Genomic DNA, 56851 nt, shown 5'->3' with positions numbered 1-56851 from the left:
GGGCGCTCGGCCGCGCGGCCGGCCGCGACGACGTCGAGGGCCACGCCGAACAGGTCACGGACCGCGTCTCCGCCGAGCTGCTCCGCCCACGGCTGGCCCGCGGCCTCAAAGCGCTGTCCCAGCGGGACCGCGACGCGCTGATGCTCGTGGCCTGCGCCGATCTCAGCTACGCGGAGGCGGCCTTCGCCCTGGGCGTCCCGATCGGCACCGTCGGCTCGCGGGTGAACCGGGCCAGAGCCAAGCTCCGCAGGACGCTGGGTCACGTGGCGAAGGAGGCCTGAACCATGGAAGAACTGCGAGAGCTGCGCCGCCACCACGACGCGCAGCCGGAGCCCGCTCAGGCGACCGTCGACGCGGCCCGCGCCCGCCTGGACGCGCACATGCGCGACGGCCGGAGCCGCCGGGCCCGCGGGATCCGGCCGATGTGGGGGCTGAGCCTGGCCGGAGCGGCCGCCGCCGTCGTGGCCGTGGCCGTGGCGGTCGCCCCCGGCGCGGGCGTGGATCCGCGGCCCTCCCCGGCCCGGCCGTCCACCACCGCCGAGCTGCGGCTGCGGCCGGTGGCCGACGCGCAGGACGTGGCGGACAACGCGGCCCTGCTGGCCGGCGCCGAACCCGGATGGGCGCTCTCACCAACGCAGTGGGGTTATGTGAAGAGCGTGAGCGCCGTGACCCGTACGGACGCCGGGGAGTGGCTGCGCGGCCGTCCTGAGAAGACCGGCACCCACGAGCAGTGGCGGCGCCTCGACGACAAGGCGTTCGCCACCGTCGAGCAGGGCCGGCTCAAGGTGCACAAGGGGTCGGAGTTCGAGGTGACGTACCGCTACCTGCTCGCTCTCCCGACCGACGCCGGTCAGTTGCTGGCCCGCGTCTACGCGACGGTCGACGAGGAGGACGCGAGGAACCGCGCGTCGTTGCGGGAGCGCGCCCGGCAGCGGGCGGAGAGCGTGGGGAAGAGCCGGGAAGAGGCCAGGCGCATCGCCGCGGAGTCGGCGCCCGCTCTCACCCGCGTGGAGCGCGACAGGTGGGCGTTCCAGCTGATCGCGCTGGGGATGAGGGACGCCGCGCTGCCGCCCAGGCTGCGCGCCGCCATGTACGGCGCCCTCGCCGCGATCCCCGGCGTGCGGTACGAGGACACGGCGTCCGACCTGCTCAAGCGGCGCGGCGTCACCCTCTACCACGTCCTGGACGGATACCTGCGCGACGAGATCTTCATCGATCCGGAGACGTACGCGTACCTGGGCTACCGCACCATCGTGGTCAGGGACCACCGGGAGCCGACGTTCGGCGAGTGGCAGAAGGGGGAGATCCGCGACTGGAACGCGCTGGTCGAGGCCGCCGTCGTCCAGAAGGCCGGGCAACGCCCCGGCTGAGCGCCGCGTCCGGCGGGCCGGCTGCACGTCGGGCCAGGCGGGCCGGCTGAGCACCGGGGCCCGGCCGGCCGGCTGAATGCCGGGGCCCGGCCGGTGTGCCGTGCTGTGTGGCCTAGCATGCGGGCATGCAGACTGCTGCCGGTGTCGTGCTCGCGGGCGGGCGCTCCTCGCGGATGGGGCGGCCGAAGGCGTGGCTGGAATGGCATGGTTCGACGTTGCTGTACCGGGCCGCCGCGGTGGTGGGCAGGGCGGTCGACGGCCCGGTCGTCGTGGTGGCCGCGCCCGGGCAGGAGCTGCCGCCGTTGCCCTCGGGAGTGACGGTCGTGGAGGACCCCGTGGAGGGGCTGGGGCCCATGCAGGGGCTGGCCGTGGGGCTGGCGGCGGTGGCCGATCGGGCCGAGGTGGCGTTCGTGTGCTCCACCGACCTGCCCTTCCTGCATCCGGCCTTCGTCCGCCGGGTCCTGCGCGCCATGGACGGGGGAGCGGACGTCGCGCTGCCGGTCGCCCGCGGGTTCCGGCAGCCGCTGGCCGCCGGTTACCGGACCGCTCTGGCCGGACTGGTCACGGAGCTGCTGGCGGCGGGGGACCTGCGGCCGGGCATGCTCTTCAAGCACTGCGAGGCGGTCCAGCTGAACGACGGCGAGCTGCTGGCCGACAGCGGGCTCGCGCGGCACGACCCTGAGCTCGAGTCCGTGGTGAACGTCAACTCCCCCGAGGACTACGCGGCGGCCAGGGAACGGCCCCCGGCCGAGGTCACGGTGGAGTGCTTCGGCGCGCTGGCCAGGAACGGGAGCCACCGGCCGCGCACCGTCCCGGCCGCCACCCTCGGCGCCGCCGCGGCCGCGGCGGGGCTGACCCTGGACCGCCACGTGGTGGCCGCGCTCAACGGCGACCAGGTCACCAGGGACGGCGCCCTGCCGCTCGTGGCCGGGGACACGGTCTCCTTCCTGTCCGCCGACGCCGGCGGCTGAGAGCGCGAGCTGCCCCGGGAGGGTGGGCCAGGGGATCGTCTCCTCGTGGCGCGTCGTAGAGTCAGGACATGGCACCTGGCGGGTTCTTCGGCCAAGCGCTGCTCGTGGACGTCGCCGGCCGCGACGCGAGCGGTGCCCCCATCGCGCTGGACGAGCCGGTGCTGCGCTCCTACCTGGGCGGTGTGGGCCTGGGCACGTGGCTGCTGCACCGCCTGGCGCCACCCGGCGTCGACCCGCTGGCTCCCGAGGCGCCGCTGGCCTTCGTCTTCTCCTCGCTGGTCGGCACCCCGCTGACGACCAGCGCGAAGTTCGCGGTGGTGGCCAAGTCGCCGCTGACGGGGCTGCTGACCGACGCCCTGGCCTCCAGCCGGTTCGCCATCGCCGGCAAGCTGACCGGGCATGACGCGATCGTGATCCGCGGCCGTGCCGACGAGCTGTCGGTGCTGCTGATCGACGGCGGCGACGTACGGCTGGAGCCGGCGCCCGAGCTGGCCGGGCTGACCGCGGCGCAGGCCGAGACCGCGGCGAGAGAGCGCTTCGGCCGCAACTGGCGCAGCGCGGCCATCGGCCCGGCGGGGGAGCGGCAGGTGCGCTACGCCACCATCAGCCATGACGGCCGGCACGCGGGCAGGGGCGGCCTCGGCGCGGTGATGGGCGCGAAGAACATCAAGGCGGTGCTGGTCAGAGCCGCGGCCAAGGTGTCGGTGGCCGACCCGGCGGGAGTCCTCGCCGCCGCCCGCGACCTGCGCGAGCGCAGCTTCGGCCCGGCCACCGCGAAATACCGCGAGCTGGGCACGCTGGCCAACCTGCTGGCCTTCAACGCCGTCAGCACCCTGCCCACGCGCAACTTCACCGCGGCCACCTTCGAGGGCGCGCCCCGGCTGGCCGCCGAGGAGCTGCACGAGCTGCGCGGCGTGGCCCGCAACAGCTGCGCGTCATGCTCCATCGGCTGCGAGCACATCTACTCGCGCAAGGGTGGCGGCCAGCAGCGGATGGAGTACGAGAACGTCTTCGCGCTCGGCCCGTTGTGCGGCGTGTCCGACCCCGACGAGGTGTTCGCCGCCAGCGCCCGCTGCGACGAGCTGGGCATCGACACCATCTCGGCGGGCGGCACGATCGCCTGGGCCATGGAGTGCGTCGAGCGCGGCCTGCTCGACGAGCCGTGGCTGCGCTTCGGCGACGGCTCGGCCCTGATCCGCGCCCTGGACGCGATCGGGGAGCGGTCGCCGGGCCTGGGCGAGCTGCTGGCGCAGGGCTCACGCCGGGCCGCCGCCGTGGTCGGCGGCTCGTCGATCGACTTCGCGCCCCAGGTCAAGGGGCTGGAACTGCCCGGATACGAGCCGCGCAGCCTCCAGGCGATGGCGCTCGGCCTCGCGGTGAACGCCAGAGGAGCCGACCACAACCGGTCAGGAGCCTACGAGGCCGACCTGTCGGGCGAGCTCGACCGGCTGTCCGGCGGCGCGGCCCACGTCGCCGCCGCGGTCGGCACCGAGGACCGCGCCGCCGTCATGGACTCGATGATCCTGTGCAAGTTCCTGCGCGGCGTCTTCGACGACCCCTTCACGGAGTGGGCCGGGCTGCTCGCCCTGGTCACCGGCTGGCCGGTCGACGCGGCCGAGTTGCGCGAGACCGCCCGGCGGATCGTCCGGGCCAAGCGCGCGTTCAACCAGCGCGAGGGCGCCACCGCGGCCGACGACACGCTGCCGGCGCGGATGCTGGAGACGCCGCTGGAGCTCGGCTCAGGACGCCGGGCGGCGCTCGACGAGGGCCGCCTGCGCTCGATGGTGGCCGGTTACTACGCCGCCCGGGGCCTCGACGCCGAGGGGCGCGTCGCCCCGGCCGACCTCGCGGAACTCCTGCTCGACGGGTAGATGAGCCGTCGTGTCGTGGAACGGATCAGATGAGGGTAGAAGATCGGCCACCCGAAGGGGTACATTGCCTGACATAGTGTATGCCGTATTCAGTATGCCGAATTGCGGTGCTCTCATGATGAGGTTGAGATGACGACGATCGAGGAGCCGGCGACCGCCATACGGACCGTGACCGTCGAGATCGACGGCCGCGAGGTGAACGTGCCCGAGGGCACCACCATCTACGACGCCGCGAAGTCGGTGGACATCGACATCCCGGTGCTGTGCCACAACGAGCGGTACGACCCGGTCGGGGTGTGCCGCATGTGCGTGGTGGACACGGGCGGGCGGGCCTTCGCCGCCGCGTGCGTGCGCCCCTGCGAGGACGGCATGGAGGTCAGGACCAGCACCCCCGAGCTGGAACGCAACCGCGCCACGCTGACCGAGCTGCTGCTGTCCGACCAGCCGCCGCGCGAGGAAGACCCGAAACAGACGACCACCGGCGACAACCTGCTGCTCGACCTGGCCGACCGGTTCGACGTGGCCAAGGAGACGGCCGGCCTGCCGTGCGGCTCCGGCCGCGGCCTCGACACCTCCAACCCGGTCATCGCGGTCGACCACGACGCGTGCATCCTCTGCGACCGGTGCGTACGCGCCTGCGACGACATCCAGGGCAACGACGTCATCGGCCGCTCGGGCAAGGGCTACTCGACCACGATCTCCTTCGACCTCGACGACCCCATGGGCGCCAGCTCGTGCGTGACCTGCGGCGAGTGCGTGCAGGCCTGCCCCACCGGCGCCCTGACCAACAAAGCGATCAACGACGTCCCCATCAGGCCCCGCGAGGAGCTGGACGCGGTCGACACCGTGTGCCCGTACTGCGGCGTCGGCTGTGCGCTCACCTACTACGTCGACCGCGAGCGCGGCGCCATCGCCTTCGCCGAGGGCCGCGACCAGCCGGGCTCGCAGAGCCGGCTGTGCGTCAAGGGCCGCTACGGCTGGGACTACGCGGCCTCCCCGCAGCGGCTGACCGTGCCGCTGATCAGGGTCGACTCGTCCTATCCCAAGGGCCCGCTGTCGGCGGACGTGCGCGGCGACGGCCGCAACGACCGGGGGCGGGCCGGCGGCGGAGGCGGCCGGAGCGGCGGCGGGCGCGGCTCGGGGCTGAGCAAGAACCGCAAGGACGGCCGGCGCAAGCCCGGCGGCCTGGTCGACTACGACGAGGTGCTGCCGCACTTCCGCGAGGCCACCTGGGAGGAGGCGCTCGACCTCATCGCCCGGCGGCTGAAGGAGATCCACGCGGAGCAGGGCGCCGGCGCCATCGCCGGGTTCGGCTCGGCGAAGTGCTCCAACGAGGAGGCGTACCTCTTCCAGAAGCTGATCAGGGCCGGGTTCGGCACCAACAACGTCGACCACTGCACCCGGCTCTGCCACGCCTCGTCGGTGGCCGCGCTGTTCGAGGGGGTCGGCTCGGGCGCGGTCTCGACCACGTACGGCGACGTCGCCAACGCCGACGTCGTGATCATCACCGGCTCCAACCCGACGGCGAACCACCCCGTCGCCAGCTCCTTCTTCAAGCAGGCCCGCCGGCGCGGCACGAAGATCGTCTACGTCGATCCGCGCGCCAGCACCGTGTCCGAGCACGCCGACTACCACTGCCAGGTCAAGCCCGGCACCGACGTGGCGTTCTACAACGCGATCATGCACGAGGTGATCAGGCTCGGCCTGATCGACATGGACTTCATCAGGGCCCGCGTCTCCGGCTTCGAGGACCTGGTGCGCACGGTCGACGAATACCCGCCCGAGCGCGCCGCGCAGATCACCGGCGTCGACGCGGACCTGATCCGCGAGGTCGCGCGGGTCTGGGGCGAGGCCAAGGCCGGCGTCATCTACTGGGGCATGGGCATCTCCCAGCACACCACCGGCACCGACAACGCCCGCTGCCTGATCGCGCTCTGCTCGATCACCGGCAACGTGGGCCGGCCGGGCACCGGGCTGCACCCGCTGCGCGGGCAGAACAACGTCCAGGGCGCCTCCGACGCCGGGCTGATCCCGATGTTCTACCCCGACTACCAGGGCGTCGACCGGGACGGCACCCGGCGCAGGTTCGAGGAGGCGTGGGGCACCCGGCTCGACCCCGAACGCGGCCTGACCGTCACCGAGATCATCGGCTCGGTGCTGAAGCCGGGCGGGGTCCGCGGCATGTACATGCTGGGGGAGAACCCGTTCCTGTCCGACCCCAACATCAACAAGGTGCGCAAGGCGCTGTCGCAGCTGGACTTCCTGGTGGTCCAGGACATCTTCCTGACCGAGACCGCCGAGTTCGCCGACGTCATCCTGCCCGCGTCGTCGTACCTGGAGAAGGACGGCAGCTACACCAACACCGACCGGCGGGTGCAGCTCGGCCGCAAGGTGATGGACCCGCCGGGCCAGGCCAGGGTCGACTGGGAGATCATCCAGGACATCGCCCGGCGGATCGGGCTCGACTGGTCCTACTCCTCGGCCAGCGAGGTGTTCGACGAGATGGTGGCGCTGATGCCGTCGTACGCGAACCTGCGCCACGACAACCTGGGGCTGAGCGGAAAGCTCTACCCCAACGCCGACCCCGACCACTCCGACGGCACCGTGGTGCTGTTCGACGAGCGGTTCAACACCGACGACGGGCTCGCCCACCTGGTCCCGGCGCAGTGGCTGCCGGCCAAGGAGCTGCCCGACGCCGAGTTCCCGCTGGTGCTCAACACCGGCCGGCTGCTCGAACACTGGCACACCGGATCGATGACGCGGCGGTCGTACGCGCTCGACGCGATCTCGCCGATCGCCGAGGTCTACATGCATCCCAAGGACGCCGCCGACCGGGGCCTGTCGCACGGGCAGACGGCCCGCGTGCGCTCTCGGCGCGGCTCCATCGAACTGCAGGTCCGCGTCTCCCACCGGGAGCAGGTCGGCAACTGCTTCATCCCGTTCCACTTCCGTGAGGCGGCGGCGAACCTGCTGACCATCGACGAGATCGACCCCTTCGGCAAGATCCCCGAGTTCAAGTTCTGCGCGATCCAGGTCGAGGCGCCGGGCGGTCGGGAGGCCGAACCGCTCAGCACCGGACCTCTGAACGACATGGGAAGTGTCTGAATGACCCTGAGTTTCGAGGTGGGACGTCCGCGGGTCCCCGGCGTCGAGGCGCGGGCCGGCAAGTTCCCCGGCCCGTCGCTGATCCCGGCGCTCAACGCCATCCAGGCGCGGCTGGGCTGGCTGCCCCGGGAGGAGCTGGAGGAGCTGTCTCGCACCATGCGCAGGCCGCTCTACGAGATCCAGGGGCTCATCTCCTTCTATCCGCACTTCCGTACGACGGCGCCCGCCAAGGTGCAGGTCAGCGTGTGCCACGACCTGTCGTGCTGGCTGCGTTCCGCCGACGACCGGATCGCCGAGATCCGCGCCCGTTATGGCGACGACACCGAGATCGAGCTCAACGAGGTCTCCTGCCTGGGCCGCTGCGACAGCGCCCCGGCCGTGGCCGTCAACGAGCACCCGGCGCCGGCCGCCGGCGTCGACGCGCTCGTGGCCGCCGCCCGCGAGGCCGAGCTGGACGAGGCCGGCGTGACGGGGCGCGCCGAACCCTGGCCGAACGACCCGTACCCGGCCGGGTCCGGTCTCGCGTCCCGGTACGCCAGCCTGCGCGCGCTGCTGGCCGGCGAGGTGAGCGCCGAGAGTGTGGTCGCCACGCTGGAGGCCTCGGGGCTGCGCGGCATGGGCGGCGCCGGGTTCCCCACCGGCAGGAAGTGGGGCCTGGTCGCCGCCACCGACCCGGGCGGCGTCAAATACGCGATCTGCAACGCCGACGAGTCCGAGCCGGGCACGTTCAAGGACCGCCAGATCCTCACCGACCAGCCGCACCTGGTGATCGAGGGACTCCTGCTCGGCATGGCCGTGACCGGCGCCGAGCAGGGCTGGATCTTCATCAGGCACGAGTACGGCCCCGAGGAGCGGGTGCTGCGCGCGGAGCTCGCGGCCCTGCGCGAGGCGGGCGTGATCGGCGCGGACGCCTGCGGCAGCGGCCGCCGGCTGGAGGTCGACATCTTCGTCTCGCCCGGTGGCTACATCCTCGGCGAGGAGACCGCGCTGCTGGAGTGCATGGAGGGGCACCGCGGCGAGCCGCGCAACAAGCCGCCCTTCCCCGGCAACTACGGCCTGCACGGCCGCCCCACGCTGATCAACTCGGTGGAGACCTTCGCCGACGTGCCGGTGATCCTGCAACGCGGCGCCGAATGGTGGGCCGAGCAGGGCGAGGGCGACAGCGTCGGCTGGAAGTTCTTCGCCGTCTCCGGGCACGTCGAGCATCCCGGCGTCTACTGCGTGCCGATGGGCACCACGGTGCGCGCCCTGATCGACCTGGCCGGCGGCGTGCTCGGCGGCGCGCAGGTCGGGGCCGTGCAGCCGGGCGGCGCGTCCTCCAACTTCATCGGCCCCGACCGGCTGGACCTGGCGCTCGACTTCGGCACCCTCGCCGAGGCCGGCACCATGCTCGGCTCTGGCGCGCTGGTGGTGCTGGCCGAGGGCACCGACCTGCTGGCCGCCTCGACCAACGTGCTGCGCTTCTTCCGCAACGAGTCGTGCGGCAAGTGCGTGCCCTGCCGGGTCGGCTCCACCAAGGCGCACGAGCTGCTGCGGGAGACGCTGGACTCCGGGTCCGGCACTCTCGACGAGGCGCGCAAGGGCCGGATCCTGCAACTGGAGGAGACGATGCGCAAGACGTCCATCTGCGGGCTCGGGCAGGTGGCGCTGGGCCCGGTGGTGTCCGTGCTGGGGCTGGACAAGGGCGGCGCGGCGGCCCGGCCGCAGCCCCGTCCCGGCGGCTCGGCGGAGCAGCCGGACCGTTGAGCGGCAAGGAGTTCTTCACCGCCAGGACCCTCGCCGAGGTCCGCGAGGGGTTCCGGCCCGCCCGCCGGACGCCGGCCGAGCGCGTCCCGCTGGCGCGGGCGCTGCGCCGGGTGCCCGTCGCCGACGTCACCGCGCCCGCCGACCTGCCCGGCTTCGCCCGTTCCACCGTGGACGGCTTCGCGGTCGGGGCGGCGGACACCTACGGCGCCTCCGACGGGCTGCCGTCCTACCTCGACCTGCTCGGCGCGGTGCGGATGGGCGCCGAGCCCGACGTGGCCGTACGGCCGGGCGGGTGCGTCGCGATGCCGACCGGGGGAGTGATCCCGGCCGGCGCCGACGCGGTGGTGATGGTGGAGTACACCGCCGAGACGATGCCCGGCACGATCGAGGTGACCAGGCCCGTCGCGCCCGGCGCCGGCATCGTCCGCGCCGACGAGGACGTCGCGCGCGGCGGCGTCCTCGCACCCGCCGGCCGGCCGCTGCGCGCCCCCGACCTCGGCTTCCTCGCCGCCGCAGGGGTGAGCGAGGTCTCCGCGCACCGCCGCCCCCGGGTGGCGATCCTGTCCACCGGCGACGAGGTGGTGCCGCCCGGCACCGCCCGGCTCGCCGCCGGGCAGGTGCGCGACGCCACCGCCTCCGCGCTGGCCGGGCTGGTCGCCGACGCGGGCGGCGAGCCGTGGATCGCCGGCATCGTCCCCGACGAGCCCGGCGCGCTCAAGGACCGGCTGACCGCGGTGCTCCCCGAGTCCGACCTGGTCGTCGTCTCGGCCGGCTCGTCGGTCGGCGCGCGCGACGAGACCGCGGGCGCGGTCGCCGCGATCGGCGACGTCTGGTGCCACGGCATCGCCATCAAACCCGGCAAACCCACACTGCTGGCCGAGTGCTCCGGCGTGCCGCTCATCGGGCTGCCGGGCAACCCGCTGTCCGCCCTCGTGGTGTTCGGCCAGGTCGGCGTGCCGCTGCTGTGGCGCATCGCCGGCTGCGAGAACCCGCCGCCGCAGCCGGGCACCCGCGCCCGGCTCTCCCGCGACCTCGCCTCGGCGGCCGGCCGCCTCGACGTGGTCCAGGTCGCCGTACGCGACGGCGTGGCCGAGCCGATCTTCGGCCCGTCGGCGCTACTGTCGGTGCTGGCCCGCGCCGACGGTTACGTGATCGTGCCGGAACCGGCCACCGGGCTGGACGCGGGCACCGAGGTAGAGGTCACCCTGTACAGATGAGCGCTGAAAGTCCCTTCGTCTCCGACGTGCCCGCGGCACAGGCGCTCGCCGTCTGGCGCGAGGCCCGCGCCGCGGCCGGCTGCCCCGCCCGGGTCGATCCGGTCAGGATGCCGGTCGGGGCCGCCGTCGGCCGCGTCACCGCCGAGCCGGTGTGGGCGCTGCGGTCCTCGCCCGCCTTCGACGCCGCGGCCATGGACGGCATCGCGGTCCGCGCCACCGACACCGTCGGCGCGGCCGACACCACGCCGGTGCTGCTGGCCGCCGGCGACTTCGCCGTCGTCGACACCGGTGACCCGCTGCCCGAGGGGTACGACGCCGTGGTCATGCGCGAGCACGTCTACCGCACCCCGGACGGGGAGGCCGAGCTGCGGGCGGCCGTACCTCCGTACCAGCACGTCCGTTCCATCGGCGAGGACATCAGCGCCGGCGAGCTGCTGCTGCCCGAGGGACACCGGCTGCGCCCCGTCGACGTCGCCGCCTGCGCCGCGGCCGGGATCGTCGAGGTCGGCGTCCGCCGCGCGCCCCGCGTGGTGATCGTGCCGACCGGCGACGAGATCCGCCCGGTCGGCGCCGAGCTCGCTCCCGGTGACATCCTCGACACCAACTCGATGATGCTGGCCGCGCAGGCCAGGGAGGCGGGCTGCGAGGCTCGGGTCACGGAGATCGTCCCCGACGACCCGCAGGCCATCACCGCGATGCTCATGGAGGCGACCCGGGACGCCGACCTGGTCCTGCTCATCGCCGGCTCCAGCGCCGGACGTGACGACTACACCGCGCGCGTCGTCGCCGGGGCCGGCGTCGTCGCCGTCCACGGGGTCGCCGTGCGCCCCGGCCATCCCGTCGTCCTCGGCGCGGCCGGGCGGACGCCGGTGATCGGCGTCCCCGGCTATCCGGTGTCGGCGGCGCTCACCTTCGACATCTTCGCCGCGCCCGCGCTCGCCGAACTGGAGGGCGCCGCGCCGCGCGAACGCCCGTCCGCCACGGCGCACCTGGCCAGGAAGCTGCCGTCGGCCATCGGCATGGACGACTGGGTCCGCGTCCGCCTCGGCCGGGTCCGCGACCGCCTCGTGGCCACCCCGCTGCCCAGGGGCGCCGGCGTGCTCACCTCCCTCGTCCGCGCCGACGGCCTGCTCGTCGTCCCCTCAGGAGTGGAGGGCCACCACGCCGGGGAGCAGGTCCGGGTCGAACTGCTGCGCGGGCTGTCCGAGATCGGCCGGACCATCGTCGCCATCGGCTCGCACGACATGGTGCTCGACCTCGCCGCCTCCGCCCTGCGCGCCGCCGACCCGCTCATCACCCTGGCCTCGTCGAACGTCGGCTCCCTCGGCGGCCTGGTGGCCCTGCGCGACGGCCTCTGCCACGTGGCCGGCTCCCACCTGCTCGACCCGGCCACCGGCCGGTACACGCTGCCGTACGTGGACCGGCTGCTCGGCACGGACGCCGACGTCGCGGTGATCCGGCTGGTCCACCGCGACCAGGGCCTGATCGTCGCCCCCGGCAATCCGCTCGGCCTCACCGGCATCGAGGACCTCGCCAAACCCGACCTGCGTTACGTCAACCGGCAACGCGGCGCCGGCACCCGGGCCCTGCTCGACCACGAGCTGACCGGCCTCGGCATCGACCCGCGCGAGGTGTCCGGCTACTCCCGCGAAGAGCACACCCACCTCGCCGTGGCCGCGGCCGTGGCGGCCGGCCGCGCGGACGCCGGCCTCGGCATCCTCGCCGCCGCCCGCGCCTTCGGGCTCGACTTCGTGCCGGTGGCGCGGGAGCCGTACGACCTGGTGCTGCGTACCGGGACGCTGGGGGAGGAACTGCTGGCTCCGCTGTGGGAGCTGCTGGAACAGCCGGAGTTCCGCGCCGGGGTGGAGGCCCTGGGCGGCTACTCCTGCGCCGAAACAGGCCGCCGCGTCCGCTGACAGGAGCCGACGGGTCGCCGATGGGGCGATCCGTCAACCGGGTAGCCGCGGCTCTCAGCCGCGCGGGGCGTACATGATCACCAGAACACCCACCAGGCAGATCAACGCCCCGGCGACGTCCCAGCGATCGGGCCGGAAACCGTCCACGACCATGCCCCAGGCCAGGGACCCGACCACGAAGACACCGCCGTAGGCGGCCAGGATGCGGCCGAAGTTCGCGTCCGGCTGCAACGTGGCGACGAACCCGTACAGACCGAGCGCGACCACCCCGGCCCCGATCCACACCAGCCCGCGCTGCTCCCGCACCCCCTGCCAGACCAGCCACGCACCCCCGATCTCAGCGAGCGCCGCCAGCGCGAACAACAGCAGTGAGCGAACGATCGTCATGACAGGTGGCGCTCCAATGGCAGCTTACGATCAGGAACCGGAGCCGTGCCGGTCGGTCCCTCACTAATAAACATCACGGCGCTGACGTTGAGTGCGCTGCGTCCTCAGTTCACGGTGCAGCGCCTGCTCGGGCCCGAGGCGGCGAGAAGGGTGCCGATCGCGGTATCAACCCGTGGCCCCTTCGCCTCGTGACTGATGGCATGCCGTCAACGGGGCGGCATGCCGTCGAGGCAGAGGAGGGCCCTGTGCTCTGGGTGATCGAGGGGCAGCCGGACACCACGTACGACGGCAAGGAGACACTGCCCGATACCGTACAGGCGGATATCAACCACCTGGAAAGCAACGGCGCCGTGAAGTCGCACGTGAAGAGCCGGGACGTGTCGTATTCGCGAGAGCAGGCTGGAACGCCGTGCGCGCAGAAGCTGGAGAAGGGCGAGCCGATCTACGTTCTCGCCCACGCCGGGATAGGCGCCTCCGGGCCGTGGCTCGGGGGGATGGACTTCCCGACCTTCGCCGACAAGATGGTGCGGAAGTTCGGCAACCAGCTCAATGGACGGACCGTGTACGTCCTGGCGTGCTTCATCGGAGAGAAGGCGTACAAGCTGGCCGAGGCGCTCGCCGAGAAAGGTGCTGAGAACGTCAAGCTCTACGTGCCCAACAAGCTGATGTACATCAGCGCGGCCGGGATCCCTCACGTACTGAGTTCGAACCAGTCGTTTGAAGAGGGCAATGAGTACGTTGCCAAGTACGCGAACCAGCACAAGAAAATGAAGTTGTCGCTTCCGTGCGGCAAGGAGTGGAGCGGGGCCCGGGCCGCTGATGGGACCGGGACCGTCATTGCCGCGGGGGAGGTGGAAAAGGCGGTGATCGGCCATTTCGACCCGAGCGGTAGCGAAACCTGATAGACGTCGCCGGTCTCACGGAATCAGGCACCGTCAGGGCTTCCGTCTGGGTGCTGGGCCGGCGGGTGCCGGTGTGGGTGGGCTGGGTCGGTGGTGAAGTGGAGGCCCTTGGCGGCCAGGTGGTGTTCCAAGGCTTCGGGGCTCTGGTGGGCGAGGTCGGGGAGGAGGTAGTACTCCTCCAGGAGGGCGCGGGCGGTGTCGTCGTCGCTGACCGCGCAGTCCCAGATCACCTCGTCGCCCTCCACGGCGACGTCGAAGGCGAAGAAGGCGCAGCAGGCCTGCTCCCGGGCGGCCAGGTCGCGGACCCAGGCCGCCACACCCGGTTCGGCGTTCAGGCGGAAGCGGATGCCCTGAGTGGTGCGTTCGCGGCCGATGAGGTGCTCGGCGAACAGGTGGCGGTATTCGTCCAGGCGCTCCTGGGGTGTGTCGGGGGCGGTGGTCATGTCGCAGACGATCGGGGTGGAAGCGGGTGGGATGTCCATGATGGGCCCTCTCTGGTGGGGTCGCCGGCTCTCTTGTGATGCCGTCATCTGAACCGTAGAGTCTGGACTCAGGTCCAGAGTCAAGGGGTTACGGGTGAAGATCGGGCAGGTGGCTCACGAGGCCGGGGTGAGCGTGGACACGGTTCGCTTCTACGAGCGGCGCGGCATCGTGCCCGCCGCACGGCGCAGGCCCTCGGGCTACCGCGTCTTCGACGCCGCCGCGGTCGAACGCATCCGGATGGCCAAGAGCCTGCAGGAACTCGGGTTCACCCTGGACGAGATCGTCGACGCCCTGTCCGCCCACGACCGGGGTGGCGCCACCTGCGACAGCGAGCGCTGGCGGCTGGAGGCGGTGGTGGAGCGGATCGACGCCAGGATCGCCGAGCTGAGCAGGGCTCGGCGCGGCGCGGCTGAGACCCTGCGTGACTGCCGGGCCGGCCGATGCCGACTCGCCTATCCGCACGCTGACTGACGTAGCTGTGGGCTCGCCTATCAGGCACCCCGGCTGACATGGCTGTGGGCTCGCGTATCAGGCGCGCCGCCTGAAATACTCGTGCGCTGGCTGAAACCGCCCAAACTGCCGGAACCATCGATGGTCGCCGTCTGAAGGGCCCGGGCCGGGTTCGGCGTCTCGGGGGAAGGGGACAGGGGATGCGGGGGCCGCTGGTCGTCAAGCGGGCACTCGGCGAGCCGCCGCTCCTCCTGGCCGCGACGGTCTCGATCCTGCTGGCGACGACCACGCTGGTCGCGCTGACCATGTACGCCTCCTCCATCGCCGGCGCGGGCGTACGCAGGGCGCTGGAGACGGCCTCGTACCGGCAGACCACCACCACGATCAGCGCCCAGGTCGACGCCAGGACCTTCCCGACGTACGACCGGCTGGTCCGTGGTGAGCTCGCAGCGGCGTACGGGGCGGCGCCGGCGATCACCACGAGCCTGCGCTCCGACTCCTACGTCATGCCGGGGCAGGACGGTGAGGAACTGCCCGAGCTGCTGCGGTTCGGCAGCCACGACGGGCTCGACCGGCACGCGCGGCTGGTCGCGGGCAGGTGGCCGCGGGCCGGAGGGCAGAGCGTCGAGGCGGTGATCTCGGAGGCGGCGGCCGCGGCCACCGGGTTCAGGACCGGCTCCGAGCTCGCTCCCAAGGCGCGGCTCGACGGGCGTCCGGTCCAGGTCCGGGTGGTCGGCGTCTTCCGGCTCGACGACCCCGCCGAAGAACGCTGGGCCGGTGAGGAACTGCTGCGCCGGGGCGTGGAGCGCGGCGAGTACACCACGTACGGGCCGCTGATGGTGGCGAGCGAGACGTTCGTCGGGCGCTTCGCCACCGGCGTCAGGGCCGTCTGGGCGGCCGAGCCGGAGCTCGGCGCGCTGACGCCCGAGCGGCTGCGCCCGCTGGCCGAGGCGGTCGGCCGCGTGGGGGAGCGGCTGTCGAAGGCCGGCTGCGTGAGCTGCGTGACCGCCGGTGACCTGCCCGAGCTGCTCACCCAGCTCAGTACCGCCTCGCTGGTGGCTCGGTCGACCATGCTGATCCCGGTGCTGCAGGTGCTGGTGCTGGCGGCGTACGCGCTGATGCTGACCGCGCGGCTGCTGGCCGAGCACCGCCGGATGGAGGTGGCGCTGCTGCGTTCGCGCGGTGCGGGCACGATGCGGCTGGTGGCGCTGGCGGGCGGCGAGGCGTTGCTGGTCGCGCTGCCCTGTGCCCTCGTGGCGCCGTTCCTCGGGCCGCCGTTGCTCGCGCTGATCGGCCTGCTGCCCTGGATCAGGGCGTCGGGGGTGCGGCTGGAGCCGGTCGCGGACCTGGGCACGTTCCTCGTGTCGTGCGGGGTGGCGCTGGCCGCGGCCGTGCTGCTGGCGCTGCCGGCCGTGGCGGGCGCGCGGCGTACGTACGTGGAGGAGCAGACGGCGCGCGGGCGCGGCGGCCGGCGCGGCCTGATCCAGGGGGCGGGCGCGGACCTGGCGCTGCTGGCGGTGGCCGGGCTGGCGATCTGGCAGCTCCAGCGCTACGGCGCGCCGGTCACCGAGACGGCGGCGGGCGGGCTGGGCATCGACCCGCTGATCATCTCCGGGCCCGCGCTGGCCCTGCTCGCCGGCGGCTTACTGGGGCTGCGGCTGGTGCCGAGGGTGTCGAAACTGGCCGAACGGGTGACGTCCGGGCGGCCCACACTGGTCCCCGCGATGGGAGCCTGGCAGGTCAGCCGGCGGCCGCTCAAGTACGCCGGCCCCGCGCTGCTGCTCACCCTGGCCATCGCGATCGGCGTCGTCTCCATGGCCACCACCTCCACCTGGCAGGACTCGCAACGCGACCAGGCCGACCACCGCGCGTCGGCCGACCTGCGCCTGGCCGGGCCGGCCGAGGGGCCCGAGCTGGGGGCGCTCGGCCGGGGCACGGCGTTCACGGCGCTGCCCGGCGTCACCTCCGCCTCGCCCGCCTTCCGGGCGCAGACCGACGTCGGCGGCGAGAGCGCGTTGCTGCTCGCCCTGGACGCGAGCCGGCTCGGTGAGCTGTTCCGGCTGCGCCCCGATCTGTCGGAGCTGAGCGTGGCCGAGCTGGCGCGGGCGCTGCCCGGCGACCGGGCGGGCCGGCTGGAACTGCCGGGACGGCCGCGCACCCTCACCGTGCGGGTCGAGACCCGCGCCGCCGCGACGGGCCGGCTCGTGCTGTCGGACGCGCTGGGGGTCTGGCGCGACCTGCCGCTCGGCGAGCTGAAGTGGGGTCCCAACCTGGTCGAGGTCGATCTGGCCGCGCTGGCCGGGCGCGCCGGGCGGATCGCCTATCCGCTGTCGGTACGGGGTCTCGTGGCGGGCGAGCGGGCCGGGCCGAGGCTGACCGGGCTGAGCGCGGACGGGCAGGACGTGCCCGTGACCGGGGCCGTTTCGCGTCCCTACGGCGTCGTCACCTTCAACCGGCCGGCCGAGCCTGGGTCCTCGGGGGAGGGCAGGTCGGGGCGCTCGGGGGAGAGCGGGCCGGGGCGCTCGGGCAGGGGCGGGGCGTCGGGGGAGCCGGGGCCTCCAAGGGAGCGCGGCGAGCCCGGGCCGTTGCCCGTGGTGATCACGCCCGGCCTGGCCGCCACGCTCAAGCTGGACGCCGGCCGGAGCGGGACGGTCCGCCTGGCCGGCCGGGTCGTCCCAATCGTGGTGGCCGGGATCGTGACGAGCATGCCCACCGGCGCCCCCGGTCAGGAGGCCGTGCTCGCCGACTGGGAGACGCTGCAGGCGTACGAGCTGGCCGCCGCGCGGCCGTCCAGGCCCGCCACCGAATGGTGGCTCGCCGCGGCCGGCACCGCGCCCGCGCGGGAGCTTCTGCGCCGCAACCCCCAGTGGGACGTGACCGTGATCGACCGCCGGGAGCTGGCCGCCGAGCTGCGCGACGACCCGCTGGCCGGCGCGCTCCAGGGCGCGCTCACCCTGGGGTTCGCCGCCGCACTCGGGTTCGCGGTGCTCGGGTTCCTGGTGAACGCCGTCGTCGCGGCGCGGGAGCGGCGGGCCGAGTTCGCCGTGCTGCGGGCCCTGGGTGCCGGTTTCCGCCAGGTGTTCGGGATGCTGCTCACCGAGCAGGCGTTCGTCATCGGGCTGTCGCTCGCGGCCGGCACCGGGCTCGCCGTGCTCGTCGGCGGCCTGGTCGTCCCGCGCGTCGTCCTGACCGGGCAGGCGTCGGCGGTCACGCCCGGCGTGCTGTTCCACGTTCCGTGGGCCGCCGTCGCCGCGATGCTCGTCCTGGTCACGGCGGTGCTGGTCGCGATCGTCGCCGGGCTGGCCCGGCGCGTGTGGCGGGGACAGACGTTGGAGGAGCGGTGACGATCCCCCTGGGCGTACGGGCGCACGCGGGCACGTTCGCGCTGATCGCCGTGCTGACGGCGGTCGCCTGCCTGCTCCTCGCCGGGCTGCCCAGGACGATGCAGGGCTCGTTCGACCAGGCCCTGCGCCGGTCGCTGGCCGGAGCCCCCGCGGTGCGGGCCGACGTGGCCGTCACCGGCGCCCCGGTCCTGCCACCCGGCGAGCTGCGCTCACGGGAGCTGTTCGAGGACGGCGGCCGGCGCTGGCGCCGGCTCCTGCCCGAGGCGCTGCGGCCGCTGATCGGGCCCGGCGGCCACATCAGCGCCAAGACCTCCCGCACGCCCGTCGCCGGCGCGAGCGGGGTCCGTGCCTTCGCCAACCTCGGCTGGCTGTCCGACGCCGACCGGCGGGTGGAGTGGGTCGGCGGCCGCGCGCCCGGCAAGCCGTCCACGATGGAGTACGCGGGCAGCACGATCCCCGTCATCGAGGTGGGCGTCGTGGAGGAGGCGGTGGCCCGGATGGGGCTGCGCGTCGGCCGGACCCTGATGCTCGGCGAGAGCGTGCACACCGCCGCGAAGATCGTCGGCGTCTTCAAGGCCAGAGACCCGGCCGACCGCGCCTGGAGCCACGACGCCGACGTCCTGCACGTCACCAGGATCGTGCCGCTGGACGCGCCGGAGGAGCTGCACACCACGACGCTGATGTCGGACGACGGGCTCGGCGCGCTGACCAACAGGGAACGCACCCTGTCCTACCGCTGGGTCCTCCCCCTCGACGGGCGGGCCGCGAACGCGCTGGGCGTGCCGGGCGTCGAAGCCGCGCTCGCCGAGTTCGAACGGCAGGTGGACGTCCAGGGGACGGGCAGCATCACCTACCGGGTCGTCACCGGGCTGCCCGAGCTGCTGGCCGCCTTCCAGACGGCGCTGTCGGCCGCGCAGACCGTCATGTACCTGGTGCTCGGCGGCCTGTTCGCGGTCGCGCTCGGCGTGATCGCGCTGGGCGTGCGGCTGCTGACCGACCGGACGGAGCCCACGCTGGCCCTGGCGCGGGCGCGCGGCGCGTCGCTGCGGCAGGTGGCGGCGGCCGGGGCCGCGCTGACCGCGCTCGCGGTGGGGCCCGCGGCTCTGCTCGGGTACGCCCTGTCGTACCTGCTGCCGGGACCGGTGCCGCCGATCGTGCACGCCGGGCCGGCGGCCGTGGCCGTCGCCGCCGTGGCGTTCGCCGTGACGCGCGTGGTGCTCGCGCATCGCGCGCCGCTGAACGAGCGCCGGGCCGACCTGGTCGCCGCCCGGCCGTCCGCGCGGCGGCTGACGGTGGAGGCGCTGGTCGTCGTGCTCGCCCTGGCGGGGGCGTACCTGCTGCGGGCCAGAGGGCCGTCCGGCACCGCGCAGCAGGATCCGTTCCTGCTGCTGATCCCGGTCGCGCTGACCGTCGCGGCCGCGCTGATCACCTTGCGGTGTCATCCGTACCCGCTGCGGCTGTTCGTCCGGCTGGCCGCGCGGGGGCGGGCGGCCGTGCCGTTCCTCGGCCTGGCCAGGGCGGCCAGGGAGCGGTCCGCGGGCGCGCTGCCGGTGCTGATCCTGCTGCCCGCGCTGAGCCTGTCGGTGTTCGCCGCGGTGGTCCACGACGGGATCGGCACCACGCAGCAGGTGGCGTCCTGGCAGCGGGTGGGCGCGCCGATCAAGCTGACGTCGGAGGGGAACATCCCGGCCGACGCCGTCGATCGGGTGCGACGAGCGCCCGGTGTCGAGCAGGTGGCGCTCGCCCTGACCGGCCGGGTGCAGGTCAAGGCCACGGGGGAGTGGCCGTACGCCGTCGCCGTGGACCTCGCGGCGTGGCGGCGGGTCAATGCGGACGCGCCCATCGCGCTGCCTGAGCTGTCCTCGAAGAGCTCCGCGCTGCTCTCGCCCGCCCTGGACCGCCGGGGCCCGTTCGAGATCACCTGGTTGTCGCCGGTACGGCTGAACGCCCAAGGCGTGATCGACGCGGTGCCCGGGTTCTACTCCAGCGGGCAGTTCCTCCTCGTGTCGCAGGAGGTGCTGCCCTGGCCCGCGGCCGACACGCTGCTGATCAAGGGCGACATCACGCCCGCCGAGCTGGCCCGGCTGGTGCCGTCGGCCACCGTCGAGACGCAGGAGGCGGCGCTGGCCGAGATCAGGGCCGATCCGCTCACCGGCACGGTCCGCACCACGATGGTCGTGGTGACGGTGGCGCTGGGGGCGTACGCGCTGGTCGCGATCGTGCTGTCGCTGGTCGCCGGAGCCGCGGGGCGGGCCAGGACGGTCTCGCTGCTGCGTACGCTCGGGCTGTCCGACCGGCAGGCCCGGCGGCTGACCCTGCTGGAGCTGCTGCCCGTCGTCCTCGTCACCGCGCCGGTCGGCCTGGCCCTGGGCCTGAGTCTGCCGGCCGCGCTCGGGCCGGGCGTGGACATGTCCGCGTTCGCCGGCGGCCTGCCCGTCACCGAGCACCCGCCCGGCCTGCTCACACCCGTGGCGCTGGCGACCGGGCTGGGGTTGTGCGCCGTGCTCGGGGCGTACGCGCACACCGCCATGAGCCGCCGGCGCGCCCTCGACGCCGCCCTCCGCGTCGGCGACGCCTGAGCCGGGCCCTCCGCCCGGCCGGCGATGGGGACGGGCACCGGGGCGGCCGTCGTGGGCCGCCCCGGTCAGGGTGTCAGCGGACGCGGATGAAGACGGGGTTGGAGTAGAACCACAGGTCCTCCCACGGGCTCTCCTTCCCGTCGGCCTGCGGCTCCATCTCGTCCGTGCTGGTGCCGCGCACCCGCAGGTAGCTGTCCTGGCCCACGTCGCGCAGGGTGTGCCGGATGACGACCTCCTCGCCCTGGCGGCGCCAGTCGCCGGGACCGAAGCGGGCCACGACCTTCGTGGTGGGGTTGGTGGCGGCGTCGAGGTCCGAGCTCACGCCGGTGACCTGGCCCGTGATCAGGTCGACCCGCCGCACCTCGGGACGGTCGCCGTTGCCGTTCTTCCCGTCCAGGGGCCGGAAGCGGATCTCCACCTCGACGTCGGTGCGGCCCCGGCCGTTGACGACGAGCGTCTCGCTCACCGTGGCCCGGCGGCCCTGGTTGCTCGCGGTCACGTCGAGGGCGGTGATCAGGTCGCCGGTGGTCACGAAGATCCGGCCGCCCCGCAGGCCGTCCATGATGTCGCCGTAGTCCTGCCGCGCCGCCACGTACGTCTTGCTGTACTCGCCCGGCCAGAAGTCGGAGCCGCCCCTGGTCCAGTGCACGTGGGAGTCGGAGGTGGCGGTGATCCACCAGTGCCGTCCCTCGCCCAGCAGGGAGTCCCACAGCCCGCCGACGCGGGCGGTCATCTGGTCGAAACCGCCGTAGGTGGGGTGGTTGCCGTACCCGCCGCGGGCGCCGCCGTTCAGCGGTCCCGCCTGGTGGCCGGGGGCGCCCTCGAAGCCCACGTACACGTCGGGGGCGGCGTTGTTGCCGTTGCGGAACTCGCGCGGAGTGTCCTGCCCCCACACACCGAGCCCGGTCGCCGACCGGGACGCGTGGTGCGCGATCACCAGCGGCTTGCGGCCCATGCCACGGGCGGCCTTGAGGAACTCCACCATCTTGGCCTCGGTGTCGCGCCCCGGGTCGGCGGGGAAGGCGTCGTGCTTGGCGAAGCGGCTCTCCAGTTCGAACAGCTGCTGCGCCTCCCCGTCGTGGTGCGGGATCATCAAGGTGTGGTGGTCCAGCGCCGGCGCGTCGAACTCCATCCCCCAGAACTGCAGCACCTCCGGCACCAGCACCCGTGACCGCAGCAGGTCGGGATAGGCCTGCTCCAGGTTCACCTTCGAGTGCGTCGGGCCGCCGTGGTCGGTGCACATCGCCCAGGTCAGGCCGAAATGCTTGGCCATGATCGCGTTGGTGACGATGGGGTAGACCGCGTCCGCGCCCTTGTGGAAGGTCGGCGGGCTCGTCTTGGTGTCGAACTCGCCGCTGTACTCCGAGTGGACGTGGTGATCGCCCGCCCGCCACCTCCGGCCGGCGCCGCCGCCGCTGCCGAACGTACGCTCGTCGTCCGCCTGCGCCGGGGTGCCGCCGACCAGGGGAGCCGCCGCGGCCAGCGTCGCGCCGACACCGGCGTACTTGACCAGGCGGCGTCGGGAAAGCCCGGAGTGCTCGGTCTCCTCGGCCTTCTTGTTCCTCACAGTGCTGCCTTTCCTCCAGATAAGGGTGACAGCTGACAAACCTCCAATAGGGGCATGAACGCGACATGAATGGCCGCCGGAGCCGCCGCTAACACTGCGCTGCGCCTCGGCTCCGGGAGGTACGGGGCTAAGATCATCGCTGCCCCCCCGTGAGAAGGAGTCCCCCATGCACCGCAGACGTTTCCTGGCCCTCGCGGGCGCCGCCGGCCTCGGCGCCGCGACCGGACACGTCACCCCCGCCCAGGCCGCGAGCTTCCCCTATTACGACGCCGGCATTCCCGCCGAGGCACACGCCAAGCTGGGCGAACTGGCCCCGTACGGTGTCACCGCGCTCGCCTTCACCCCCTCGGGCGGCTGGGTCGTGGTCACCCAGGACGGCCGCTACTTCGCCCGCGGCATCCCCGACGCCTGCTTCACCGAGCTCGGCGCGCTCGCCGCCGCCGGCCGGAGGATCCACTGTGTGGCCTTCCCGCCCGAGGGCGGCGACCGCTGGGTGATCACCACCGACCGTGGCGTGACCGCGCGCGGTGTCACCGCGGCGTGCGAGCAGCGCATCGACGCCTTCTATGAGGCCGGCCAGCAGGTCGTGGACGTCGCCTTCCCGCCGGCCGGCGGCGACCGCTGGGTGGTGACCGCCTCCGCCGGCTATCACGCCAAGGGCGTGGACGACGAGTGTTACCAGATGATGCGCAACCTCACCCAGGGCGGCCGCCGCATCACCCGCGTCGCCTTCCCCCGCGCCGGTGGCTGGACGGTCGTGGCGCAGGACGAGTTCCACGCCCGAGGCGTCCCCGACGCGTGCTTCGACCGGATGAACACCCTCGCCGACGGTGGCTGGCAGGTGCACAACGTGGCCTTCGCCCCGTCCGGCGGGTGGGCGCTGGCCTCACGTGGCAAGGTGCCCGCGCTGCCCGCCGACAAGGCGCGCCAGGTCGAGAACGCGGTCGGCGGGTCGACGATCTGGCAGCGGATGAGCGCGTACAAGACGCCGGGGGTGGCCATCGCGGTGGTCACCGGCAACAAGATCGCCTGGTCGACCGGCTACGGCCGGCTGGAGGCGGGCGGCTCGGGCGCGGCTCATCCCGAGAGCGCGTTCCAGGCCGCGTCGATCAGCAAGGCCGTCACCGCGATCGGCGTCCTGCGGCTGCTCCAGACGCGCAAGATCGCGCTCGGCGCCGACGTCCGCCCCTACCTCGGCTGGACCCTGCCCCGCCGCTCCTGCGTCACCTCCACGGCGGCGCCCACGATAGACCGGCTGCTGACCCACCGGGCCGGCGTGATCGGGCGCGGCTCCACCACCCCGGCCGGCGCCTGCACCGGCTTCGACGCGGGCGGCGGCGGCTTCCCCGGGTACGGCCCCGACGCGACCGTTCCCACACTGCTGCAGGTCATGAACGGCGCGGGCAACACGCAGAAGATCGAGCTGAGCACCGCGCCGGGCGCCGAATACCACTACTCGGGCGCCGGTTTCGTGCTGCTGCAGCGGATGGTGGAGCAGCAGAGCGGCATGACGCTGGCCCAGTACATGCAGCAGGAGGTGCTGGCCCCGCTCGGCATGACCACCAGCTCGTACGCGCTCGCCCCCGCCTTCGAACTGGCCGCCGGCCACACCACCACCGGCACGGTGATCCCCGGCAGGCGCAACCGCTATCCGGAGTCGGCCGCCGCCGGCCTCTACACCAACGTGCTCGACCTGTGCCGCATGGTGTCCTGGCTCAACCGGGCCTACACCGCCTCCGGCGACATCACCGGCCCGCTCAGCAGGACCTCGGTCCGTACGCTGCTCAGCCAGGGGCCCCAGCCCGGCATGGGCCGCGGCCTGTTCATCGCCGGCGCGGGCACCGACCGCTTCTCCTACAACCACGACGGCTCCAACTACGGCTTCAAGTCCCTGTTCACCGGCTACCCGCGGCTCGGCGCCGGCTTCGCCATCCTGGCCAACGGCAGCAGCACGAGCCTGGTCACCGAGATCGCCGCCGCGGTCAAGAAGGTGTACGGCTGGCCCTGACCGGCCCAGGATCCGGCTCCCGGCCGGCCGGCCTCTTCCGTCCGGCCTCCGCGAGTGACGAGTCACACTCTCCGATTAGTTACGAACGCGACGGTATCATGTGATACTAACGGGAGAAGCCGCCGGCGGGACCGGACTCGATCACCACGGCCGGCGGCGGCACGGATCTCTCGCGGCCGCCCGGTCCAGGCCGAGGAACGGACCCGATCCGGCGCTCGTCGGGCGCCGCGGTGAGAGAGGCGGACCATGACCATCACCTGTCGCCGGGCTCAGCCTCCCCGGCTCACGACCCCGCTCGCCCTGGAGACGACCTCGGCGACGGCGGGTCTGCGCGCCCTGCCCCGCCCCGTGGCGGTCGTGGTCGGCGGCGGGGGAGTGCTCGGAGCCGCGCAGGTCGGCGTCGGGTACGCCCTGGAGCAGCGCGGCTTCGTCCCGGACCTGATCGTCGGAACCTCGGTCGGCGCGCTCAACGGAGCCATCGCCGCCGCCCACCCCGGGCAGGCCGCACCCTGGCTGGCCCGGGTGTGGACCCACGTCCGCCGCCGCGAGGTGTTCCCGCTCGGCTCCCTGCCCACCCGCGCCGGCCTGATCACCGACCGCGGCCTGCGCCGGCTGATCGCCAGGGCCGGGCTGCCCGCGCGGATCGAGCAACTGGCGCTGCCCTTCACCGCGGTGGCCATGGACCTGGCCACCGGCGAGCAGGCGCTGCTCGACCACGGCGACCTCGAGTCCGCGCTGCTGGCCAGCGCCGCCATCCCGGGCATCCTGCCGCCGGTCGATCGCGCGGGCCGCCGGCTCGTGGACGGCGGCGTGGTGGCCTTCGTCCCGGTACGGGCGGCGCTCCAGGCGGGGGCGGCCAGCGTGGTCGTGCTGTCGACCGGGCCGGAGAGCGGGGCGCCGCGCGCCGTCGTCCCGCCCCGGTGGGCCGGCGCCGTCGCGGCCAGGGCCGGCCAGTTGCTGCTGCGCCATCAGATCGAGCGCGACCTCGACGAGGTGTCGCGCCGGATCCCCACCGTCGTGGTGCCGACCGGCATCGAGACCTGGCCGGCCCCGTGGGACTTCGGCCAGGCCGAGCGGCTGATCGGCACCGCGTCCGCCGAGGCGGGCCGCTTCCTCGACGGGCTGCGCGTCAGCGGGCCCGGCCTCTACCGGGCCGGAACCACATCCACCCCCTCCGCCTCGGGAGCCGCCCGATGAGCACCATCGCGTTCCTGAACATCGCCCTGCACGGCCACGTCAACCCGACCCTGCCGCTCGCCGCCGAGCTCGTCCGCCGGGGTCACCGCGTCACCTGTCACACCTCGCCCGCGTTCGCGGAGGAGATCGAGGCCACCGGCGCGACCGTGCGTCTCTATCCCGGGGGCGACCAGCCGCTGCCCGACCCGCCGCTGCCGATCACGATGCTGGACGCGCTCGCCCGCGCCTGCGCCGGCCTGCTGCCCGCCGTGCTCGCCGACCTGCGCGGCATCGGGCCCGACCTGATCGTGCACGGCTCCGCCTGCCCGTGGGGCGCGGTCGCCGCCCGCGAGCTCCGGGTGCCGGCCGCGGCGTTGTTCACCACGTTCGCGTTCGACCGGAACACGCCGAGCCCCACCCGCGGCTCGGCGGACCTGCTGGCCTCCGCGCTGGCCAACCCCGGCGCCGCGCTGGGGTTCCTGCGCTCGCGGTGGGCGCTGCACCGCCGCCATCGGACGCGCGGGCTGCCGCTGCTCGACCTGGCGAACGTACGCGAGCCGCTCAACCTGGTCTTCACCTCCCGCGCGTTCCAGCCCGGCGCCGACGGCTTCGACCCGTCGTACCGGTTCGTCGGCCCGAGCGTCGGCGCGCGGCCCCTCGACCCGTCGTTCCCGGCCGACACCCTGCGGGCTCCCGTCTTGTACGCCTCCCTGGGCACGGTGTTCAACGCCGGCCCGCGGCTGCTGCGGACGTTCGCCGAGGCGCTGGCACCGCTGGGCGGCACCGTGGTCGTCTCCACCGGAGCGGTCGATCCGGCCGCGCTGGGCCCGCTGCCGGGCAACGTGCTGGCCCGGCGCTTCGTCCCGCAACCGGAGGTGCTGGAGCGCGCCGCGCTGTTCGTCACGCACGGCGGGATGAACAGCGTGAACGAGGCCATGTACGCCGGGGTGCCGATGCTGCTGGTCCCGCAGGGGGCCGACCAGCCGCTCGTGGCCCGGCGGGTGGTCGAGCTGGGGGCCGGCCTGTCGATCCGTACCGGGGAGGCCACCGCCGGCGCCGTGCAGGCCGTGGCACGCCGCCTGCTCGGCGAACCCCGCTTCCGCGAGGCCGCGGCCGCCCTGCGGGTGGCCCAGCACGAGGCCGGCGGCTACCTGCGTGCCGCCGACGAGATCGAGCGCCATCTGCGGCCGGCCGCCGGACCGGTTCCGGTGGGCGCGCGGCGGGAGCGCTGAGCGATGTCACCCGCCGTCGCCGTCCTGCTGCTGCTCGCCGGGCTGTCGGAGGCCGCCGGCCGCCTGCTGCCCCTGCTGGCCCGCCGGACCGGCACGTCGAGGCCCGGCGCGGTCCTGCTGCTGTTGACCGGGGCCGTCGTGGAGGGCTCCGTGTTCGCGCTCTGGCCCCTGACCGCCTCGGCCCTGGCCGGCCTGACGCAGCCCGCACCCCCGCCGGCCACCACCACACTGACCTGGACCCCGGCGCTGGCCGCCCCGCTCCTGCTCGCCGCCGTCCTCGCGTTCCCGCTGCTCGGCCCCCTGCTGCACCTGCTGCTCTTCGCCGCCGTCGGGGCCAGCCTGGTCGCCCCGCTCGCGGCCCTGACGGACCTGGGCTGGTGGACCGCCGCCGGTTGCGTGGCCGTCGCGGGAGTGGGGCTCGGCCTCGCCGTCGAAGCGGTCAGGCGCCTCGTGGCGTGGATCAGCAGGGAGGTGCCCGCATGATCGAGTTCCCGTTCCTCGTCCTGGTGTTCGGCGCGGTGCTGCTCGCCGAGGCCCTGCTGGCCCGGCACGAGGTGATGGCGTACACCGCCGGCTGGCGGAGACCCGCCTGCGAGCTCCCGTACGGCATGCCCCACGCCAGAGGCGCGGACCCCGACCGGCCGCCGGACGCCTACCTCGTCTACCTGGACGGCATCGGCAAACGCCGCTTCCACGACACGCGCGACGGCGGCCAGCTGGTCAAGGCCCTGATCGCCGGAGCGCCGGAGCTGCGGGTGCTGGGCCAGGTGCAGCCGTACTCGCCGCTGGCCGCCCCGCTCGCCGACCGCCCCCTGTGGGCGTGGCTGCGCCGCCGCGCCGGGCTGCTGCTGTTCCTGCACAACGTCATGCAGATCTTCGTCGCGGCCGACCACCGCTACCGCCCGCTGTACAACCGCGCCGTCGGCGGCCAGATCGCCGACCAGCTGCGCCTGGCGGGTTACCGGTCCGGCAGCGGCGTCCCCGTGGTGCTGCTCAGCTACAGCGGCGGCGCGCAGGTCGCCACGGGCGCGGTCGAGGAACTGCACGCGCGGCTGCGTCCCCCGCTCCTGCTGATCACCCTCGGCGGCTTCCACAACGGCGCCAACGACCTCACCCACGCCCGCCACCTGCACCGGCTCACCAGCGACGGCGACTGGATCGAACGGGTCTGCACCTGGATCTTCCCCCAGCGCTGGCGGCTGTTCCGCCGCAGCGGCTGGCACGCGGCCGTCCGCGCGGGCAAGATCACCGTGCACCGGCTCGACCCGGCCACCCACCTCGGACGGCGCAGTTACATCAGCCCGGCGGCCCTGCTGCCCGACGGCCGCAGCCACCTCGACCACACCGCCGACACCGTGATCGGCCTCATCCGGGACTTCACCCCTCGGCCAGGCGTTCGAACCGGGGGATTCGGGACAGATCACACGGCACCGTGACCCGGGCCGGCCCCTCGACCACGGCGCCGTCGTCGCCGCGCCAGCGCCCCGGCGGCAGGGCGACGATCCGCTCGGTGGCGCCCTGCGCCGTCACGGGTGCCACGACGAGGTCGGGGCCGAGGAAGAACTGGTCGGTCACGTCGTCCAGCCCGCTCGCGTGGTACGCCATCGGGCGCACGATCGGCTCGCCGGTCTTCGCGGCCTCGTCCACGAGCCCGAGGATGAGCGGCAGCACGGACTCCCGGACGGCGAGCGCGTCACGTACCGCGGCGAGGTGCTCGTCGTCCAGGACGCGGACGGGCAGGACCGAGAACTGCATCATCGGGCTGAGCGCGGCGATCTGGGCGTACCGGACGAAGAACTCCTGGTCGACCGCGCTCTGCCCGCCGACGGAACCGATCTCGCCGCCGCCGATCATGTCCGGGCAGACGAACGGATAGCCGATCATGCCCTGGGCCAGCATCTCAGGAACGAGCGACTCGATCCCGGCCGGGCCCCACAGGGCCGGCTTGTCCTGCAGCCGCTGCCCGAGCGGCTGCCCGCCCATCCGCCAGCAGGCGCGGAACTCGTTGAACGGATACCGCAGCCCCACCCGCGCCCACGCCTCGCACAGATCGACCGGCTCGGCGGGGGCGGCGGTGAGGTCGTCGGCCCGGTAGTCGCGGACGTCGCCGGCGTCGAACTTGAACCCGTCCACACCGGTCTCCTCGACGAGGGCGTCGAGCTGGTCCGTCATCCATCGGACGGCGGCCGGGTCGGTGAGGTCGAGGGTGGCGCTGAACCCGTTCCACCAGCGGCGGATCGCGGTCTCGCCGGTCCGGTCCCTGATGAGCAGGCCGCGCCCTTCCGCCTCGCGGAAGGCGGCGGAGTCGGGGCTGACGAACGGGACCACCCACAACATCACCCGGCAGCCCCACGCGTGCAACTGCTCGATCATCGCCGCCGGATCGGGGAAACGGGCCCGGTCGAACCGCCAGGTGCCGTAGTCGCACGCCCACGAGTCGTCGATCAGCACCACGCCCGGCGGCATCCCGCTCTCCAGCAGGTCACGGGCGAACCGCAGGACCGTCTCCTGCGTGGGCGTGTACGGATGCTCGATCCACGTGTTGTACTGCGGCCCGGAGAACAACTCCCGCGCGGGAGCACGCCCGGACGGCGGAATGAACCGGCGCGAGGCCGCCAGGAACGCCTCCCGCAACGACCCACCACCCCGGCCGACCAGGACGTCCCGCCCCGACAACCGCAGCAGGCCGTCCTCGAACGCGAACGCGAAGGGCCGCTCCGACCAGACCACCCGCCCACGCGTCGACACCAGCACCGGCCCGCTCTGATTGGACGGCGCGGCGTCGCGCGACCCGTGCCCCCGGGGCGAGCCGAGATCACGGGCGAACGACCCCGTCCCGAACGGCATCGACAGCCCGTCCTCGGCGGCGCCGCCCCACCACCCCTCACCGTCCTCCAGCACCAGCTCCAGCTCATCCCCTGACAACTCCGTGAACGACCCGGCCAGCGGACCGGACTCAGGGCGGGAGATCGTCATCAGCACCTCTTCTGCAGGCGGGCGGCCGTACGCGACCCGCGTCGTTCGCGCGGCGCCGACGTTAGCGGAAGCCCCCAGCGGCCACGGCAACCGGCCCCTCCCCACCACGATCGCAAACACTTCTTCGCGAAGAAGTCTTTGCGAAGAAGTGTTTGCGGTTTAGAGTCGGGTGCATGAGTGATCCCGACAGGAGCGTCGTCGTCCTCGACGCCAAGGGCCTGCGAGCCCTGGCCCATCCCGTACGCGTGCAGCTCGTCGATCTGCTGCGCAAGCACGGTCCGTCCACCGCCACCCGGCTGGCCGAGCGGCTCGGCGTGAACTCCGGGACGGCCAGTTACCACCTGCGCAGGCTCGGCGCGGCCGGGTTCGTGGAGGAGGACGCCGAGCGGGGCAACGCGCGGGAGCGGTGGTGGCGGTCGGTGCACCAGATCACCCGCCTGTCCGACGAGGAGCTGGCCAGGACGGAGCCGGAGGCGGTGCTGGCGTACATGCAGTCGATCGTGGCCCTGTACGGGCTGCGCGCCCAGCGGGCGGTGAACGAGATGCTGACCATGCCGGGGGAGTGGGGGAGCGTGCTCGACCTGAGCTCGTTCGCGCTGCGGCTGACGCCGGAGGAGGGGCTGCGGCTGCGGGGCGAGCTGGAAGAGGTGATCGCCCGCTACCGGCGTGACCTGCCCGGGGAGGACGGGCCCGAGGGATCGGCGCGGGTGTCGGTCATCACCCAGGTTCTGCCGGAACCGTCGTGACCGGCGGGCGGTTCCGGCCGCTGGCCGGGGTGCTGGCGGCCACGGCGGTGGCGCTGACCGGGACGCGGGTGTCGGCCATCGCCCTGCCCTGGTACGTGCTGGTCACCACCGGGAGCGCCGCCTGGACCGGGGTGGTGGCGTTCGCCGAGATGGTCCCGTACGTGCTGGTCAAGGCGTTGACCGGGCCGCTGGTCGACCGAGTGGGCCCGCGCCGGATCTCGCTGGCCGCCGACGTGGTGAGCGCGGTGGCGGCCGGGGCCGTCGTGCTGCTGGACGCGCTGGGCGCGCTGCCGATGGGCGCGCTGATCGCCCTCGTGGTGGTGATCGGCGCCGGGCGCGGGCCGGGGGACCTGGCCAAGGAGATCATGATCCCTGAGGCGGCCGGGCGGGCGGGGATGCCGCTGGAGCGGGCCACGGGGCTGATGGGGGTGACCGAGCGGCTGGCGCAGACCGTGGGGCCGGCCGCAGGGGGAGCGGTGGTCGGGCTGTTCGGGGCGCTGCCGAGCCTGGGGCTGAGCGCGGTCCTCTTCGCGCTCGGGTCGATGGTCGTGGGATTGGTGTTGCCGAGGGGGATGGGGCACAGCGCCGGTACGCCCGGGCCCGCTACCGGGAGCGACGAGGGGTACTGGCGGCGGTTCGGGGAGGGGATGGCCTTCCTGCGGGGCGAGCCGCTACTGCTCACCGTGATCGCCATGGTCTGCGTGACGAACCTGCTCGACGCCGCGTTCGGGCAGGTGCTCGGCCCGGTGTGGGCGAAGGAGAGCGGGCACGGGCCCGTCCTGCTCGGGTTGTGCGGCAGCGTGATGGGCCTGACGGCGGTCGGCGGGAGCCTGGTCGCGGCGGCGGTGGCGCACCGGTTGCCGCGCCGTCCGGTGCTCTTCGCGGCGTTCCTGATCGCGGGGCCGCCGAGGTTCCTGCTCCTGGCCTTCGACCTGCCCGTGGTGGCGATCGTGGCGGTGTTCGCGGTGGGCGGGTTCTGCGGCGGGTTCCTCAACCCGATCCTGGGGGCGGTCTCGTTCGAGCGGGTGCCGCGCCACCTGCTGGGCCGGGTGGGCGGGCTGCAGACCTCGCTCTCGTACGTCGGCGTCCCGCTGGGCGGGCTGCTGGCGGGGGCGGCGGTGACGGTGGCGGGGCTGGCCCCGGTGCTGCTGGCCTGCGGGGCCGCCTACGTGCTCGCCCTCGGCCTGACCGGCCTGCGCCCGGAGTGGCGGGAGATGGACCGCCTCCGCGCCGGCCCCGCGCCCGCCGGTCCCGCGACGGACGGCCCCGCTACCGCCGGCACCGCAACCGCCCGCCCCGCGACGGACGGCCCCGCCCCGGACGGGAGCGCCGGAGCCGAGGGGCGGGTCGGGGTCAGGGAGTGATCAGGCCCTGGGCCAGGTCGGCCGCCGTGGCCTCGGGGGAGCGGTGTTCGGGCGGGCCGTAGCCGCCGCCCCCGCCCGACTCGCACCGCAGCACGTCCCCCGCCCGTACGGGCGAAGCGTTCACCTTGAGCATCTCCCGTGCCCCGTCCGTGCCGGGGTTGAGCGTGACCCGCGGCGGAGCGCCCGCCGCGCCGCCCGCCAGCCCCCACGCCGGGGTGACCGACCGTTCGAACCACAGCGACAGCGACGTGTCGCCGCAGAACTCGTACTCGCGCACCACCCCGTCGCCGCCGCGCCACGTCCCGGCCCCGCCGGTACCGGGACGCACCTCGTAACGGGTGACGCGCACGGGGAACAGCGTCTCCAGCACCTCGATCGGCATGTCCCGCAGTGACCCGTTCACGTTGTTGATCAGGCAGCTCTCGCCGTCGCCGCCCTCCCACGCGCCCCACCCGCCGACCGTGGCCTCCTGGGAGACGTACAACTTCCCGGTACGCGGATCCGTCCCGGTGAACTGCACGATCATCGAGTCCCCGTACGAGGCCGCGGCCGCCTTGTCCGGCAGCACCGGCGCCAGCGCCTTGACCACCAGGTCGATGAGCAGCCCCAGATGCGAGTAGTAGTACTGGCAGGCGGCCGGCGACTCGGCGGCCAGCATCGAGCCGGGGCGCGTCAGCACCGACAGCGGCCGGAACGAGCCCCCGTTGAGCGGCACCTCGCCGGACACCAGCAGCTTGTACCCGACCCGCACCGCGGCCACCGCCTGCGCCGCCCCGCAGTTGACCGGCCCGAGCGCCTGGTCGGCGCAGTCGGTCAGGTCGACGTGCATCGACTCGCCCGACACCGTGACGCGCACGGTCACCGGCAGCGGGGTGTCCAGGTCGATGCCGTCGTTGTCGAGATGGCCGGACGCCTCGTAGACGCCGTCGGGGATGGCCGCGACGGCCGCCCGCTCCATGCGCTCGGTCTGGGCGAAGATCTCGTCACGGGCGGCCGTCACCGTCTCCAGGCCCCAGCGGCCGACGATCTCGCGCAGCCGCCGCTGCCCGGTCATGGCGCAGCTCACCTGGGCGCGCAGGTCGCCGAGCGTGGCGTGCGGGAAGCGCACGTTGCGCGCGATCACCTCGTGCAGGTCGCGGCAGGGCGCGCCGCCCGCGTACACCTTCACCGGGCCCATCCGCAGGCCCTCCTGGAAGATCGAGGTGGAGTCCATCGAGCCGCCGGGGTCCTTGGAGCCGACGTCCAGCCAGTGCGCCCGCGACGCGGCGAACCCGGCCAGCTCCCCGTCGCAGAAGATCGGCCCGTAGACGGTCACGTCGTTGAGGTGGGTGCCGCCGATGTAGGAGTCGTTGAGCACCCAGACGTCGCCCTCCTGCCAGACCTCCGGCCCGTACAGGCGCTCGGTCTCGCGGGTGCACACCTCCAGGTTGCCCAGGAAGATCGGCAGCCCGGACGACTGCCCGAGCACGTGGTGCTCGCGGTCGAGCAGCGCGACCGCACAGTCCTTGGCCTCGTAGATGACGGGGGTGTAGGAGCTGCGGATGAGGGTGGTGTTCATGTCCTCCGCCGCCTGCAGCAGCGCGCAGCGGATGATCTCGGTGGTGACGGGGTCGATCACTGGTTCACCTTCACGATGAGAAAGCCGTTGTCGTCCACGGTGACCAGGCAGCCGGGCGGCACGACCGTGGTCGCGGTCTCCTCCACCACGATCGCGGGCCCGGCCAGTTCGCCTTCCAGGGCGGAGCGGCGCAGCACGGGGGTGCGGTGCACGGCGCCGTCGAAGATCACATCCCGTACGTGCGGCTCCGCCTGCTCGGGGGCGCCGGGGGCGGGGGCGGCCGTACGGGGGAACGAGCCGAACCCGGTGCTGCGCAGCATGACGAACTCCACCGGCGCCTCGGGCGTGGCGTGCCCGTACCGGCTGGTGTGCGCCTCGGCGTAGCGGGCCGCGATCTCCGCCGCGAACCCGGGCCCGGCGGGTTCGGCCGCGTCGCGCAGCGGGATGGTGAGCGTGTAGTCCTGGCCCTCGTAACGCATGTCCACGGCGTGCTCCACCCGCCGCCGCGGCTCGGGCACGCCCTGACCGGCGAGCGCCTCGAACGCGTCCCGTTCCAGTTTCACGAGATTTCCGGACATGTCGGCACCGTCCAGCGTGTCCTGATGCCGGAAGTACGGATGCGTCAGATCCCTGCGCACGTCCGCCTCCAGCATCCCCCACGCCGAGAACGCCCCGGGAAAGCGCGGCACCACCACCTCGGAGATCCCCAGCTCACGCGCGATGAACACCGCGTGCATCGCCCCCGCGCCGCCGAACGCCACCAGCGCGAACTCGCGCGGCTCGACGCCGTGCTCCACCGTCAGCGTCCTGATCGCCTGCGCCATCCTGGCGTTGGCCACGTCGCAGACGCCCTCGGCCAGCCGCAGCGGATCCAGCCCCAGCTCCCCGGCCAGCTCCGCCACCGCGACCCCGGCCGCCTCGGCGTCCAGGGTCATCAGCCCGCCCGCGAACCAGGCCGGATCCACCCGCCCCAGCACCACGTTCGCATCCGTGACGGTCGCCCGGGTGCCGCCCCGGCCGTAGCAGGCGGGCCCGGGAACGGCCCCCGCCGACTCGGGGCCCACCCGCAGCGCGCCCGCCTCGGCGTAGGCGATGGACCCCCCGCCCGCGCCGATCGTGTGCAGGTTCACGACCGGCATCAGCACCGGATGACCCTCGATGCGCGCCTCCGCGCTGACGTCCGGACGCCCGTTCACGACCAGCGACACGTCGAACGACGTGCCGCCCATGTCCACGCAGATCGCGTTGTCCCGCCCGAGCAGCCGGGCCGCCGCGACCCCGCCCATCGTCCCGCCGACCGGCCCCGACAGCAGCGTCTGCAACGGCCGGCGCATCGCGTACGACGCGTTCACCAGCCCGCCCGACGACTGCATGACGTGCACCGGCACCGCCAGCCCCCGCTCGGCGAAGCGCCGCTCGATCCGGCCCAGATAACGGCGCACCACCGGCCCCGTGTACGCCTCCATCACCGCCGAGGAGGTCCGCTCGTACTCTCGCCACTCCCTGGCCACCTCGTGCGAGAGCACGACCAGCACGTCCTCGCCCAGCTCGGCCCGCAGGATCTCCCCGGCCCGCAGCTCGTGCGCCGGATCGGCGAAGGAGAACAGCAGGCACACCGCCACCGCGTCGAAACCCTCCGCGCGGGCCCGCCGCGCCGCCGCCCGCACCGCCTCCTCGTCCAGCGGCACGAGCTCCCGCCCCCGGTAGTCCAGCCGCCCGCCCGCCTCCATCACGTCCTGGCGCGGCACCAGCGGCGCCGGCTTGCGGTAACGCAGGTCGAACATGCGGTCCCGGTTGCCCCTGGCGATCTGGTAGACGTCCCTGGCCCCCCGGCTCGTCAGCAGCAGCACGCGGGCGCCCTTGCGTTCCAGCAGCGCGTTCAGGCCCTGCGTGGTGCCGTGCACGAAGAACGAGATGGCCGAGGGGTCGGCCACGACCCGCCCGAGCGCGGCGAACACTCCCTCCGCGAGATCCCCCGGCGTGGTGGGCGCCTTCGAGGCGGTGACGGCCCCCGACCGCTCGTCGTAGCAGACGACGTCGGTGAAGGTGCCGCCGATGTCCATGGCGACGCGACAAGTCATGCGCGCCACCGTATGCCGCCCGATCCCGGGCCCCGCTGTGCGTTCCGCACAACGCGACCCGCCCCGCAGTGCCGGTCGCAGGGGCCGGTCGCAGGGCCCGATCACAGGGGCCGATCACAGGGGCCGATCACAGGGGCCGATCACAGGGGCCGATCACAGGGGCCGATCACAGGGGCCGGTCGCAGGAGTCAGTACGACGCCGCGAACCGGGCGTCATCCCCCTCCCGGGGCAGCATCGCCGCGACCTCGCGCCGCAGGAGAGGATCCGCCTGGAACGCCTCCTCGATCGCCAGCCGCAACGCCGTCCGCCCGGCCTCGTCGTCCGGCTTGGCACCCGCCACCCGATCGATCAGATCTCTGGCACGGGCGTCCCCGCGCCCGAACACCCGCTGCAGGATGCGCGAGCCGCGGGCGGCGGGCGTGTCGGCGGCCAGCTCACCGGTCTTGGCCAGCACACCGGTGCCGAAGGCGTCGATCGCCGCCGCGGCATAGGGCATGACGTCATTCGCCGTTTCCATCAGTACCTCCCGAGGGGACCGGCGGCTTCAGCTGTCGGGGGAATCGGAAGCGGGAGGGCCGCCAAGGCCCGAGCGTGCAGTGACCCGCCAGATTCGGGCATCAGAGATCTCCGTTCATCGCGCACTGGATGTGTGACGCTGTTATAAGGATCGTGTGACTCGTCAGGTGCGCACCTTCCCGGTGCGGCGTATGAGCTCGGGTACCACGTCGTGCGGTGCCCGAGGTACCGCCGTCCCGTTCCGGGCGGCCGGGTGAAGGCCCGCTTGGAGGAGCTGATCTGCGTCAAGGCCGACGAGCACCGGTGGGAGATGGGGGCGCCCCAGGTGATGCCCGACCACGTGCACCTGTTCGCCGAGCCGTATCCGCAGAACTCGCCGTCGTATGTGGCCGGCCAGTTCAAAGGGTTCACCTCGCACCACCTGCGCGCCGAGTTCGGTGGTCTGCGTTCCCAGTTGCCCACGCTGTGGTCGCGGTCCTGCTTCGTGGCCACCGTCGGCGCCGTGTCCGCAGAGACGGTGCGGCGTCACATCGAGACGCGGTGTGAGCGGGCGCCCCAGGCGGGTGGCCGTGCGTAGGTCTTACAAGTTCCTCATGCGTCCGACCGCGCATCAGCAGGCCGCGCTCACCGCGTGCCTGGACGACCACCGCGCCCTGTACAACGCGGCGCTTTTGGAGCGGCGCGAGGCGTACAAGCGGTCCCAGGTGTCGATCCGGTACGGCGACCAGTCCGCCCAGCTCAAGGAGATCCGCGCCTACGACCCCGATCAGGCGCACTGGTCGTTCTCCTCCCAGCAGGCCACCCTGCGCCGCCTGGACAAGGCGTTCCGCGCGTTCTTCGACCGCGTCAAGGCCGGTCGCACTCCGGGCTTCCCGCGATTCAAGGGCCGGGGCTGGTTCGACACGGTCGAGTGGCCCGAGGACGGCGACGGCTGCCGGTGGAACTCCCAGCCCGAGCACCCGTCCGCCACGTTCGTCCGCCTTCAAGGCGTCGGGCATGTCCGCGTGCACCAGCACCGCCCGGTGCGGGGCCGGGTGAAGACGATCAGCGTAAAGCGGGAAGGCTCCCGCTGGTACGTCGTCCTGTCGTGCGACGACGTGCCCGCCGAGATCCTGCCCGCCACGGGTGCGGTCGTCGGCGTGGACATGGGCGTGGCGTCGTTCCTGACCACCTCGGACGGCGAGCAGGTCGGCAACCCGCGGCGCCTCGCGGCGTCCGCCGAGAAGCTGGCAGCCGCTCAGCAGGACCTCGCCCGTAAGAAGCGCGGGTCCAAGCGCCGCCGTAAGGCGGTCGCCCGCGTCGCAGCCCTGCACGGCAAGGTCCGGCGTCAACGGCTCGACGGCGCGCACAAGGTCGCGAACGCCCTGATCCGCCGCTACGACATGATCGTGCACGAGGACCTGCGGATCGCGAACATGACCAAGAGCCCAGCCCCGAAACCGGACGGGGAAGGCGGCTACCTGCCCAACCGCGCGGCGGCCAAGGCCGGACTGAACAACAGCATCCTGGACGCGGGCTGGGGGGTGTTCCTGGGCATCCTCGCGCACAAGGCTGAAAGCGCCGGTCGAGAGCTGATCTCCGTGGACCCCCGCAACACCTCCCGCACGTGCGCCCCATGCGGGCACGTGGCGAAAGAGAACCGCGCCACCCAAGCCGAGTTCGCCTGTACGGCGTGCGGCCACACCGCGCACGCCGACGTCAACGCGGCGATCAACATTCTCGGGGCAGGGCTTGCCCTTCGCGAAGCCGCAGCGGCATAGCGAGAAGCCGCCCTCTTCGGGGGGCGGAGGAGTCACGAGACCCTCCCTAAAGGTCCTGATGGATAGTCGGCATGCTAGCTCCCGGAGTGCCCCCGGCAACGGCATACCCTGTCGAATGTGTCTGCCCCGTACCTCACACTCACGACTGTCGTCGAGCACGAGACCGAGGCGCGGCGTTCGCGCTTCATCTGCGCCGTGGCCCCGGCCCGCACGGTCGAGGAGGCGGCGGCCTTCATCGCCGGCCGCCGCGCCGAGCACGCCGGCGCCACCCACAACTGCACCGCGTACGTGATCGGCGAGCGCGTCCAGAAGGGCGACGACGACGGCGAGCCCGGCGGCACGGCGGGCACGCCCATGGTGCAGGCGCTGGTGGGCCGGGGGTTCAGCGACGTGGTGGCGGTGGTGACGCGCTACTTCGGCGGCACCCTGCTGGGCGCGGGCGGGCTGGTGCGCGCCTACGGCGGGGCGGTGACCGAGACCCTCGACCGGGCCGAGCCCGTCCGGATGGTGCCGGCCAGGCTCGTGCACGTCGCGGTCGCGCACGACCAGGCCGGGCGGGTGGAGAACGACCTGCGCGCCTCCCGCCACGCGGTGCGCGAGGTGACGTACGCGGGGGAGGTCACCTTCGCGGTGGCGGTGGGGCTGGACGAGGTCGCGGCGTTCGCCGACTGGGTGGCCACGCTGACGGCCGGCCGGGCCCGCGTCACGCCGGGCGCCGACCTCCACGTACCCGCCTGACCTGCCTGACCTGCTGATCAGGGGCCCGCTTGATCAGGGGCCTGCCTGATCACGGGCCCGCCCGGCTCAGCCCTCCAGGGCGTACTGCATGACCCGGAACTTCGCCTGCGCCTCGGCCAGCTCGGCCGCCGGATCGGAGTCGCCCATGATGCCGCCCCCCGCGAACAGCCGGGCCCGACGCCCCTCGACCAGGCCCGAGCGCAGCGCGATGCCCCACTCGCCGTCGCCCCGGGCGTCGATCCAGCCCACGGGACCGGCGTAACCGGCCCGGTCCATGCCCTCCAGCTCGCGGATCACCTCGATCGCGGTGGGGGTCGGGGTGCCGCCGACGGCCGCCGTCGGGTGCATGGCCGCCACCACGTCCAGGACGGAGGCCCCGTCGGCCAGCCGTCCCGTGACGTGGCTGGCCAGGTGCTGCACATTGGGCAGGACCAGCAGTTCGGGCTCGTCGGGCGTGGTCAGCGAGGAGCACAGGGGCGACAGCGTCTGGCGTACGGAGGCGATCGCGCACTCGTGCTCGTGCCGGTCCTTCGTCGAGGCCAGCAGCGCCTTGCCGCGGGCGAGGTCGTCGGCCGCGCCGGTGCCGCGCGGCGTCGTCCCGGCCAGCACCAGCGACTCGATCTCCTGCCCCGTACGCCGGATCAGCAGCTCGGGCGTGGCCCCGACCAGTCCCGCGACCGAGAACGTGTAGCACTCGGGATAGCGCCGGGCCAGGCGGGTCAGCAGCAGCCGCACGTCGATCGGCCGCTCGGCGGTGGCGACCAGGTCGCGGGCCAGCACCACCTTCTCCAGCTCGCCCTCGCGGATGCGCTTGGCGGCGCGGGCCACGACGTGCTCCCACTCGGGCGCGCTCAGGCTGCCGTCGCCGTAGCTGATCCGGCCCGGGTCGCGGATCGGCGTGAACGACTCCAGCGGCGCGTCCCCGATGGTGGTCAGCCAGGCCTGGCCGTCACGGCGGGCCAGCACGGCGCGCGGGACCACGAGGACGGAGCCGTGGGCGTCCTCGTCGAAGGTGAAGCTGCCGAAGGCGACCGCGCCGGAGCCGGGAGCGCCCACGGCGTCGTCGACGTGCGCCTCACCGAGGACGCCGGCCAGCCACCGGCGGGCCCAGGCGAACCTGCCGGGGCCGGGAGGCACGGTCACGCGGGCGGCCTCACCCCATCCGACCAGGCCCTCGCCGTTCCTGATCCAGGCGTAGGGGGCCGTCCTGGGGAGGGAGGCCAGCAGGTCACCGGGGTCGCCGACAAGGGTGGTGCGAACCGGCAGCGGGCGGGTTGTTCCGAGCGCGACACTCACCCAAGACACTCTATGCGGGAACTGAACACGTTCGACTCGGACCCCCGTGAATGCGAGGTTACGGGCAACGAACCAGGAAAAAGCGGGATGCCGTTAGGTATTGGGTATCACCAGATTGCCTATGGCCTGTCAAGCGGGGATATGAAGTCGGTCCTGAACTGGCGGACCTTGCCGTGTAGCCATAGTGGCGGGGTGATCGGCTATCTACCTTGGTGGCCATGATCGTTCGCCTCGGGCCCGCGCTGGCCGCCGCCGTCGTCCTCGCCGCCTCGGTCCCGGCCCACGCCGCCGCTCCGGCGGAGCCCGTCCCCGAGATCATGGCCGCGCTCGGCGACTCCATCTCGGCCGGCTTCAACGCCTGCGGCTGGTACGTCTCCTGCACCGCCCGCTCCTGGTCCACCGGCGACCACGCCGCCGTCTCCAGCCACTACCTGCGCCTGTCGAAGCTGTCTGGAACGCTCCAGAAACACAATCTCACCTTCGCCGTCCCCGGCTCCACCAGCGCCGACCTGCTCGGCCAGGTACGCAAGGCGGTCGCCGCCAAGGCCGACTACGTCACGATCCTCATCGGCGCGGTCGACGCCTGCGCCCGCACCGAGCAGGCGATGACCCCGGTGGCCACCTACCGGCGCCGGCTGGACACCGCCCTGGCCGAGCTGCGCGCGGGGCTGCCGCGGGCCAGGGTGTTCGTGGCCAGCATCCCCGACGTGCGGCGGCTGTGGCAGGCCGGGCGGAGCAACCCGCTGGCCCGTACGTTCTGGCAGGTCGGCCGCATCTGCCAGAGCCTGCTGGTCCGGCCCACCTCCACCCGCAAAGCCGACACCGAGCGCCGGGCCAGGGTCCGGGCCAGGGTGATCGACTACAACCGGGCGGCGGCCGAGGCGTGCGCCGCGTACGGGACCGCCTGCCGCACCGACGGGGGAGCGGTCTTCGCCTACCCCTTCACCCTCGACCAGGTCAGCAAGTGGGACTACTTCCACCCCAACACGGCCGGGCAGCGGGTGCTGGCGGAGCAGACCTTCCGGCGCGGCTTCGACTGGATCGACCCGCGATAGCCGCGGCGGCTCAGCGGCACTGGGCCAGCATGGTCTTCTTGTCGGCCGGGGTGACGGGGACGTCGTACTTGAGCGCCACCTGCGCGAACCGGGTGACGTACGCGCACCTGATGCCCCGGCGCGGCGGCAGCCAGCCCGACGGCCCCGAGGCGTCCTTGTGCTCGTTCGCCTCGCCGTCCACGGGCAGCAGGTTGAGCGGGTCGTTGGCGAAGTCCAGCCGCTTCGTCATCGACCAGTGCCGCGACCCCATGCGCCACCCGTAGTTGAGCGGCACCACGTGGTCGACCTGCACCTCGGCGGCGTTGTCCTTGTGCCAGTGGATGAGCCGCCCGGTGTAGGGGTCGGTCAGCTCCATCGAGACGACCTCGCAGCTCGACCCCTTGCGGTACTTCACGTTCCGGCCGTCGCGGGCCAGCAGGTCGTCCCGGGTACGGCAGCCGTTGCGCGCGTACGGCACCCCGGTGGCGTCGTCGGCCCAGTTGCCCCCGTACCGGGTGCGCTGGTATCCGGTGTTGGGGCCGAAGCCTTTGACGCGCAGGCGTTTGATGAGGCCACGGGCCTCGCGCCTGTCGTCGGGGGAGGTGAGAGGGGCCAGACCCGGCAGCGTGCCGCTGATGTTGCCCAGGGGGCTGGCCGCGGTGGCCGGCGGGGTCTTGGCAGTGCCGATGAACGAGACGATGACGATGGCTCCGGCGAGGACGGCGACCGCGTCCTTGGTGCTCAAGCAGACCTCCGTGAGCTCCAGGTTGTCTAGAGAAATTCCCGGCATCGGCGCTTTTGACACGGGAAGGGTTGTGTGACTGATCATCTCACCGCGACGAGCGGACGGGACGGGCGAGCGCGCCAGGAGGGGCGGTGGGGGGCCGGGCGGAGTGCGTCCAGAGGGGCGGTGGGGCCGGGGGAGGGCGTCCTGAGGGGTGGTGCGGGGGCTCGGGGGAGTGCGTCGGGGGAGGTGGCGGACGGGGCTGGGGGAAGGTGTCCGTGGCGGCGGCGGTAGCCTGCGTCGTGTGACTGATCGTCCTGTCGACCCCGATGTCGATCTTCACGTTCCGGCGCAGCGGGCCGAGCCGCTCTTGCCGGTGCTCGCCGTGATCGCCCCCGGCGGCGCGCTCGGGGCGCTGGCCCGCCACGCCGTCCAGACCGCGCTGCCCACCGGCCCGGCCGGCTTCCCGTGGGCGACGTTCCTGGTCAACGTGTCCGGCTGCCTGCTCATCGGGGTGCTCATGGTGCTGATCACGGAGGTCCGCCCGGCCCACCGCCTGGTGCGGCCGTTCCTCGGGGTGGGGGTGCTGGGCGGGTACACGACGTTCTCGACGTACGCGGTGGACGTGCGGCGGACGGTCGAGGCGGGCGCGCCGCTCACCGGCCTGGCCTACCTGGTGGCCACGATGGTGGCGGCGGTGGCCGCAGTGGCGGCCGGCATGTGGCTGACCCGCCGCGCCGCCCGCCTCGTACCCGGGAACGGTGCCCGATGACGCTCGTGCTGATCGTGCTGGGAGCCGCGGTCGGAGCGCCGCTGCGGTACGTGGCGGACCGGGCGGTGCAGGCGCGGCACGACACGGTCTTCCCCTGGGGGACCCTCGCCGTGAACGTGAGCGGGTCGGCGGTGCTGGGGTTCCTGGCGGCGCTGCCGCTGGGTGACGGGGTGATGGCGCTGGCGGGCACGGGGTTCTGCGGGGCGCTGACGACGTACTCGACGCTGGGGTACGAGACGGTGCGGCTGATGGAGGAGGGGGCGCGCTTCCACGCGGTCGCCAACGCGGTGGCCAGCGTGGTGGCCGGGCTCGGCGCGGCCTTCTGCGGCGCCGCCCTCGCCCAGGCCCTGCTCTGAACGGCCCCTGCTCTGAACGGTCCCCTTTTGAACGGGCCCCCTTTTTGAACGGACCCGCTCTGAACGGACCTCCCTTTGAACGGAGCTCGCTCAGGTTTTGACGGGGAGAGTTACCGTGTAATCCAGTAATCATATTGGAGGTCACGGTGGCCGATCCCCTCGACGCCTACTCCCAGGTCGTGTCTTCCGTGGCCGCCGAGCTGCTGCCCAGGGTGGCCAGCGTGCGGGCCGGGCGGGGCAACGGTTCCGCCGTGGTGTTCACCGGCGACGGGTTCCTGCTGACCAACGCCCACGTGGTCGGCTACTCCAGGACCGGGACCGTCGCGTTCGCCGACGGCGTGTCCGGCGACTTCGAGGTGGTCGGGCGCGACCCCCTGTCCGACCTCGCCGTGATCAGGGCGCGCACCGCCACGCCGCCGCCCGCCGAGCTCGGCGACAGCGACGGGCTGGTGGTCGGCCAGCTCGTGGTGGCCGTGGGCAACCCGCTCGGGCTGACCGGCTCGGTGACGGCCGGCGTGGTGTCCGGGCTGGGGCGGTCGCTGCCCGCGCGCAGCGGCTCCGCCACCCGCCTGATCGAGGACGTCATCCAGACCGACGCCGCGCTCAACCCCGGCAACTCCGGCGGAGCGCTGGCCGACGCGCGGGCGCGGGTGGTCGGCATCAACACCGCCGTGGCCGGGATCGGGGTCGGGTTGGCCGTGCCGATGAACGCCACGACCCGCTCCATCATCGCCGCGCTGATCAGGGACGGCCGGGTCAGGCGGGCGTTCCTCGGCCTGGTGACCTCGCCAGCGCCGCTGCCCGAGCACCTGCGCGAGAGCACCGGGCAGAACGGCGCCCTGCGTGTGGTCGAGGTGGTGGCGGGATCGCCCGCGCACCGGGCCGGGCTGCGCGCCGGCGACCTGGTGCTGAGCGCCGGGCGTACCCCGGTGGGTGACGCGCAGAGCCTGCAGCGGCTGATGTTCGCCGACGCGATCGGACGGCCGCTGCCGATCACCGTGCACCGCAACGGCGCGCTGGTGGACGTGATCGCCGAGCCGGTGGAACTCACCGGCTCGGGCGTGTGATCCGGGCCTACCCGCTCGTCACGGGCACGGAGGCGCGAGCTGCTCCTGAGCCCGGGACGATTCCTGCGCGGAGGACTGTTCCTGGGCGGGGGACTGTTCCTCGGCGGGGGACGTCTGGGCCGGGGACTGTTCCCGCGCGGGGGACGCCGCGGCCTGTTCCTGCCGGGAGGACGCCTGGGCCGGATCCCCGTTCTTGCGCGCCGCGGCCCACGAGCCGTCGCGCCGCGCCAGCAGTTCCTCCAGCAGCGCGTCCCACTTCTTCCCGACGACGTCGGGGTCGTACTTGTGCGCCGTCTCCTGCGCCCGCGCCGCGAGGTCCCGGCGCAACTCCTCGTCCTCGATCACGCGGATGATCGCGGCGGCGAGATTGGCGTTGGTACGGGGCTTGACCAGCAGCCCGTCCACCCCGTTCTTGATCATTTCCTTGGGCCCGTGCGGGCTGTTGAAGCTGACGATGGCCAGCCCCTTCGCCATGGCCTCCAGGATCGTCATGGGGAAGCCCTCGTGCCGCGAGCTGAGCACGAAGATGGACGACTTCTCCAGCTCCCCGCCCACGTCGGTCGTCGGCCCCGGCAGTTCGACCTTGTCCTCGAGCCCCGCCTCGACGACCTGCCTGGCCAGGTTCTCCTCCTGCGGCCCCGCGCCGAAGATGCGCAGCTTCCAGTCGGGATGCGCGGCCGCGACGGTCTCCCAGGCGGTGATCAGCCGGTGGAAGCCCTTGATCCGGGTCATCCGGCCGACCGCGACGGCCACCTTGGCGTCGAGCTTGGACACCTCGCCCGTCATCGGCGGCACGGCGTTGGGGATGCGAATCAGCTTGCGCGGTTTCTTCGGCAGCGTCTCGCGGTAGTCGGCCAGATCGGCCTTGGTGAGGGTGACCAGGGCGTCCAGGCGGCGATATCGCCACTTGATCAGCTCCTGGATGGATTCGGCCTGAGTACGCAACGCCACATGTTCCTGCCCGATCGTGATCACGCCGGGCTGGGCTAATTGGGCGAGCGCGAGGTTGAGCCCCGGGCGGGTGGCCATGAGTACGCCGGTGTCCAGCGAGCGGATGTAACGCGCCAGCTTGAGGTCGGTCCAGAGGTTGAACCTGTGGTACGCCGACTCCTCCTTGGGGATGAGCCGGCTCGGCAGCTTCGACAACATCGCGCGCACCGGGTCGATGCCGGGATCGAGCCGATCGTCCAGGAAACGGAACTTCACCCGGGGATCGATGGGGAAGAACGGCGCCTCCGCCTCCTTCAGCACGCTGACGATCTCCACATCGTGCTCCTCGGCCAGGTAACTGGCCAGGTTGAACACGGTGCGGATGGTGCCCCCCATCCCGTTGGCGTGCAGCAGCAGGATGCGTACCCGCCGGATCGAGGGCGGCGGCGCCTCACGTCTCTTGCGCCGGTTGTACCCCCGATAGAGCCGGACCATCGCCGACTTGCCCTTGCGTGCCAGTGCGCGCACTTAACAGATCCCCTTTTCGCGGAAGAAGGCTCAACACACGTGGCCGGCGGGGAGGGCTCGCCTCACCACCGGCCTCATACCTGTTCGTCGGTGGAGCGCATGTGCTTTCATCCCCTGTGCGCTTACCCCACCTATGATCTTTAGACGCTCTGGGGATACTTAAGGTTGCATGCGCGGCCTGTGCCGATGATCAGGAGTATGCGGGGGATTGTCGGCCAGCAGGTCGAGCGCGACGTCGATCGCCCGTTCCAGCTGCGTGTCCACGCCCCTCGCGTAGTCCTGCGGGGTGATGTCCACCTCGATGTCGGGATCGGTGCCGTAGTTCTCCACCTGCCAGCCGACGTCGTCGAAGGCGAAGGAGAACTCCGGCTGCGTGGTGACCGTCCCGTCGGCCAGCCGGTGGCGCGGCCAGATGCCGATCACGCCGCCCCACGTGCGCCTGCCGACCAGCGGGCCGAGGCCGAGCAGCTTGAAGGTGTGGCTGAAGATGTCGCCGTCCGAGCCCGCCCACTCGTTCGTGACGGCCACGATCGGGCCGCGCGGCGACTCGGGCGGGTACGGCTCCGGATCGCCCCACCGCGGATAGTCGTAGCCCAGCCGCCGCCTGGCCAGCTTCTCCAGCAGCAGCGCCGAGACGTGGCCACCGCCGTTGAAGCGCACGTCCACGATCAGCGCGTGCCGGTCGTACTCGGCCAGGAAGCCCCGGTGGAACTCCCCGAACCCCTCGGCCCCCATGTCGGGCACGTGCAGATAGCCGACCCGGCCGCCGGAGCGCTCGTGGCACCGGGCGCGGTTGAGGTTCACCCAGTCGCGGTAGCGGGCCGGCCGTTCGTCGGCGAGGGCGCGTACCGTGACCGTGAACACCCGTTTCCCGCGCCGCAGCGTCAGCTCCACCTCCTCGCCCGCCTGGTTGACCAGCCGCTCGTTCGGGGTGGCCGCCACCCCGATCGGCGCGCCGTCGATGGCCAGCACGGCGTCACCGGGCCGCACGTCGAGGCCGAGCCGGTTCAGCGGCGAGGTGGCCTTCGGGTCCCACGGGTCGCCGGTCACGAGCGCGCCGATGCGGTAGACGCCGGCGCGATACTGCCAGTCCACGCCCAGCTTGCCCTGCGTGTAGTCGGGTCCCGGCCGGTACTCGCCGCCGCTCTCGAAGGCGTGGCTGGTGGCCAGTTCCCCGTGCAGCTCCCACAGCAGGTCGGAGAACTCACCACGGGTCGTCACCCGGTCCACCAGCGGCCGGTAGCGCTCGTACACGGCCGGCCAGTCCACGCCCGCCATGTCCTCGGTCCAGAAGTTCTCCAGCTGCAGCCGCCACGCCTCGCGGAACATCTGCCGCCACTCCGCCACCGGGCAGACCGACACCTTGACCCGCGACAGGTCGATCCAGCCGCTCTCCCGCCCGGGACTCTCCCCGTCGCCGGGCACCTCGCCCGCCTTGACCACCCGCAGCCGGCTCCCCGCCCGGTACAGCAGCGTCTTGTGGTCGCGGCCGAGCTCGAAGTCGTCCACGTCCTCGGCGAACAGCTCGTTCCGGCCGCCGGCGAAGTCGAACAGGTGCAGCGTGTCGTCCCCTTCGAGCGGGCTGGTCAGGATCAGCGCCTTGCCCTTCAGCCCCGCCACCCGCTCGTAACGGCCCTCGGGCAGCGGGAACGCGGTCACCCTGCGGGCCAGCCCGTCCACGTCCACGCGCAGCGGCTCCGGCTCGCCCTCCTCGTCGTCGTCCTTCGGCTCCTCCAGCGGGCGCGGCCGGGGCACGAACGGGTCCGGCGCGTCCGCGCGCAGCGCCACCGCGTACGGCCGGGTGCCCAGCGGGAAGCCCAGGTCGAACTGGAGCTGGTCGTAGACGGGGGAGAAGACGCGCTGGCCGATGAAGTACAGGTAGCGGCCCTCCGGGTCGAAGGCCGGCATCGAGTCCTTGAGCGCCGGCTCGCTGGCCGGGACCGTGCGGCCGGTCGCCGGATGGTGCAGCTTGATCGCGGTGGACCGGGAGCTCGACGGGCTCGCGTACGCCAGCCACTCGCCGTCGTGCGACCAGGCCGGATCCTCCGGCGGGCCGTGGGGATTGGCCTCCACCAGCTCCGAGCGGCCGGTGGCCAGGTCGAGCACGTGCAGCTCGTCGCGGTGGTTGACGACCGCCACCCGGTCGTGCGCGGGATCGGGGACCAGCTCGTTGACCCGCCCCAGCCGGGCCACCTCCGTGCCCTGGCCGCCCTCGCCGCCCTCCAGGACGACCAGCCGCTCCTCGTCGCCGTCGTCGCTGGCCGCCGCGATCAGCCGGACGCCGTCGTTCAGCCAGGTCAGGAAGCGGTAGCGGACACCGTCGGGACGGCCGTGCTGGCGTACGGGGCCCTCCCAGTCCGCCATCGCGTACGCCTTGCCGCGCGCCGTGATCGCCAGTGCGCTGCCGTCCGGGCTCAGCCTGGCGCTGTCGAGATAGTCGGCGGCCTCGACGAACCTGCGGTTGAGCTGCGTCCTGGAGCTGGCCAGCCGCACCTCCAGCCGCCGCGCCGGCTCGCCCGGCTCCAGCAGGAACAGCTCCGCGCCCGCGTGATAGACCAGGCGCTGCCCGTCGCCGGACAGGTTCCTGGCGTAGTAGTCGTCGTGATGGGTGAGCCGGCGCAGGTCTCCTCCGCCGGGGTCGCAGGAGTAGACGTTGCCGACGCCCTCGTGGTCGGAGATGAAGCACACCCGGCCGCCGCTCCAGCAGGGCGAGGCCAGGTTGCCCGGCAGCCTGATCAGCCGCCTGAACTCGCCGTCGCCGCGCGGGTCGATCCACAGGTCCCCGACCGTTCCACCCCGGTAGCGCTTCCAGCGGGCCGGGTCCGCGGTGTTGCGGCCGAGCACGATCATGCCAGCGGGTCCGTACGCGATCGAGTTCGCCGGTCCGTACGGCAGCCGCTCCGGCACCCCGCCCGGCGTCACCCGGTGCAGCCACTTGCGGCCCTCGAACGGCTGCGACTGGTCGCTGGCGTACAGGATGCGGCCTTCCGGGTCCCAGCCGGTCACCGTGCAGCGGGCGCCGTGGAACGTCAGCCGGCGGGCCGCGCCGCCGCCGGACGGCATCACGTACACCTCTTCAGGGCCTTCCTCGCGCCCCACGAACGCGAGCTGGTCGCCGCGCGGCGAGATGCGCGGATAGCCGGCCTCGGCCAGCCCCGCGGTCAGCCGGAAGGCCCGCCCGCCCAGGGCGGAGACCATCCACAGATCGTCCTCGGCGGCGAAGACCACCACGTCCTGGAAGACGGCCGGGAAGCGCAGGTAAGCCGACATGGAGCAGCTCCACGGTCGATCGGACGGCCGGGCCGCCGGCCACAGCCGTCCGATCAGGTCACCGGTCGGGCAGCCTCAGCGGGCTGCCCGGATGGTCACTCTTCGCCGGACGGCTTCTGGCTGTCCCGCTTCGTCTCCTTGGCCTGCCGGCTGGTCTTGATGGCCTGCTTCTTCGACTTGCCGGACTTGGAAGCGGGTTTCTTCTTCGTGTCAGCCATGGAATTCTCCCCCCGAATGGACGAGATGCCCCGTATTGGTGCACCACGGCCGTTAATACCCATCAAACGACGAAACCCGACATACCACCTTTCCGGCTCCCGAATAAGCGCCCCAGCGCGGCCTCACCCGCCCGACTCTTCACCCGTCCGACTCCGCGCACGGTCGACTCCGCGCACGGTCGACTCCGCGCAGGGTCGACTCCGCACGGTCGACTCCGCGTACGGCCGGATGGAGCCTCGAGCCGGAGATGTCTCGGGTCGGGGATCAGAGCAGGCGCAACTGCTCCGGCTCGGGTGTGGTCGCCGGGCGGCGGGACGGGGCGCGGCGGGCCGTCGCCGGGGTGCCCCGGCCGACCCCGTGGCGTTCGGCCAGCTCTCTGACCAGGCCCGTCACCCGCTGCTGGTAGGACTTGGGCGCGTAGGAGCCCCGCCCGTACAGCTCCAGATAGCGCGGCACCAGGCGCGGGTGCTCGCGCGAGAGCCAGCTCAGCCACCACTCCCTGGCCCCTGGACGCAGGTGCAGCACTATCGGGGCGATGTGGGTGGCGCCCGCCTCGGCGATCTCCTTGACCGTGCGGTCGAGCTGGGCGGGGGAGTCGGTCAGGTAGGGGAGGATCGGGGCCATCAGGACGCCGCAGGCGATGCCGTTGTCGTTGAGCGACGCGCACGTCTCCAGGCGGCGGCGCGGGTTGGGGGTGCCGGGCTCGACGGCGCGCCACATCTCCGGGTCCACGAAGCCGACCGAGACGTCGGCGCTGACGTCGGTCACGTCCGCGGCCTCGGTGAGCAGGTCGAGGTCGCGCAGGATCAGCGTGCCCTTGGTGAGGATGGAGAACGGGTTGGCGGCGTCGCGCAGCGCGGCCAGGATGCCGCGCATCAGCCGGTAGCGCCCCTCGGCGCGCTGGTAGCAGTCGACGTTGGTGCCCATGGCCACGTGGTGACCGCCCCAGCGCGGCGAGGTCAGCTCCTTGCGGGCCAGCTCGGCGGCGTTGACCTTGACCACGATCTTGGAGTCGAAGTCCGCTCCGGAATCCAAATCTAGATATTCATGCGTTTTTCGGGCAAAACAGTAAATGCACTTATGTGAGCAGCCGCGGTACGGGTTGATCGTGTACTCGAACGGGACCCGGCTGGCCTCGGGAACGCGGTTGATGATGGATCTGGCCCGGATCTCGTAGAAGGTCATCCCGGCGAAATCGGGTGTGTCGAACGTTCGGGTCACCGCGCCGCGGGCGAAGAGCGGCGCGGCCGGATCGTCCCGGCCGGACCCGGCCAGGCGCAGGTTGTCCCAGCGCATGCCATGATTAGAACAAAGGTTCGAGCATGATCGCAAACCGAAAAGAGGTGGCAATTACTGGGTCAGGCGGGGGCTAATGATCTTCAGGGTTGGGCAGAAAGACGCCACAGAGCTTGCGTTCCGGAGGTGCACCCATGGCCTGGTCGCAGGACGAGGAGCGAATGCTGGCCCAGATCGAGCAGCACCTCGTCGATGACGATCCCCGACTCGTCGCCCGGCTCGAGTCGTTCAACGAGCGGGTTCGTCGCAGCGAGGAGAGGTCGAAGGGGCAGCCGGGGCCGAGGCACCGGCCGCGCCGCTCGACGGTCATCATCGTCGTCAGCTGGTTGCTCATCGCCACGCTGGTCGCAACGCTGCTGGTCATGGTTCTCAGCCACGAGGCCGCCACGGCCCTGGCCTTGGCAGTCTCCTTCTGAACGCGGTACCGCCGGCGACGGCTTGAGAGCGGCCGGCCCGACGTACCCGAAGATCGTATCCGCGCGGTGAGCCGCGGCCCCAAACAGGTCCGCCACACCGGAAGCACTCCGGCCGCTGCCGATCACCGTGCACCGCAACGGCGCGCTGGTGGACGTCATCCCCGAGCCGATGGAAGTCACCGGCTCGGGTGGGTGATCCGGGCTTACCCGCTCGTCACGGGCGTTCGGGAAGGTTGTCGCGGTCGTTCGGGCATCAGATCGTGCCCTGCCGGATCCCCGCCGCGATGAGGTCGAGCATGTCGTCGACGCCGCGCTGGGACGCCTTCTCGTCGGCCGGTCCCGGCCAGGAGACGAACTCGTAGGTGAGGTCCACCCCGCCGGGGGCGTCGGACAGGGTCACGGTGACCAGCTCCCGCGGCTCCTGGAAGCGCAGGACCACCCGGTGCGGCGGGTCCACGTCGGCGTAGACGAAGCCGAAGGGGATCTCCGCGCCGTCCACGTCCGAGATCATGACCGCGTCGAGCCGCCCGCCCGGCCGGGCGTCGACCCGCATCCGGTCGGCGGGCGTGTGATAGCCGGGCACGACGAACCACTGTTCGAGCTTGCCCGGCTCGACGAAGGCCGCGAAGACCCGCTCGGCGCCGGCGCGCAGACGGCGCCGCACGGTGAACCCGCCGCCCGCCTCTCGTTGGGGTGTCTCAGGCATATGGCCGTGCTCCTTTCCAACCGGCTCCGCTCGCGATGGTGGCGCTCGGCCCGGCGTCGTTCGGCGTGGCTCCGGTTGGGGTGGCGCTCGGCCCGGCTTCCTGCGGGATGGTCGCGTTCGGCCCGGCTTCGCTCGGGGTGGTCACGCGCCGGGGTTGCGGAAGGTGAGGACGATGACGCCGGAGCCGAGCGTGCGGGTCGCGGTCAGTTCGAGCTTCTTGGTGAGGCCCTGGTGGAGGAGGAGATCGTCCGCGTCGCCGATCCCGGCCAGGTGGGGGTGCACCCACAGGTGGAGCTCGTCGAGCAGGTCCGCCCGCAGCAGGGCCTTGGCCACCGGGCCGTAGCCGTGCATCAGGATCGACCCGCCCTCCTCGGCGCGCAGCGCCCGGACCGCCTCGATCAGGTCTCCGCCGAGCACGCTGGTGTTGTGCCAGGCCGGCTCGCCGAGGGTGGTGGAGGCGACGTACTTCGGGATGGCGTTGATCGCGTCCGCGTACTTGTCGTCCCGTTCCGGCCAGGCGCCGGCGTACACCTCGTAGGTCTTGCGGCCCATCAGCATCGCGTCCGCGGCCTGGAGCTGCTCCAGCGCCAGCGCGCCCGACTCGTCGTCGACGTAGTCGAAGTGCCACTTGTCCATGTGGTTGACCACGCCGTCCAGGCTGACGAACGTGGAGCTGCTGATCGTTCCCATGCGGGTTCCTGTCTTGACATCGCGTCGAACCGACGCGGTTGCATGAAGGCGACATTCATCGGCGGGCCGGCCCGATCCGTGGCCGGGGGCATCAGCCCGTCCGAAGGCGAATCTGAGACGCCCGATCGTCCGAAGGGGCCGCGATCCTTCCCTGTCGGGATGCGGCCAGGCCGGGCTGTCCACCGGCCGCCTTCGCGGCACCCGTGGCAACCCGGGCGATGGCGTCGGGCGCGTGGAGCAGGCAGGTGAGGGGGAGCGGGGACCGTGGTCAGCGCTTCTTGGCGGTGAACGTCAGGTGGGTGACGCCGCTGGGCGTGGAGACCGCCTCGATGTGGTACGCCTCCTCCAGCGCCTCCAGGCCGTCCCAGAGCCGGACGCCGCGTCCGAGCAGGATCGGGACCTGGACGAGGTGCATCTGATCGACCAGCCCTTCGGCGACGAAGTCGCGGATGACGGAGGGGCCGCCGCCGAGGCGTACGTCCTGGCCGCCGGCCGCCTCCAGGGCGATCTTGAGCGCCTCGGCGGGCGGGGCGTCGAGGAAGTGGAACGTGGTGCCGCCGGCCATCTCGACGGAGGGCCGCGGCCGGTGGGTGAGCACGAAGACCGGCGTGTGGAAGGGCGGGTTCGGCCCCCACGCGCCCTTGTAGCCGGGATCGTCCTGCCAGCCGGGCGGGCCGAACTTGCCGGCGCCCATGATCTCGGCTCCGATGCCGGAGCTGTGCATCGTGGCGAACGCGTTGTCGGCGCCGACGCTCCCGCGCCGGACGCCGCCCATCTCGTGCCAGTAACGGGTGGCGAACATCCAGTCGTGGATGCGCTCGCCGGCGTGGCCGAACGCGGCGTCGGCGGACTGGCCCTCGCCGGTGCCGAAGCCGTCCAGCGAGATGGCGAAGTTGTGGACGCGGAGCTCACCCATGATCTTTCCCTTCTCCGTGCTCAGGACGTTCCGGCTCGGCCGTGAATCCGTCCAGGGCAGCGCGACATGTGGCACGAACGTGCCGTTTCCTTCTCCGAGGGAAACTGTTTCCCTCGGACACTGTGTATAGTAGATACAGTTATTCGGGGATGGCAAGAGGGAGTGTGGCGATGCCGGTGAACGAGGATCGGAAAGCGGTGGCCGAGCTGCTGTGGGGGTTGCGGAAACCGTCCAGCAGGGGCCCCAGGGCCGCCTTCGACCTGGATCAGGTGGCGGACACGGCGGTCAAGGTGGCCGACGCCGAGGGTCTGGAGGCGGTCTCCATGCAGCGCATCGCGGCCGAACTCGGTTTCACCAAGATGGCGCTGTACCGCTACGTCAAGGACAAGGCCGAACTCATCGCCGTCATGATCGAGGCGGCCGTCGGAGAGGCGCCCGAGCTGGGCGGGGTGACCGGGTGGCGGGCCAAGCTGGAGGAGTACGCGCGCGAGCTCTCCGCCGCCTGGCGGCTGCATCCCTGGCTGCCGTCCATCACCGCGGGCGACCGGGTGATGGGCCCGCGCGAGACCGCCTGGCCGGAGAGCGCCCTCGGTGCCCTGGCCGGCACCCCGCTGACCGAACGCGAACGCCTTGAGGCGATCATGCTGGTGTCCAACCACATCCGGGCCACCCACGCGGCCGCCACCCCCGGCACCCAGATCTGGACGGCGGGCGAGGCCGGCCCGGTCATGCGCGACCTGCTGCTCCGTAATGCCGACCGGTTCCCGCTGCTGGCCACCACTCAGGCCGTCCCCTCGCCTGCCACCACCCGGGAGTTCGGCCTGAACGCCATCCTCGACGGACTCGAACACGCCATCGCGCAACGCACCCCGGAGCACTGACCGGCCTGGCCGCCCTGATCGAGACGTCGTGCCGGCGGCGGGAGGGGCACCTCGCGGGAGGCTCGCACCCGCCGTACGGAAGATAAAGTGCCGAAGATGATCGAACGAGACATCCCGGTGGGCGCCGGACGCACGCTGCACGTCTACGACAGCGGGGAGAGCGGACGGCTGCCCGTCGTGTGGCACCACGGCACGCCGAACCTGGGCGCGCCGCCGGAGCCGCTCTTCGCCGCGGCCGACCGGCTCGGCCTGCGCTGGGTGTCCTTCGACCGGCCGGGGTACGGCGGCTCCGGCCCCGACCCCGGCCGCACCGTGGCCTCGGTCGCCCGCGACACGGCGGCGGTCGCGGACGCCCTCGGCCTCGGCCGGTTCGCCGTGGCCGGGTACTCAGGCGGCGGGACCTACGCGCTGGGATGTGCCGCTTGGCTGGGCGGGCGCGTCCAGGCGGTGCTGAGCCTGGCCGGCATCGCCCCGTACGGCGTGGAAGGGCTCGACTGGTTCGCGGGGATGGTCCCGTCCGGAGTGGCCGCGCTGGGCACGGCGGCGGCGGGCCGGGAGGTGCGCACGGCGCTGGCGACGTCCGGGTTCCGCTACGACTGCGAGTTCACCGAGGCGGACCTGGCGTTGTTCGAGGGGCCGTGGGGATGGCTGGGGAAGGTCTCGGAGCCCGCCCTCGACGCCGGACCGTACGGCCAGATCGACGACGACGTCTCCTACACCCACGCCTGGGGCTGCGACCCCGCCGTCATCGAGGCCCCGACGCTCCTCCTGCACGGCACCGAGGACCGCATCATCCCCGCCTCTCACGGGAAGTGGCTGGCGGCCCACTGCCCGAGCGCCGAACTGCGCCTCTGCGCGGGCGACAGCCACTTCACCATCGTCACCCACGCCGAATCCGGCCTGGACTGGCTCCGCCACCGGCTCTGACACCCGCCGGCGTGGTCACTGAAGCGCATCGGGGCCATTCCGCACCGGCCCGCGGATGCGCCATCATGATCACGTGCTTGATCACTACCGCGCCCTCTTCAGACGGTACCCGTGGCTCGCGGACAGCGCCTGCTGGACGGTGGTGCAGCCCTTCGACGACGAGCTGACGCCGGACGACCTCCTGTGGCGGCTGAACGGAGGCCGCGACCCGGAGGAACGCACCCTGGACCACCCCATGGAGACGGCCCTGGACGAGGACCTCACCATGCTCTACGTCTTCGAGGGCGACGGCGGGTACGGGTTCCTCGAGTGCCAGTACGGCCGCCCCCTGTCCGGCGAGCTCCTCCGCACGCTCAGCGAGGACGCTCGCGTGTGGACCACGTCATGGTCGGTCAACGGGGCCTCGACGATGTGTTGCGCGGGCGGCGGCAAGATCCAGGCGCAGATCTGGAACCACGTCCTCGGCGACCGGATCGACGAAGAGGGCGCGCCGGACGTCCTCGCGGACTTCCGCGCCATGCTCGACGACCTCGACCCCGAGGACTTCGACGGCAGACGCGCCACGGCGCTCGCCTTCATCGAGGCGGCCACCGGGGTCGGCATCGAGATCGACCGGTTGGACGGCGAGCAGACGACGGTGATCGTCCTCGACGATCCGGTCAACTGACCGCGCCATGCCCGGCTGAGGGGATGCCGGGCCCGTTTCGATAGCGTGATCTGGAGCCCCCACCGAAGGGGACCCAGGCAGTGAGGAAGATCGTCGATGGGCCGCCAGCATACGTACCAGACCGTCGTGACCTGGACCGGCGACAAGGGCACGGGCACCAGCGGCTACCGCGACTACGGCCGCGAGCACGAGCTGTCGGCCGAGGGCCCGCCCGCCATCCCGGGCAGCGCCGACCCCGCCTTCCGCGGCGACCCGGCGCGCTGGAACCCCGAACAGCTCCTGCTCGGCTCGCTCTCGCAGTGCCACATGCTCTGGTACCTGCACAAGTGCGCCATGGCCGGGGTGGTCGTCACCGCGTACGCCGACACGGCGACCGGCACCATGGCCGAGACCGCGGACGGAGGCCACTTCACCGAGGTGGTGCTCCACCCGGTGGTCACGGTGGCCACGCCCGAGATGACCGAGACCGCTCTCGCCCTGCACGCCGACGCCCACGAGTCCTGCTACATCGCCGCCTCGGTCAACTTCCCGGTCCGCCACGAACCGACCGTCCACCCGGCCGCCTGACCTCGCCGCCGGCGGTCGCCACCGCCGCGTCTAGCTCTCCTCGTCGGACGACCGTCGAGGGCGGGCGCGTACGTGCGCGCGTACCCCTTGCAGGCCGAACAGGATCAGCAGCTCGACCGCGCCGCCGTCCGCGCTTCCCAGCCAGTGCGGCAGTGACGTGTCGAACTCGGCGATCTCGCCGGCCGTCATCGTCAGGTCACGCTCGCCGAGCACCAGCCGCAGGCGGCCGCTGAGCACGTACAGCCACTCGAAGCCCTCGTGTGTCTGCGGGGTCGGTTCGAGCGGTTTTGGTCCGGCGGGGATGATCATCTTGAACGCCTGCGTGCTGCCGGGCCGCCGGGACAGCGGAACGAAGATCATCCCGTGCCGCCGCATCGGCTTCAGGTGGATCCGGGGGTCGCCTGTGCGCGGGGCGCCCACGAGGTCGTCCAGCGGGACGTCGTAGGTGCGGGCCAGCGGCAGCAGCAACTCCAGCGTCGCCCGGCGCTGGCCGCTCTCCAGCCGGGACAGCGTGCTCTCCGACACCCCCGTCGTGGCCGCGAGATCGGCCAGTGTGATCCCGCGAGCGCGACGCAGCGCCCGCAGCCGCGGTCCCACCGCGCCGAGCACCTTCTCTGTCCCCCCGTCCACGAGTCCATCTTGCCAGAACCGCAAGAAAGCGTGCCGATGTGGACGGGTCTGGCGAGACTGAGCGCGTTCCGACCTGGGCCAGTTCCGAAGGTTCCGATGAGCGCGGCCACCCGCCAGCAGAGGAGTTCCGATGAGCACCACCGACATGAGCACGTTCTGGGACGGCGTCTACGCGGCCCGGCCGGCCGCCACCGACCCGCGCCCCAACGACCGCCTCACCGAGACGGTGGCCGGCCTGCCGCCTGGTGACGCGCTGGACCTCGGCTGCGGTGACGGCGGTGACGCGCTGTGGCTGGCCCGCCAGGGGTGGCGCGTCACCGCCGTCGACATCTCGGCCGTCGCGGTCGAGCGGCTTGCCGGCCTCGCCCGTTCATCCGGCCTGGACGACCGGATCGTGACCGAACGTCATGCCCTGCACGAGTCCTTCCCGCAGGGCGAGTTCGACCTGATCTGCGCTCACTACCTGCACACCCCGTTCGACGTGGACCGGGCGACCGTCCTGCGCACGGCCGCGCACGCACTGCGTCCGGGCGGGCGGCTGTTGATCGTCGACCACGGCTCGACCATGCCGTGGTCATGGAACCAGGACCCCGACGTCCACCACCCGACTCCGCAGGAGGTCGCCGCCGGCATCGGGCTGGACCCGGCGGTGTGGACGATCGAGCGCGCCGACAAACCCCGCCGGATCGCGACCGGACCGGGCGGCCGCACCGCTGAGGTCACCGACCACGTCCTCCTCATCCGCCGTACAGCCTGACCCGTTCCCGTACGAAGGAGACCACCATGCCCGCCGCCTCCCGGCGCCGTCGTGACACCCCGCCGCCCCGTACCGGGGGCAGCGAGATCGAGGTCCTGCGCGGCTTCCTCGACTACCTGCGCGCCTCGATCGCCGCGA

At 72.8% G+C, this 56851-nt stretch carries 49 protein-coding genes and 1 pseudogene (2 of these 50 running past the window's edge); 33 read left to right on the top strand and 17 right to left on the bottom strand.

Annotated elements, in window-relative coordinates; genetic code table 11:
* The 8 genes from B0I32_RS50315 to B0I32_RS50280 all read left to right on the top strand — a co-directional run.
* On the top strand, positions 1–281 hold the end of the coding sequence (locus tag B0I32_RS50315; RefSeq protein WP_106251931.1) for an RNA polymerase sigma factor. 313 nt of this gene lie to the left of the window's left edge; only the last 281 of its 594 coding nucleotides appear in the window; its start codon lies off the left edge, out of view; its stop codon occupies positions 279–281.
* Positions 282–284: 3 nt separating this feature from the next.
* Entirely contained in the window at positions 285–1370 is a 1086-nt protein-coding gene (locus tag B0I32_RS50310; protein WP_106251929.1) for a CU044_5270 family protein, read from the top strand.
* Between the two features lie 125 nt (positions 1371–1495).
* Entirely contained in the window at positions 1496–2341 is an 846-nt protein-coding gene (mobA, locus tag B0I32_RS50305) for a molybdenum cofactor guanylyltransferase (protein WP_106251928.1), read from the top strand.
* A 68-nt stretch (positions 2342–2409) separates the two neighbouring features.
* Complete coding sequence (locus B0I32_RS50300) at positions 2410–4212, top strand: aldehyde ferredoxin oxidoreductase family protein (protein ID WP_106251926.1); 1803 nt, start codon at positions 2410–2412, stop codon at positions 4210–4212.
* A 129-nt stretch (positions 4213–4341) separates the two neighbouring features.
* Positions 4342–7317, top strand: a complete 2976-nt coding sequence (gene fdhF, locus B0I32_RS50295; protein ID WP_106251925.1) for a formate dehydrogenase subunit alpha — start codon at positions 4342–4344, stop codon at positions 7315–7317.
* The gene (locus B0I32_RS50290; RefSeq protein WP_106251923.1) at positions 7318–9063 is read left to right on the top strand and encodes an NAD(P)H-dependent oxidoreductase subunit E; all 1746 of its coding nucleotides are present in this window, start codon (positions 7318–7320) and stop codon (positions 9061–9063) included.
* Positions 9060–10280: a molybdenum cofactor synthesis domain-containing protein gene (locus tag B0I32_RS50285; RefSeq protein WP_106251922.1), complete on the top strand. Its 1221-nt coding sequence runs from the start codon at positions 9060–9062 to the stop codon at positions 10278–10280. The genes B0I32_RS50290 and B0I32_RS50285 overlap by 4 nt, the downstream gene beginning before the upstream one ends.
* On the top strand, positions 10277–12196 hold the full coding sequence (locus B0I32_RS50280; protein WP_106251920.1) for a molybdopterin biosynthesis protein: 1920 nt from the start codon (positions 10277–10279) through the stop codon (positions 12194–12196). Before B0I32_RS50285 ends, B0I32_RS50280 begins: the two co-directional genes overlap by 4 nt.
* A 54-nt stretch (positions 12197–12250) precedes the next feature.
* Here the strand turns inward: B0I32_RS50280 and B0I32_RS50275 are convergent, their stop codons facing one another.
* Entirely contained in the window at positions 12251–12583 is a 333-nt protein-coding gene (locus tag B0I32_RS50275; RefSeq protein WP_106251918.1) for a YnfA family protein, read from the bottom strand.
* 245 nt (positions 12584–12828) lie between these two features.
* Between B0I32_RS50275 and B0I32_RS50270 the strand changes: the two genes are divergently transcribed.
* On the top strand, positions 12829–13485 hold the full coding sequence (locus tag B0I32_RS50270; RefSeq protein ID WP_106251916.1) for a hypothetical protein: 657 nt from the start codon (positions 12829–12831) through the stop codon (positions 13483–13485).
* A 23-nt stretch (positions 13486–13508) separates the two neighbouring features.
* On the opposite strand, the gene B0I32_RS50265 is transcribed toward B0I32_RS50270, so the two are convergent.
* Positions 13509–13967: a hypothetical protein gene (locus B0I32_RS50265; RefSeq protein WP_146178615.1), complete on the bottom strand. Its 459-nt coding sequence runs from the start codon at positions 13965–13967 to the stop codon at positions 13509–13511.
* Positions 13968–14061: 94 nt separating this feature from the next.
* Between B0I32_RS50265 and B0I32_RS50260 the strand changes: the two genes are divergently transcribed.
* The 3 genes from B0I32_RS50260 (at position 14062) to B0I32_RS50250 (ending at position 20341) form a co-directional block, all read left to right on the top strand.
* A complete protein-coding gene (locus B0I32_RS50260) occupies positions 14062–14439 on the top strand; it encodes a MerR family transcriptional regulator (protein ID WP_106251913.1) in 378 nt (125 codons plus the stop codon).
* A gap of 179 nt (positions 14440–14618) precedes the next feature.
* On the top strand, positions 14619–17762 hold the full coding sequence (locus B0I32_RS50255; protein ID WP_106251912.1) for an ABC transporter permease: 3144 nt from the start codon (positions 14619–14621) through the stop codon (positions 17760–17762).
* Entirely contained in the window at positions 17759–20341 is a 2583-nt protein-coding gene (locus B0I32_RS50250; protein WP_106251911.1) for an FtsX-like permease family protein, read from the top strand. Before B0I32_RS50255 ends, B0I32_RS50250 begins: the two co-directional genes overlap by 4 nt.
* A gap of 73 nt (positions 20342–20414) precedes the next feature.
* Here B0I32_RS50250 and B0I32_RS50245 read toward each other — a convergent pair whose 3' ends face one another.
* Positions 20415–21908 carry a CehA/McbA family metallohydrolase domain-containing protein gene (locus B0I32_RS50245; RefSeq protein WP_106251909.1) on the bottom strand — a complete coding sequence of 498 codons (1494 nt, stop codon included), beginning with the start codon at positions 21906–21908 and terminating at the stop codon, positions 20415–20417.
* A 166-nt stretch (positions 21909–22074) separates the two neighbouring features.
* On the opposite strand from B0I32_RS50245, the gene B0I32_RS50240 reads away from it, so the two are divergent.
* The 5 genes from B0I32_RS50240 to B0I32_RS50220 all read left to right on the top strand — a co-directional run bounded on the left by B0I32_RS50240 (position 22075) and on the right by B0I32_RS50220 (position 27760).
* A complete protein-coding gene (locus B0I32_RS50240; RefSeq protein ID WP_106251908.1) occupies positions 22075–23916 on the top strand; it encodes a serine hydrolase domain-containing protein in 1842 nt (613 codons plus the stop codon).
* A gap of 246 nt (positions 23917–24162) precedes the next feature.
* On the top strand, positions 24163–25113 hold the full coding sequence (locus B0I32_RS50235; protein WP_106251906.1) for a patatin-like phospholipase family protein: 951 nt from the start codon (positions 24163–24165) through the stop codon (positions 25111–25113).
* Positions 25110–26324: a macrolide family glycosyltransferase gene (locus B0I32_RS50230; protein WP_106251905.1), complete on the top strand. Its 1215-nt coding sequence runs from the start codon at positions 25110–25112 to the stop codon at positions 26322–26324. The genes B0I32_RS50235 and B0I32_RS50230 overlap by 4 nt, the downstream gene beginning before the upstream one ends.
* A 3-nt stretch (positions 26325–26327) precedes the next feature.
* Complete coding sequence (locus tag B0I32_RS50225; protein ID WP_106251903.1) at positions 26328–26807, top strand: hypothetical protein; 480 nt, start codon at positions 26328–26330, stop codon at positions 26805–26807.
* Positions 26804–27760, top strand: coding sequence for a hypothetical protein (locus tag B0I32_RS50220; protein ID WP_106251902.1), 957 nt, complete (start codon positions 26804–26806; stop codon positions 27758–27760). The genes B0I32_RS50225 and B0I32_RS50220 overlap by 4 nt, the downstream gene beginning before the upstream one ends.
* Here the strand turns inward: B0I32_RS50220 and B0I32_RS50215 are convergent.
* Positions 27702–29300, bottom strand: a complete 1599-nt coding sequence (locus tag B0I32_RS50215) for a glycoside hydrolase family 31 protein (RefSeq protein ID WP_106251958.1) — start codon at positions 29298–29300, stop codon at positions 27702–27704. The genes B0I32_RS50220 and B0I32_RS50215 overlap by 59 nt on opposite strands.
* A gap of 173 nt (positions 29301–29473) precedes the next feature.
* Here B0I32_RS50215 and B0I32_RS50210 point away from each other — a divergent pair, with 173 nt between their 5' ends.
* Together B0I32_RS50210 and B0I32_RS50205 are read left to right on the top strand one after the other, a co-directional pair.
* Complete coding sequence (locus B0I32_RS50210; RefSeq protein WP_106251900.1) at positions 29474–30046, top strand: ArsR/SmtB family transcription factor; 573 nt, start codon at positions 29474–29476, stop codon at positions 30044–30046.
* Positions 30043–31410 carry an MFS transporter gene (locus tag B0I32_RS50205; protein WP_106251899.1) on the top strand — a complete coding sequence of 456 codons (1368 nt, stop codon included), beginning with the start codon at positions 30043–30045 and terminating at the stop codon, positions 31408–31410. Before B0I32_RS50210 ends, B0I32_RS50205 begins: the two co-directional genes overlap by 4 nt.
* On the opposite strand, the gene B0I32_RS50200 is transcribed toward B0I32_RS50205, so the two are convergent.
* The 3 genes from B0I32_RS50200 to B0I32_RS50190 form a co-directional block, all read right to left on the bottom strand.
* Positions 31400–33028 carry a hydantoinase B/oxoprolinase family protein gene (locus B0I32_RS50200; protein WP_106251897.1) on the bottom strand — a complete coding sequence of 543 codons (1629 nt, stop codon included), beginning with the start codon at positions 33026–33028 and terminating at the stop codon, positions 31400–31402. The genes B0I32_RS50205 and B0I32_RS50200 overlap by 11 nt on opposite strands.
* Positions 33025–35049 (bottom strand): hydantoinase/oxoprolinase family protein, encoded by a 2025-nt coding sequence (locus B0I32_RS50195; protein ID WP_106251895.1) that lies wholly within the window; start codon positions 35047–35049, stop codon positions 33025–33027. Before B0I32_RS50195 ends, B0I32_RS50200 begins: the two co-directional genes overlap by 4 nt.
* A gap of 188 nt (positions 35050–35237) precedes the next feature.
* Complete coding sequence (locus B0I32_RS50190; protein WP_146178614.1) at positions 35238–35567, bottom strand: hypothetical protein; 330 nt, start codon at positions 35565–35567, stop codon at positions 35238–35240.
* Between the two features lie 195 nt (positions 35568–35762).
* Here B0I32_RS50190 and tnpA point away from each other — a divergent pair.
* The 3 genes and pseudogenes from tnpA to B0I32_RS50175 form a co-directional block, all read left to right on the top strand.
* Positions 35763–36143 (top strand): annotated as a pseudogene (gene tnpA, locus B0I32_RS50185) (IS200/IS605 family transposase); the annotation flags it as partial.
* 16 nt (positions 36144–36159) lie between these two features.
* Positions 36160–37326 (top strand): RNA-guided endonuclease InsQ/TnpB family protein, encoded by a 1167-nt coding sequence (locus B0I32_RS50180; RefSeq protein WP_245956647.1) that lies wholly within the window; start codon positions 36160–36162, stop codon positions 37324–37326.
* A 117-nt stretch (positions 37327–37443) separates the two neighbouring features.
* A complete protein-coding gene (locus B0I32_RS50175) occupies positions 37444–38064 on the top strand; it encodes a YigZ family protein (RefSeq protein WP_106251888.1) in 621 nt (206 codons plus the stop codon).
* A gap of 66 nt (positions 38065–38130) precedes the next feature.
* On the opposite strand, the gene B0I32_RS50170 is transcribed toward B0I32_RS50175, so the two are convergent.
* Complete coding sequence (locus B0I32_RS50170) at positions 38131–39360, bottom strand: isochorismate synthase (protein ID WP_106251887.1); 1230 nt, start codon at positions 39358–39360, stop codon at positions 38131–38133.
* A gap of 218 nt (positions 39361–39578) precedes the next feature.
* Between B0I32_RS50170 and B0I32_RS50165 the strand changes: the two genes are divergently transcribed.
* Complete coding sequence (locus B0I32_RS50165; protein WP_106251955.1) at positions 39579–40415, top strand: GDSL-type esterase/lipase family protein; 837 nt, start codon at positions 39579–39581, stop codon at positions 40413–40415.
* Between the two features lie 10 nt (positions 40416–40425).
* On the opposite strand, the gene B0I32_RS50160 is transcribed toward B0I32_RS50165, so the two are convergent.
* A complete protein-coding gene (locus tag B0I32_RS50160; protein WP_219912431.1) occupies positions 40426–41139 on the bottom strand; it encodes an HNH endonuclease family protein in 714 nt (237 codons plus the stop codon).
* A gap of 283 nt (positions 41140–41422) precedes the next feature.
* Here B0I32_RS50160 and crcB (B0I32_RS50150) point away from each other — a divergent pair, with 283 nt between their 5' ends.
* The 3 genes from crcB (B0I32_RS50150) (at position 41423) to B0I32_RS50140 (ending at position 43313) form a co-directional block, all read left to right on the top strand.
* Positions 41423–41890 carry a fluoride efflux transporter CrcB gene (gene crcB / locus B0I32_RS50150; protein ID WP_106251954.1) on the top strand — a complete coding sequence of 156 codons (468 nt, stop codon included), beginning with the start codon at positions 41423–41425 and terminating at the stop codon, positions 41888–41890.
* Positions 41887–42246, top strand: a complete 360-nt coding sequence (gene crcB / locus B0I32_RS50145) for a fluoride efflux transporter CrcB (protein ID WP_106251885.1) — start codon at positions 41887–41889, stop codon at positions 42244–42246. Before crcB (B0I32_RS50150) ends, crcB (B0I32_RS50145) begins: the two co-directional genes overlap by 4 nt.
* Before the next feature lie 146 nt (positions 42247–42392).
* Positions 42393–43313, top strand: coding sequence for a S1C family serine protease (locus tag B0I32_RS50140; RefSeq protein ID WP_106251952.1), 921 nt, complete (start codon positions 42393–42395; stop codon positions 43311–43313).
* An 18-nt stretch (positions 43314–43331) separates the two neighbouring features.
* On the opposite strand, the gene B0I32_RS50135 is transcribed toward B0I32_RS50140, so the two are convergent.
* From B0I32_RS50135 to B0I32_RS50125, 4 genes are all read right to left on the bottom strand, one after another.
* The gene (locus B0I32_RS50135; RefSeq protein ID WP_245956646.1) at positions 43332–44771 is read right to left on the bottom strand and encodes a glycosyltransferase family 4 protein; all 1440 of its coding nucleotides are present in this window, start codon (positions 44769–44771) and stop codon (positions 43332–43334) included.
* A 159-nt stretch (positions 44772–44930) separates the two neighbouring features.
* A complete protein-coding gene (locus B0I32_RS50130) occupies positions 44931–48041 on the bottom strand; it encodes a S41 family peptidase (RefSeq protein ID WP_106251884.1) in 3111 nt (1036 codons plus the stop codon).
* A 95-nt stretch (positions 48042–48136) separates the two neighbouring features.
* Positions 48137–48259, bottom strand: a complete 123-nt coding sequence (locus B0I32_RS61225; RefSeq protein ID WP_281262673.1) for a hypothetical protein — start codon at positions 48257–48259, stop codon at positions 48137–48139.
* A gap of 265 nt (positions 48260–48524) precedes the next feature.
* Positions 48525–49556: an Rv2578c family radical SAM protein gene (locus B0I32_RS50125; RefSeq protein WP_106251883.1), complete on the bottom strand. Its 1032-nt coding sequence runs from the start codon at positions 49554–49556 to the stop codon at positions 48525–48527.
* Positions 49557–49690: 134 nt separating this feature from the next.
* Here B0I32_RS50125 and B0I32_RS50120 point away from each other — a divergent pair, with 134 nt between their 5' ends.
* On the top strand, positions 49691–49972 hold the full coding sequence (locus tag B0I32_RS50120; RefSeq protein WP_106251881.1) for a DUF3040 domain-containing protein: 282 nt from the start codon (positions 49691–49693) through the stop codon (positions 49970–49972).
* 253 nt (positions 49973–50225) lie between these two features.
* On the opposite strand, the gene B0I32_RS50115 is transcribed toward B0I32_RS50120, so the two are convergent.
* The 3 genes from B0I32_RS50115 to B0I32_RS50105 all read right to left on the bottom strand — a co-directional run bounded on the left by B0I32_RS50115 (position 50226) and on the right by B0I32_RS50105 (position 52284).
* Positions 50226–50678 carry an SRPBCC family protein gene (locus B0I32_RS50115; RefSeq protein ID WP_106251880.1) on the bottom strand — a complete coding sequence of 151 codons (453 nt, stop codon included), beginning with the start codon at positions 50676–50678 and terminating at the stop codon, positions 50226–50228.
* A gap of 141 nt (positions 50679–50819) precedes the next feature.
* Positions 50820–51368, bottom strand: coding sequence for a dihydrofolate reductase family protein (locus tag B0I32_RS50110; protein ID WP_106251878.1), 549 nt, complete (start codon positions 51366–51368; stop codon positions 50820–50822).
* A gap of 268 nt (positions 51369–51636) precedes the next feature.
* Entirely contained in the window at positions 51637–52284 is a 648-nt protein-coding gene (locus B0I32_RS50105) for a dihydrofolate reductase family protein (protein WP_106251876.1), read from the bottom strand.
* A gap of 170 nt (positions 52285–52454) precedes the next feature.
* On the opposite strand from B0I32_RS50105, the gene B0I32_RS50100 reads away from it, so the two are divergent.
* The 4 genes from B0I32_RS50100 (at position 52455) to B0I32_RS50085 (ending at position 55326) form a co-directional block, all read left to right on the top strand.
* Positions 52455–53165, top strand: coding sequence for a TetR/AcrR family transcriptional regulator (locus tag B0I32_RS50100; protein ID WP_106251875.1), 711 nt, complete (start codon positions 52455–52457; stop codon positions 53163–53165).
* A gap of 96 nt (positions 53166–53261) precedes the next feature.
* A complete protein-coding gene (locus B0I32_RS50095) occupies positions 53262–54092 on the top strand; it encodes an alpha/beta fold hydrolase (RefSeq protein ID WP_106251950.1) in 831 nt (276 codons plus the stop codon).
* 73 nt (positions 54093–54165) lie between these two features.
* On the top strand, positions 54166–54759 hold the full coding sequence (locus B0I32_RS50090) for a hypothetical protein (protein WP_106251873.1): 594 nt from the start codon (positions 54166–54168) through the stop codon (positions 54757–54759).
* Between the two features lie 96 nt (positions 54760–54855).
* Positions 54856–55326, top strand: a complete 471-nt coding sequence (locus B0I32_RS50085) for an OsmC family protein (protein WP_106251872.1) — start codon at positions 54856–54858, stop codon at positions 55324–55326.
* A 30-nt stretch (positions 55327–55356) separates the two neighbouring features.
* Here B0I32_RS50085 and B0I32_RS50080 read toward each other — a convergent pair whose 3' ends face one another.
* Positions 55357–55956, bottom strand: coding sequence for a helix-turn-helix domain-containing protein (locus B0I32_RS50080; protein ID WP_106251870.1), 600 nt, complete (start codon positions 55954–55956; stop codon positions 55357–55359).
* 130 nt (positions 55957–56086) lie between these two features.
* Here B0I32_RS50080 and B0I32_RS50075 point away from each other — a divergent pair, with 130 nt between their 5' ends.
* Complete coding sequence (locus tag B0I32_RS50075) at positions 56087–56713, top strand: class I SAM-dependent methyltransferase (RefSeq protein ID WP_106251868.1); 627 nt, start codon at positions 56087–56089, stop codon at positions 56711–56713.
* A gap of 26 nt (positions 56714–56739) precedes the next feature.
* Positions 56740–56851 carry the start of a DinB family protein gene (locus tag B0I32_RS50070; protein WP_106251866.1) on the top strand. Its footprint extends 377 nt past the window's final position, so 112 of the gene's 489 nt are visible here — the first part of the coding sequence; the start codon lies at positions 56740–56742; its stop codon lies beyond the right edge, outside the window.

The sequence above is a fragment of the Nonomuraea fuscirosea genome, assembly GCF_003001935.1.
Taxonomy (GTDB): Bacteria; Actinomycetota; Actinomycetes; order Streptosporangiales; family Streptosporangiaceae; genus Nonomuraea; species Nonomuraea fuscirosea.
The sequence above is the reverse complement of the archived record's forward strand: the minus strand, read 5'-3'. Positions and strand labels throughout refer to the sequence as shown.

Excerpts from the sequence above, each read along its gene's own strand:
- B0I32_RS50310 (WP_106251929.1), top strand. The coding sequence starts at position 285 with ATGGAAGAACTGCGAGAGCTGCGCCGCCACCACGACGCGCAGCCGGAG.
- mobA (WP_106251928.1), top strand. The coding sequence starts at position 1,496 with ATGCAGACTGCTGCCGGTGTCGTGCTCGCGGGCGGGCGCTCCTCGCGG.
- B0I32_RS50300 (WP_106251926.1), top strand. The coding sequence starts at position 2,410 with ATGGCACCTGGCGGGTTCTTCGGCCAAGCGCTGCTCGTGGACGTCGCC.
- fdhF (WP_106251925.1), top strand. The coding sequence starts at position 4,342 with ATGACGACGATCGAGGAGCCGGCGACCGCCATACGGACCGTGACCGTC.
- B0I32_RS50290 (WP_106251923.1), top strand. The coding sequence starts at position 7,318 with ATGACCCTGAGTTTCGAGGTGGGACGTCCGCGGGTCCCCGGCGTCGAG.
- B0I32_RS50280 (WP_106251920.1), top strand. The coding sequence starts at position 10,277 with ATGAGCGCTGAAAGTCCCTTCGTCTCCGACGTGCCCGCGGCACAGGCG.
- B0I32_RS50275 (WP_106251918.1), bottom strand. The coding sequence starts at position 12,583 with ATGACGATCGTTCGCTCACTGCTGTTGTTCGCGCTGGCGGCGCTCGCT.
- B0I32_RS50265 (WP_146178615.1), bottom strand. The coding sequence starts at position 13,967 with ATGGACATCCCACCCGCTTCCACCCCGATCGTCTGCGACATGACCACC.
- B0I32_RS50255 (WP_106251912.1), top strand. The coding sequence starts at position 14,619 with ATGCGGGGGCCGCTGGTCGTCAAGCGGGCACTCGGCGAGCCGCCGCTC.
- B0I32_RS50240 (WP_106251908.1), top strand. The coding sequence starts at position 22,075 with ATGCACCGCAGACGTTTCCTGGCCCTCGCGGGCGCCGCCGGCCTCGGC.
- B0I32_RS50235 (WP_106251906.1), top strand. The coding sequence starts at position 24,163 with ATGACCATCACCTGTCGCCGGGCTCAGCCTCCCCGGCTCACGACCCCG.
- B0I32_RS50230 (WP_106251905.1), top strand. The coding sequence starts at position 25,110 with ATGAGCACCATCGCGTTCCTGAACATCGCCCTGCACGGCCACGTCAAC.
- B0I32_RS50225 (WP_106251903.1), top strand. The coding sequence starts at position 26,328 with ATGTCACCCGCCGTCGCCGTCCTGCTGCTGCTCGCCGGGCTGTCGGAG.
- B0I32_RS50220 (WP_106251902.1), top strand. The coding sequence starts at position 26,804 with ATGATCGAGTTCCCGTTCCTCGTCCTGGTGTTCGGCGCGGTGCTGCTC.
- B0I32_RS50215 (WP_106251958.1), bottom strand. The coding sequence starts at position 29,300 with ATGACGATCTCCCGCCCTGAGTCCGGTCCGCTGGCCGGGTCGTTCACG.
- B0I32_RS50210 (WP_106251900.1), top strand. The coding sequence starts at position 29,474 with ATGAGTGATCCCGACAGGAGCGTCGTCGTCCTCGACGCCAAGGGCCTG.
- B0I32_RS50195 (WP_106251895.1), bottom strand. The coding sequence starts at position 35,049 with ATGACTTGTCGCGTCGCCATGGACATCGGCGGCACCTTCACCGACGTC.
- B0I32_RS50190 (WP_146178614.1), bottom strand. The coding sequence starts at position 35,567 with ATGGAAACGGCGAATGACGTCATGCCCTATGCCGCGGCGGCGATCGAC.
- B0I32_RS50180 (WP_245956647.1), top strand. The coding sequence starts at position 36,160 with ATGCGTCCGACCGCGCATCAGCAGGCCGCGCTCACCGCGTGCCTGGAC.
- B0I32_RS50165 (WP_106251955.1), top strand. The coding sequence starts at position 39,579 with ATGATCGTTCGCCTCGGGCCCGCGCTGGCCGCCGCCGTCGTCCTCGCC.
- crcB (WP_106251885.1), top strand. The coding sequence starts at position 41,887 with ATGACGCTCGTGCTGATCGTGCTGGGAGCCGCGGTCGGAGCGCCGCTG.
- B0I32_RS50130 (WP_106251884.1), bottom strand. The coding sequence starts at position 48,041 with ATGTCGGCTTACCTGCGCTTCCCGGCCGTCTTCCAGGACGTGGTGGTC.
- B0I32_RS61225 (WP_281262673.1), bottom strand. The coding sequence starts at position 48,259 with ATGGCTGACACGAAGAAGAAACCCGCTTCCAAGTCCGGCAAGTCGAAG.
- B0I32_RS50125 (WP_106251883.1), bottom strand. The coding sequence starts at position 49,556 with ATGCGCTGGGACAACCTGCGCCTGGCCGGGTCCGGCCGGGACGATCCG.
- B0I32_RS50120 (WP_106251881.1), top strand. The coding sequence starts at position 49,691 with ATGGCCTGGTCGCAGGACGAGGAGCGAATGCTGGCCCAGATCGAGCAG.
- B0I32_RS50115 (WP_106251880.1), bottom strand. The coding sequence starts at position 50,678 with ATGCCTGAGACACCCCAACGAGAGGCGGGCGGCGGGTTCACCGTGCGG.
- B0I32_RS50110 (WP_106251878.1), bottom strand. The coding sequence starts at position 51,368 with ATGGGAACGATCAGCAGCTCCACGTTCGTCAGCCTGGACGGCGTGGTC.
- B0I32_RS50105 (WP_106251876.1), bottom strand. The coding sequence starts at position 52,284 with ATGGGTGAGCTCCGCGTCCACAACTTCGCCATCTCGCTGGACGGCTTC.
- B0I32_RS50100 (WP_106251875.1), top strand. The coding sequence starts at position 52,455 with ATGCCGGTGAACGAGGATCGGAAAGCGGTGGCCGAGCTGCTGTGGGGG.
- B0I32_RS50095 (WP_106251950.1), top strand. The coding sequence starts at position 53,262 with ATGATCGAACGAGACATCCCGGTGGGCGCCGGACGCACGCTGCACGTC.
- B0I32_RS50085 (WP_106251872.1), top strand. The coding sequence starts at position 54,856 with ATGGGCCGCCAGCATACGTACCAGACCGTCGTGACCTGGACCGGCGAC.
- B0I32_RS50075 (WP_106251868.1), top strand. The coding sequence starts at position 56,087 with ATGAGCACCACCGACATGAGCACGTTCTGGGACGGCGTCTACGCGGCC.